The 44,902-nt window shown below is 64.1% G+C and carries 45 protein-coding genes and 1 pseudogene; 34 read left to right on the top strand and 12 right to left on the bottom strand.

The genetic code is table 11. From position 1 onward, the window contains the following. Nucleotides 1–168 precede the first annotated feature (168 nt). The 7 genes and pseudogenes from GGQ67_RS22520 to hemC form a co-directional block, all read right to left on the bottom strand. A complete protein-coding gene (locus GGQ67_RS22520) occupies nt 169–654 on the bottom strand; it encodes a RidA family protein (RefSeq protein ID WP_183902364.1) in 486 nt (161 codons plus the stop codon). Between the two features lie 248 nt (nt 655–902). Beyond that, nucleotides 903–1,711, bottom strand: a pseudogene (locus tag GGQ67_RS22515) (glutamine amidotransferase). Then, nucleotides 1,701–2,186, bottom strand: a complete 486-nt coding sequence (locus GGQ67_RS22510) for a tellurite resistance TerB family protein (RefSeq protein WP_183902363.1) — start codon at nt 2,184–2,186, stop codon at nt 1,701–1,703. Before GGQ67_RS22510 ends, GGQ67_RS22515 begins: the two are co-directional and overlap by 11 nt. 15 nt (nt 2,187–2,201) lie before the next feature. Further along, a complete protein-coding gene (locus GGQ67_RS22505; protein WP_183902367.1) occupies nt 2,202–3,827 on the bottom strand; it encodes a heme biosynthesis HemY N-terminal domain-containing protein in 1,626 nt (541 codons plus the stop codon). Next, entirely contained in the window at nt 3,827–5,143 is a 1,317-nt protein-coding gene (locus GGQ67_RS22500; protein ID WP_183902362.1) for a COG4223 family protein, read from the bottom strand. Before GGQ67_RS22500 ends, GGQ67_RS22505 begins: the two co-directional genes overlap by 1 nt. Before the next feature lie 90 nt (nt 5,144–5,233). Further along, nucleotides 5,234–5,956, bottom strand: coding sequence for a uroporphyrinogen-III synthase (locus tag GGQ67_RS22495; RefSeq protein WP_183902361.1), 723 nt, complete (start codon nt 5,954–5,956; stop codon nt 5,234–5,236). 6 nt (nt 5,957–5,962) lie between these two features. After that, nucleotides 5,963–6,892: a hydroxymethylbilane synthase gene (gene hemC / locus GGQ67_RS22490; protein ID WP_183902360.1), complete on the bottom strand. Its 930-nt coding sequence runs from the start codon at nt 6,890–6,892 to the stop codon at nt 5,963–5,965. A gap of 73 nt (nt 6,893–6,965) precedes the next feature. On the opposite strand from hemC, the gene tsaD reads away from it, so the two are divergent. Genes tsaD through GGQ67_RS22465 form a run of 5 tightly spaced genes read left to right on the top strand, consistent with a single transcriptional unit; the run spans nt 6,966 to nt 10,444 of the window. Next, entirely contained in the window at nt 6,966–8,060 is a 1,095-nt protein-coding gene (gene tsaD / locus GGQ67_RS22485) for a tRNA (adenosine(37)-N6)-threonylcarbamoyltransferase complex transferase subunit TsaD (RefSeq protein WP_183902359.1), read from the top strand. Continuing rightward, the gene (locus GGQ67_RS22480; protein WP_183902358.1) at nt 8,057–9,049 is read left to right on the top strand and encodes an NAD(P)H-dependent glycerol-3-phosphate dehydrogenase; all 993 of its coding nucleotides are present in this window, start codon (nt 8,057–8,059) and stop codon (nt 9,047–9,049) included. Before tsaD ends, GGQ67_RS22480 begins: the two co-directional genes overlap by 4 nt. 10 nt (nt 9,050–9,059) lie before the next feature. Beyond that, entirely contained in the window at nt 9,060–9,353 is a 294-nt protein-coding gene (locus tag GGQ67_RS22475) for a YciI-like protein (protein ID WP_183902357.1), read from the top strand. Between the two features lie 5 nt (nt 9,354–9,358). After that, nucleotides 9,359–9,790 (top strand): EVE domain-containing protein, encoded by a 432-nt coding sequence (locus GGQ67_RS22470; protein WP_183902356.1) that lies wholly within the window; start codon nt 9,359–9,361, stop codon nt 9,788–9,790. A gap of 6 nt (nt 9,791–9,796) precedes the next feature. Continuing rightward, on the top strand, nt 9,797–10,444 hold the full coding sequence (locus GGQ67_RS22465) for a 50S ribosomal protein L11 methyltransferase (protein ID WP_183902355.1): 648 nt from the start codon (nt 9,797–9,799) through the stop codon (nt 10,442–10,444). Between the two features lie 9 nt (nt 10,445–10,453). Here GGQ67_RS22465 and GGQ67_RS22460 read toward each other — a convergent pair whose 3' ends face one another. Beyond that, complete coding sequence (locus GGQ67_RS22460; protein WP_183902354.1) at nt 10,454–11,047, bottom strand: hypothetical protein; 594 nt, start codon at nt 11,045–11,047, stop codon at nt 10,454–10,456. Between the two features lie 315 nt (nt 11,048–11,362). On the opposite strand from GGQ67_RS22460, the gene sdhC reads away from it, so the two are divergent. From sdhC to lpdA, 16 genes are all read left to right on the top strand, one after another. Beyond that, nucleotides 11,363–11,758 carry a succinate dehydrogenase, cytochrome b556 subunit gene (sdhC, locus tag GGQ67_RS22455; protein ID WP_183902353.1) on the top strand — a complete coding sequence of 132 codons (396 nt, stop codon included), beginning with the start codon at nt 11,363–11,365 and terminating at the stop codon, nt 11,756–11,758. Nucleotides 11,759–11,769: 11 nt separating this feature from the next. Then, complete coding sequence (sdhD, locus tag GGQ67_RS22450) at nt 11,770–12,150, top strand: succinate dehydrogenase, hydrophobic membrane anchor protein (RefSeq protein ID WP_183902352.1); 381 nt, start codon at nt 11,770–11,772, stop codon at nt 12,148–12,150. Nucleotides 12,151–12,158: 8 nt separating this feature from the next. Beyond that, the gene (sdhA, locus tag GGQ67_RS22445; RefSeq protein ID WP_183902351.1) at nt 12,159–14,015 is read left to right on the top strand and encodes a succinate dehydrogenase flavoprotein subunit; all 1,857 of its coding nucleotides are present in this window, start codon (nt 12,159–12,161) and stop codon (nt 14,013–14,015) included. A gap of 49 nt (nt 14,016–14,064) precedes the next feature. Continuing rightward, nucleotides 14,065–14,304: a hypothetical protein gene (locus tag GGQ67_RS22440; RefSeq protein WP_183902350.1), complete on the top strand. Its 240-nt coding sequence runs from the start codon at nt 14,065–14,067 to the stop codon at nt 14,302–14,304. Next, complete coding sequence (locus tag GGQ67_RS22435; protein ID WP_183902349.1) at nt 14,301–14,759, top strand: type II toxin-antitoxin system VapC family toxin; 459 nt, start codon at nt 14,301–14,303, stop codon at nt 14,757–14,759. Before GGQ67_RS22440 ends, GGQ67_RS22435 begins: the two co-directional genes overlap by 4 nt. Beyond that, nucleotides 14,752–15,531 carry a succinate dehydrogenase iron-sulfur subunit gene (locus tag GGQ67_RS22430; RefSeq protein ID WP_018902314.1) on the top strand — a complete coding sequence of 260 codons (780 nt, stop codon included), beginning with the start codon at nt 14,752–14,754 and terminating at the stop codon, nt 15,529–15,531. The genes GGQ67_RS22435 and GGQ67_RS22430 overlap by 8 nt, the downstream gene beginning before the upstream one ends. Nucleotides 15,532–15,833: 302 nt before the next feature. Beyond that, nucleotides 15,834–16,352, top strand: a complete 519-nt coding sequence (locus tag GGQ67_RS22425; protein WP_183902348.1) for a protease inhibitor Inh/omp19 family protein — start codon at nt 15,834–15,836, stop codon at nt 16,350–16,352. Between the two features lie 48 nt (nt 16,353–16,400). Continuing rightward, nucleotides 16,401–17,564: a cell division protein ZapE gene (zapE, locus tag GGQ67_RS22420; RefSeq protein WP_183902347.1), complete on the top strand. Its 1,164-nt coding sequence runs from the start codon at nt 16,401–16,403 to the stop codon at nt 17,562–17,564. Nucleotides 17,565–17,744: 180 nt separating this feature from the next. After that, on the top strand, nt 17,745–18,707 hold the full coding sequence (gene mdh / locus GGQ67_RS22415; protein WP_183902346.1) for a malate dehydrogenase: 963 nt from the start codon (nt 17,745–17,747) through the stop codon (nt 18,705–18,707). A 40-nt stretch (nt 18,708–18,747) separates the two neighbouring features. Beyond that, complete coding sequence (gene sucC / locus GGQ67_RS22410; protein ID WP_183902345.1) at nt 18,748–19,941, top strand: ADP-forming succinate--CoA ligase subunit beta; 1,194 nt, start codon at nt 18,748–18,750, stop codon at nt 19,939–19,941. Nucleotides 19,942–19,958: 17 nt separating this feature from the next. Next, on the top strand, nt 19,959–20,864 hold the full coding sequence (gene sucD, locus GGQ67_RS22405; RefSeq protein WP_183902344.1) for a succinate--CoA ligase subunit alpha: 906 nt from the start codon (nt 19,959–19,961) through the stop codon (nt 20,862–20,864). 156 nt (nt 20,865–21,020) lie between these two features. Continuing rightward, a complete protein-coding gene (locus GGQ67_RS22400) occupies nt 21,021–24,005 on the top strand; it encodes a 2-oxoglutarate dehydrogenase E1 component (protein ID WP_183902343.1) in 2,985 nt (994 codons plus the stop codon). 115 nt (nt 24,006–24,120) lie between these two features. Further along, entirely contained in the window at nt 24,121–25,356 is a 1,236-nt protein-coding gene (gene odhB, locus GGQ67_RS22395) for a 2-oxoglutarate dehydrogenase complex dihydrolipoyllysine-residue succinyltransferase (protein ID WP_183902342.1), read from the top strand. A gap of 54 nt (nt 25,357–25,410) precedes the next feature. Continuing rightward, nucleotides 25,411–25,581 carry a hypothetical protein gene (locus GGQ67_RS22390; RefSeq protein ID WP_183902341.1) on the top strand — a complete coding sequence of 57 codons (171 nt, stop codon included), beginning with the start codon at nt 25,411–25,413 and terminating at the stop codon, nt 25,579–25,581. Further along, nucleotides 25,578–26,330 carry an SDR family oxidoreductase gene (locus GGQ67_RS22385; protein ID WP_183902340.1) on the top strand — a complete coding sequence of 251 codons (753 nt, stop codon included), beginning with the start codon at nt 25,578–25,580 and terminating at the stop codon, nt 26,328–26,330. Before GGQ67_RS22390 ends, GGQ67_RS22385 begins: the two co-directional genes overlap by 4 nt. Before the next feature lie 110 nt (nt 26,331–26,440). After that, entirely contained in the window at nt 26,441–27,847 is a 1,407-nt protein-coding gene (gene lpdA / locus GGQ67_RS22380; protein WP_183902339.1) for a dihydrolipoyl dehydrogenase, read from the top strand. Between the two features lie 210 nt (nt 27,848–28,057). On the opposite strand, the gene GGQ67_RS22375 is transcribed toward lpdA, so the two are convergent. Further along, nucleotides 28,058–29,167 carry a TraB/GumN family protein gene (locus tag GGQ67_RS22375; protein WP_183902338.1) on the bottom strand — a complete coding sequence of 370 codons (1,110 nt, stop codon included), beginning with the start codon at nt 29,165–29,167 and terminating at the stop codon, nt 28,058–28,060. Nucleotides 29,168–29,253: 86 nt separating this feature from the next. Next, on the bottom strand, nt 29,254–30,189 hold the full coding sequence (locus GGQ67_RS22370; protein ID WP_183902337.1) for a tyrosine-type recombinase/integrase: 936 nt from the start codon (nt 30,187–30,189) through the stop codon (nt 29,254–29,256). A 142-nt stretch (nt 30,190–30,331) separates the two neighbouring features. Between GGQ67_RS22370 and GGQ67_RS22365 the strand changes: the two genes are divergently transcribed. From GGQ67_RS22365 to GGQ67_RS25545, 12 genes are all read left to right on the top strand, one after another. After that, nucleotides 30,332–31,279, top strand: coding sequence for a GNAT family N-acetyltransferase (locus tag GGQ67_RS22365; protein WP_183902336.1), 948 nt, complete (start codon nt 30,332–30,334; stop codon nt 31,277–31,279). A 21-nt stretch (nt 31,280–31,300) separates the two neighbouring features. Then, nucleotides 31,301–32,446: an AAA family ATPase gene (locus GGQ67_RS22360; protein ID WP_183902335.1), complete on the top strand. Its 1,146-nt coding sequence runs from the start codon at nt 31,301–31,303 to the stop codon at nt 32,444–32,446. Between the two features lie 54 nt (nt 32,447–32,500). After that, nucleotides 32,501–34,714, top strand: a complete 2,214-nt coding sequence (locus GGQ67_RS22355) for a primosomal protein N' (protein WP_183902334.1) — start codon at nt 32,501–32,503, stop codon at nt 34,712–34,714. An 80-nt stretch (nt 34,715–34,794) separates the two neighbouring features. Next, nucleotides 34,795–35,184: an AGROH133_08824 family phage infection protein gene (locus GGQ67_RS22350; protein WP_183902333.1), complete on the top strand. Its 390-nt coding sequence runs from the start codon at nt 34,795–34,797 to the stop codon at nt 35,182–35,184. Between the two features lie 254 nt (nt 35,185–35,438). Beyond that, nucleotides 35,439–36,005 carry a F0F1 ATP synthase subunit delta gene (locus GGQ67_RS22345; protein WP_183902366.1) on the top strand — a complete coding sequence of 189 codons (567 nt, stop codon included), beginning with the start codon at nt 35,439–35,441 and terminating at the stop codon, nt 36,003–36,005. Next, nucleotides 36,005–37,534, top strand: a complete 1,530-nt coding sequence (gene atpA, locus GGQ67_RS22340) for a F0F1 ATP synthase subunit alpha (RefSeq protein ID WP_183902332.1) — start codon at nt 36,005–36,007, stop codon at nt 37,532–37,534. Before GGQ67_RS22345 ends, atpA begins: the two co-directional genes overlap by 1 nt. A 26-nt stretch (nt 37,535–37,560) precedes the next feature. Beyond that, complete coding sequence (locus GGQ67_RS22335) at nt 37,561–38,445, top strand: F0F1 ATP synthase subunit gamma (RefSeq protein ID WP_183902331.1); 885 nt, start codon at nt 37,561–37,563, stop codon at nt 38,443–38,445. Between the two features lie 23 nt (nt 38,446–38,468). Then, the gene (gene atpD, locus GGQ67_RS22330; RefSeq protein ID WP_183902330.1) at nt 38,469–39,917 is read left to right on the top strand and encodes a F0F1 ATP synthase subunit beta; all 1,449 of its coding nucleotides are present in this window, start codon (nt 38,469–38,471) and stop codon (nt 39,915–39,917) included. Nucleotides 39,918–39,994: 77 nt separating this feature from the next. Further along, a complete protein-coding gene (locus GGQ67_RS22325) occupies nt 39,995–40,402 on the top strand; it encodes a F0F1 ATP synthase subunit epsilon (RefSeq protein WP_183902329.1) in 408 nt (135 codons plus the stop codon). A 199-nt stretch (nt 40,403–40,601) separates the two neighbouring features. Continuing rightward, nucleotides 40,602–41,372, top strand: a complete 771-nt coding sequence (locus GGQ67_RS22320; protein WP_183902328.1) for an SDR family NAD(P)-dependent oxidoreductase — start codon at nt 40,602–40,604, stop codon at nt 41,370–41,372. Nucleotides 41,373–41,472: 100 nt separating this feature from the next. Continuing rightward, nucleotides 41,473–41,820 (top strand): ArsR/SmtB family transcription factor, encoded by a 348-nt coding sequence (locus GGQ67_RS22315; protein ID WP_183902327.1) that lies wholly within the window; start codon nt 41,473–41,475, stop codon nt 41,818–41,820. A gap of 119 nt (nt 41,821–41,939) precedes the next feature. Next, on the top strand, nt 41,940–42,689 hold the full coding sequence (locus GGQ67_RS25545; protein ID WP_183902326.1) for a CatB-related O-acetyltransferase: 750 nt from the start codon (nt 41,940–41,942) through the stop codon (nt 42,687–42,689). Nucleotides 42,690–42,736: 47 nt separating this feature from the next. On the opposite strand, the gene GGQ67_RS22305 is transcribed toward GGQ67_RS25545, so the two are convergent. Together GGQ67_RS22305 and gloB are read right to left on the bottom strand one after the other, a co-directional pair. Continuing rightward, nucleotides 42,737–43,159 (bottom strand): cupin domain-containing protein, encoded by a 423-nt coding sequence (locus GGQ67_RS22305; protein WP_183902365.1) that lies wholly within the window; start codon nt 43,157–43,159, stop codon nt 42,737–42,739. Between the two features lie 14 nt (nt 43,160–43,173). After that, on the bottom strand, nt 43,174–43,944 hold the full coding sequence (gloB, locus tag GGQ67_RS22300) for a hydroxyacylglutathione hydrolase (protein WP_183902325.1): 771 nt from the start codon (nt 43,942–43,944) through the stop codon (nt 43,174–43,176). 53 nt (nt 43,945–43,997) lie between these two features. Between gloB and GGQ67_RS22295 the strand changes: the two genes are divergently transcribed. After that, nucleotides 43,998–44,774: a class I SAM-dependent methyltransferase gene (locus GGQ67_RS22295; protein WP_183902324.1), complete on the top strand. Its 777-nt coding sequence runs from the start codon at nt 43,998–44,000 to the stop codon at nt 44,772–44,774. Nucleotides 44,775–44,902: the final 128 nt, after the last annotated feature.

Below are 44,902 nucleotides of genomic sequence, written 5' to 3'. Positions count from 1 at the left end.
AGCCGATAAAACCCCACTCAAAGCATTGAGCGGGGCAAGAGGCAGGTCAGTTCGTAACGGAACTGGCCTCGATCTCGTATTTTGCAACAGCTCCCATCGGGGAGAAGGTGCCGGCAGGCGGATGAGGGGGCCACGCACTCGACGTCAGCCATACCAAAAATCCTACCATCACCCCGAAATCATCACCTCCGCCTCGATCTCGACGGGAAAATTCAGCGGCAGGCCGGCGACGCCGATGGCGGAGCGGGCGTGGCGGCCGACGTCGTGGCCGAAGACCTCGTTGATCAGCTCGGTGAAGCCGTTGATGACGGCGGGCGGGTTGGAGAAGTGGGGGGCGCAGTTGACCATGCCCAGCACGCGGCACCAGCCGGTGATGCGGTCGAGGCTGCCGAGTTCGCGCTTCAGGCTGCCGAGCATGGCGAGCCCCACCTTGCGGGCCGAGGCGTGCGCCTCCTCGATCGTCACCGTGTCGCCGACGACGCCGAAGGGGCCTGATGGCGAGCCGTCGGGGTTCTGCGGGCCGTGGCCGGAGATGAAGGCCCTGTCGCCGCGCACGTTGACCCAGGGAAAGGGCAGCGTCATGTGCGATGGCAGTTTCAGCGGCTGGGGCAGGACGAGACCCAGCGAGACAAGCTTCTGTTCGTAGTTCGACATGCTGTTCCCCTGATATGGCTGCGGTCATGGCGGCGCCTTGCGCGACCAAACGGCCGGATCGTGGATCGGAACCTGTGTCCGCCGAAGCGCGCCGCGATCTTTGGCTGGCGTGCTCCGGCTCATGCCTTGCGCATGTCCTGATCCCGAAACCGGTGATCACTTTCGGGGAGACATGCCGTCGAAAAATGCGATCGAAAATGCCGTCGGAGTGACGAGACCGATCATAGCACGGCGCGCGGCTCTCCGCATCAGGCCGTGAGCGTGGCCCTGGCGGATGGCGCCGATTTCGGCTTCCTGCCCTCGAAGACCAGATCGAGGAATTCGTCGAGCCAGGCGCGCAGCGGCGCGTCGAACAGCATGCGGCCTTCGAGATGCTCGCGACCCTGCTGCGCGTTGGGCAATATGAAGCGATGGGCGCCGTGGACGACCCAGCGGTGCATCATGGCGCGGGTCAGCTCGGCGTGAAACTGCAGGGCCCAGGCGTGGCCGTTGTAGCGGAAGGCCTGGTTGCGATAGACGTCGCCCTCGGCGAGCAGATCGGCGCCGCGCGGCAGTTCGAAGCCCTCGCTGTGGAAATGGTAGACCATTTTCGGCCAGTGCATGAGCTGCCGGCCCTTTTCCGTCGGGCGCAGCGGGTACCAGCCGATCTCGGTCGAGCCGTCGGCATTGGCCTCGACCTTTCCCCGAGATGGCGCACCAGCATCTGCGCGCCGAGACAGATGCCGAGCAGCGGCTTCTTCTCCTTCAGAGGCACGTCCAGCCAGCCGATCTCGGCCTTGACGAAATCGTCGGGATCGTTGGCGCTCATCGGGCCGCCGAAGACGACGGCGCCGGCATGGTCGGCAAGCGTGGCCGGCAGTGTCTGCCCGAGAACCGGGCGGCGGATGTCAAGCGGATAGCCCTTTTCGGCGAGCAGCTGGCCGACACGGCCGGGGCTGGAGCTCTCCTGATGCAGCACGATCAGCACCGGGCGCTTGCCCTCGACGCCTGGGCCCGGCTTGCCGGGATCGCCGGCAGGCGTGCCCGCGACACCGGTGCCCGAACCGTCAGTCGGCATCGTCTTGCACCACCTGGATGCCGGTGACGCGTCTTGCCGCTTCCTGCCGCTTCTGGATGCGCTCGCGGGCGGAGACGCCGAGAAGCTCGGCGATGCGCCAGATGGCGTCGTCCTCCATCTCGCTGCGCTCGCCATCGGCATAGACGATGTCCCAGAGGATGCCGATCAGCTCGAGCCGCTGCTCGGTGTCGAGGTGGCGCTTCAGGTCGGAGGTGAAGCGGTAATAGTCGACGGCGTCGCTCTCGGCTTCCTGGCCCGCGGCCATCAGCGCGTCGAGCTGCTTGCGATCGAGGCCGTACTGGTCCTTCAGAAGCGTGCGCAGACGCTTCTTCTCGCTGTCCTTGATCTGGCCGTCGGCCTCCATGACCTGCATGCACAGCGCCGCCACCGCGATGCGGGGATCGTCGGGGGCGAAGCTGCTCTTGTGGCTGTCTGTGGTCAGGTTCTGAAAAAATGCCTGGAAGCGTTCGAACATGCGGGTCCTGTTTGGCTAGAAGAGGCGAAGCCGTGTCTTGGGTTCTGGCTCGGCCGATGGGTTGCGCACGCCCGGATCATCCGGCAGGCCGCCGAAGAAGGGGCGCGGCTCGGGGGCTTCCGTCTGCTTGCCGGCGGTCGCCGGCTCCTTGGGGGCCGGTTTGGCCGGTGTCGGTGCAGCCGGCGGCTCGGCCGCCGGGCGGGCCGCCCTGGCGATGGTCGCGGCGCGCTCCAGCTCGATGATGCGGTGATCGCCGGCCTCGCTTTCCGGCCTGACGTCGCGCACCGGCGGCAGGCTCTTCAGCGCGCTGTCGATGGAGATGACCGAACCTTCCTCGACCGGGCCCTCGAGCTGGCCGAACGGCGCCTTCCAGACGAAGGCGTCGAGCTTGCCCGTCACCGGCGACAGCGGCAGCCATTTGTCGGAGACGTAGCCGTCTGCCACCCATGCCGGATCGCGCGGCGCCTTCAGCGCCTGGGCGAGCCAATGGCGAATGCGGCCCTGATCGCCGGTCTCCGCTTCCTCGATGTCGGCGAGCAGCAGGAAGGCGGCCTCGCGCGGCTCGATGCGGGCGGCGGCCTCGGCTTTCGACCGGGCCTTGGCGAAATCCCGGATGTCGAGCGCCGCCTGGGCGACGATCAACAGCGATTCGATGTTGTTGGGACGCATGGTCTCCAGCTTTTCGGCACGCTTCAGCCGGTCGGCGAGCGAATCGCCGCTGCGGGCGCGCACATAGGTGGCGCCGATTTCGGGATGCGGGCTGGTCTTCCAGGCCTGTTCGAGAATGCTTGCCGCCTTGCGCAGCTTGTCCTCGCGAAACAGCGCCTTGGCGGCGATGATCGCGGCCGGCTCGAAATCGGCCGACAGCTTCAGCGCGTGGGTGGCGTCGTCGCGGGCGCCTGAAGGATCGTTTTCCAGCTTCTCGTCGGCGCGGGCCGTCAGCAGCACGGCGCGCAGGCGGTCGGCCTCGGCCTTGTCGATGACGCGGGCGGCCTTCTGCTGTTCGAGCAGCCGGATCGCGTCGTCCCAGCGGCCGGACTGGCTGCGGTATTCGAGTGTCGCCTGGGCGGCCCAGGGGAGATAGGGCGCGTTGTCGGCGGCCTTTTCGGCATATTGGCGGGCGGCCTCGTTGGCGCCCAGGCGCCTGGCCTCGAGATAAAGGCCGCGCAGGCCGAGCTCGCGGGTCTCTGGATCCTCGACCATCGCCTCGAATTTGGCGCGGGCCTCGTCGTGCCGGCCCTCGATGAGCGCCGCCTGGGCTTCGAGCAGCGCGATCAGCGGCTCCTGGTCGGCGCGGATCAGGCCGCGCGAGCGGGCGGCCATCTTGCGGGCCATCAGCGCGTTGCCGGCGCCGGCGGCGATCAGGCCTGTCGACAGCGCCTGGTAGCCACGGTCGCGCTTGCGGGCGCGGAAATAGCGGGTGACGGAGTGCGGCGAGGTCCAGATGACGCGCACCAGCCACCAGGCGACCATGACCAGCGCGATCAGCGCGATGATCAAGGTGGCGGCGACGATCAGCCGGGTTTGATAAAGCTGGCCCTCCCAGATGAGCGAGAGATCGCCGGGGCGATCGGCAAGCCAGGAAAAGCCATAGCCGAGAGCAAGGACGAGAAGCGCGAAGACGACGAGCCGGATCATGATCAGCCCTCCTTACCGGTGCCGGAGACGGCCTTCGACAGCGCGCTGCCGACAAGTTCCTCGACGCGGATGCGGGCGTCCAGCGATTGCTTGAAGGCGGCGGACGCCTGCTTGGCATCGACGGGAAGCGTGGTCCACTCGTTGGCGGCGCCGGGAAGGTCGCCGTTCTTCACCTTGTCTTCCATGCGCGCGGCGATCGCCTCGACGCTGTCGCCCTCGATGTTGCCGACCGGGCGGACCTTGACCAGCGACTTGGCGCCGGCCATCAGCCGGTCGGACCAGCTCTCGTTCGGATCGGGCTTGTTGACGCTCTCGACGATCGCGGTCGCGACATCGGGGGCCTGGCGGATCAGCTCGGCGCGCGAGGGCACGCCGGTTTCGGCGAAGTTCCCGAGATCGGCGACGACGGCATCCTCGGGCGAAACGCCGGCATAGGTGTCGAGCTCGGCGACGAAGGGGCCGCCGCGATCGATCGCGGCCTTGAGCGCCGCGGCCGCGATCGCCTTGGCGACGGCGACGTCCTGGCGCGGCTCGCTGAGCTTCTGTTCGGCGGCGGCGAGGCGCTGTTCCAGCGCGGCGCCGTTGGTCGCGCGCTGCTCGGTCGCCTGGCTGACGGCGCCGCGCAGCTGGTCGAGCTCGGAGGTGAGATCGGATATCTTCTGGTTCAGCGCGTCGACGGTTGCGCTATCGGCACCCGGCCCGGATGCTTGCGTTGTCTTGGCGGCGGTTTCGAGCGCGGCGAGGCGGCTTTCGAGCGCGTCGTTGCCCGGGGCTGCCTGCGGTGCGGCGGCGAGATTGGCGACGGACTGCTTGAGGCCGTCTATCTCGCCCGACAGGCTGGCGATCTCGGGCGACGGCGCCTCGGGGGCCGAGGAACCGGGCAGTAGGCCGGCATACTGGATGGCGCCGGCGCCAACAAGCGCGATCAGCCCGCCGACGATGCCGGCGGCGATCAGCCCCGAGGTGCCGCCCGGCTGGCGCGCGGGCTCGGCCTTGGCGGGCTCCACGGGTTCGGGTGCGTGATTATAGGGCGGCAGTTCGGGGTCGGGCGCCTTGTCGTAGGCGAAGGGGCCGGCTGTCTCCTCGGTCGGTTCTTCCACCTTGGCCTTTACGGCGTCGCTCTCGCCGATGCCCTCCTCGGGAACGACCGATTCGGCGGTCTCCGGAGGCGATTCGACAACGTCGTCGGCCGGCTTGCCGGTCCCGTTCTGGATGTCCTTGCTGGCAGTCTCTTCCGAGGCAATCTCCTGCGCATCCAAGTCGATCGTGACCGGCTCGTCGGTGCTCTTCGAATGGCGGGGGGGATTTCCTGGTGCCATGAGACCCTCTTAATTCTTACAGTGGTTCGAAAGTAGTCAGTGAGGCCGGTGAAGGAAAGAGGCCAGATGAAATTTGCCGGCCGCCACGCCTCACAGAAGCGATAACAGGGCGGTTTCATCCGGTTGGTCGGGGGTGGCGGATTGGCCCTGCAGGGTCGGGGGAATGGCGTCGGCGATGGTCGGGCTGAGGCAGAGCAGGCGGACGCCGATCAGGGCGTCGAGGTTGGCGGATATTTCCCTGAGGGCGAAGAAATCCTCGGCGGTGCGGCGCGAGTAGAAGAGGATCGCGTCCGGTTCGTGGGCCGAGAAGAGTTCGCGGAGCAGTTGGTCGGGCACCGTGAGGCGGCGCATGCGGTAGCATTCGACCGTATCGACGGTCAGGCCAAGCTCAAAAGCGCGGGTCTCGAAGGTTTCGGCGCGGGGGGCTCCGGCGAGGTAGAGCAGCCGGGTTGTGTCCGATCGCGCGACGTCTAGCTGCGCGATGCGTTCGGCGAGGTCGGCGCCGTCGCCGGTGGAGGCGGTGACGTCTCTGAAGCCCGAGGCCCTTGCCTCCTCGGCGGTGGCGTCGCCGACGGCGTAGAGGGGGCGGGAGAGGTGTGGGGCGAGATCATCCGGGCGTTCGGTGAGGACGCGGATGGCCTCGGCGCTGGTGACCGATATCGGGCCGTCGGAGTTGGCGAGCGCCGCGAAGGCGGCGTCCGGGTCGTGGGCGGGGGCCGATAGCGGCAGCATGACCGGCTCGTGCCCCATCTCCGCCAGCCGTTTTGCGGTGCGCTCGCCCGGATGCGGTGGACGGGTGACGAGCACGCGCATCAGCCGTCAGCTCCAGCTGTCGAAGAAGGAGGTGCCGGCGCGGGCGCGGATATCCTGGCCGGCGCGGGTGCCGAGCGCGACCGCGTCGCGGCGGTGGCCGTCGATGCTGATGGCATGCTGGCTGCGGCCATCGGGTGTGATGATCAGCCCGTGCAGGCGGATCTGGTCGCCCTCGCAGACGGCATAGCCGCCGATCGGCGTGCGGCAGGAGCCGTCGAGTGCGCCGAGGAAGGCGCGCTCGCAGGAGACGGTGTCGTAGGTCCTGATATCGTTGATCGGGGCGAGCAGCGCGTCGGTCACCGTGTCGCCAATGCGGCTTTCGATGCAGATCGCGCCCTGGGCAGGTGCCGGCGGGAAGGTGTCGGGATCGAGAATGTCGGTGATGACCTCGACCTTGCCGAGCCGCTTCAGGCCGGCGAGCGCCAAGAGCGTCGCGTCGACCTGGCCCTCGTTCAGCTTGCGCAGACGGGTGTCGACGAGGCCGCGGAAGGTGATGACGTTGATGTCGGGGCGCATGCGACGGATCAGCGCCTGACGGCGCAGCGACGAGGAGCCGACGGTGGCGCCGTGCGGCAGGTCGATCAGTTTCGGGGCGGTGCGGCCTACGACAGCATCGCGAATGTCTTCGCGCGGCAGGTAGGCGGAGAGACAGAGCCCTTCGGGCAGCGTCGTCGGCATGTCCTTGGAGGAGTGCACGGCGATGTCGAGGTCGCCGCTCGCCAATTTCTCTTCCAGCTCCTCGGTGAACAGGCCCTTGCCGCCGATCTCGGAGAGCGAACGATCGGTGATGCGGTCGCCCTTGGTCGAGAGCACGACGATCTCGAACATCTCCTCGGGGAGGTTATGGGCGGCCATCAGCCTGTCGCGGGCTTCGTTTGCCTGGGCGAGCGCCAGCGGGCTGCCTCTGGTGCCGATCCGGAAAGGTTTTGTTTGCATCCGCATTGATCCGTTGTTACCGGAGTTTCTCGTAAACAGGTTTCAGACCCATCGCAATCAACGATCAGGCTCCATGGCTCCCATTCTGCGCATCCTCGGCATCGAAACAAGCTGCGACGAAACCGCCGCCGCCGTTGTCGAGCGGGATGCCGAGGGCGTGCCGACCGTGCGTTCCGACGTGGTGCTGAGCCAGCTCGAAGAGCATAGCGCCTATGGCGGCGTGGTGCCAGAAATCGCGGCCCGCGCCCATGTCGAGGCGCTGGATACGCTGATCGACGAGGCTTTGAAACGCGCCAATGTGTCGCTGTCCGACATCGACGCCATCGCCGCGACATCGGGTCCGGGGCTGATCGGCGGGCTCCTGGTCGGGCTGATGACCGGCAAGGCGATCGCCAAGGCCTCCGGCAAGCCGCTCTACGCCGTCAACCATCTCGAGGGCCATGCGCTGACGGCGCGGCTGACGGACGGGCTTTCCTTTCCCTACCTGATGCTGCTCGTGTCCGGCGGGCATACGCAGCTGATCCTGGTGCGCGGGGTCGGCGAGTACGAGCGCTGGGGCACAACGATCGACGACGCGTTGGGCGAGGCCTTCGACAAGACGGCGAAGCTGCTCAGCCTGCCCTATCCGGGCGGGCCGGCCGTCGAGCGGGCGGCGAAGTCGGGCAATCCTCAGCGTTTCAAGTTTCCGCGGCCGCTGGTCGGCGAGGCCAAGCTCAACTTCTCCTTCTCCGGCCTGAAGACCGCCGTGCGGCAGGCGGCGACCGAGATCGCGCCGCTGACCGACCAGGATGTGGCCGATATCTGCGCCTCGTTCCAGGATGCCGTGTCACGGACGCTGAAGGACAGGATCGGGCGCGGGCTGGAGCGGTTCAAGGCGCTCTATCCCGATGTCGAACAGCCGGCGCTTGTCGTGGCGGGCGGCGTTGCCGCCAACCTCGTCGTGCGCGGCACGCTGCAGGCGCTGTGCGACAAGAACCGTTTCCGCTTCGTGGCGCCGCCGCTGCATCTGTGCACCGACAACGCCGTCATGATCGCCTGGGCCGGGCTGGAGCGGATGGCGACGGGCGTTGCGCCCGATGATCTCGACGTGCAGCCGCGCTCGCGCTGGCCGCTCGATTCGAGCGCCGAGACGTTGCTTGGCTTCGGCAAGCGGGGAGCAAAGGCATGAGCGCGGAAAGCGAAACCATCGCCGTCATCGGCGCCGGCGCCTTCGGAACGGCGCTCGCCGCCGTCATCGCGCTGGCGGGGCGGCACAAGGTGACGCTGATCGGCCGCGATCCCGCCCTGATGGCCGATCTCGCCGCCGAGCACCTGCACGACGCGGCGCTTCCCGGAATTCCGCTGCCCGAGACGCTGCAATTTTCTTCACAGCCCGATGCGATCACCGATGCCGGCATCGTGCTCTTCGCCATGCCCTCGCAGGCGCAGGCCGATGCGGCGCGGCAGTATGAACCTTACCTGGCTAAGGATGCCGTTGTCGTCACCTGCGCCAAGGGGATCGAGAAGACCACGGGCAATTTGTTGACCGACATGCTGGCCAAGGCGCTGCCGGGACATGCGATCGCGGTGCTGTCGGGGCCGGGTTTCGCGGCCGATATCGCCAAGGGCCTGCCGACCGCGATGGTGGTCGCCGCCGAAAACGGCGAGACCGCCGAGCGGTTGGCGCAGGCGATCTCCGGGCGGACCTTCCGGCTCTATCCGTCGTCCGACAGGATCGGCGTGCAGCTGGGCGGCGCCCTGAAGAACGTGCTGGCGATTGCCTGCGGCATCGTCGAGGGCGCCGGCATCGGCGATTCGGCGCGGGCGGCGCTGATCGCGCGCGGGCTGGCCGAGATGTCGCGCTTCGTCGTCGCCAAGGGCGGGCAGGCGGATACGGTACCGGGTCTGTCGGGGCTCGGCGATCTCGTCTTGACCGCCACCAGCCATCAGTCGCGCAACCTGCGTTTCGGCATCGCGCTCGGGCGCGGCGAGACGCGTGACCCCGCGCATGGCGAGCTCGTCGAGGGAGCGTTCGCCGCCGCCGTCGTGTCGCGGCTCGCCAAAGCGCTTGATATCGACATGCCCGTTACCGACGCGGTGTCCGATATCATCGAGGGCAAGCTCGGCATTGCCGATGCCATCGACCGGCTGATGACACGTCCGATCACGACCGAATAGGAGAACCCGCATGCTTTTCGCCTTTGTCTGCAAGGATAAGCCTGGCCACCTCGATGTCCGCATGGAGACGCGGCCGACGCATCTGGAACATCTCAACGCGCTCAACGACGCCGGCACGCTGAAGATGGCCGGTCCGTTTCTCGATGCCGAGGGCAAGCCCTGCGGCAGCCTCGTGATCGTCGAGGCCGAGAGCATCGAGGCGGCAACCGAAATCGCCAATGCCGATCCCTATGCTAGGGCTGGCCTGTTCGAGAGCGTCGAGGTGAAGCCCTTCAACTGGGTCTTCAACAAGCCGGAGGCTTAATTCAAGTGGCGCACTGGCTTTACAAATCCGAACCGTCCGCATGGTCCTGGGAGCAGCAGAAGGCTGCGGGCGACAAGGGCACGGAGTGGACCGGCGTTCGCAATTATTTGGCGCGCAACAACATGCGGGCGATGCAGATCGGCGACAAGGGCTTCTTCTACCACTCCAATGACGGGCTGGAGATCGTCGGCATCGTCGAGGTCTGCGCGCTGTCGCATCCCGATTCGACCGCCAAGGGCGACCCCAAGTGGGACTGCGTCGATATCCGCGCTGTCCGCGACATGCCGAAGCCGGTGACGCTGAAGGATGTGAAGGCGAGCGAGAAGCTGTCGAAGATGTCGCTGGTGACGTCGATGCGGCTTTCCGTGCAGCCGGTGACCGACGAGGAATGGGCCGAGGTCTGCCGCATGGGCGGGCTCGACAACCCGCCGCGCTGATCTCCCGTGAAGACCGACCCCGCGCTCTTCATCCGCGACAATACCAGCCCGATGACGCCGCCGCATGTGCCGGAAATCCGGCTCAATCTGGCGAGCGAAGCGCATGAGTTGTGGCTGAAGACGGAAGAGGAGCTCGCCGAGATCGGCCTGCCACCGCCGTTCTGGGCATTCGCCTGGGCGGGCGGGCAGGGTCTGGCGCGCTATGTGCTCGATCATCCCGATATGGTGGATGGCAAGCGCGTCGTCGATTTCGCCAGCGGCTCCGGGCTGGTGGCGATCGCGGCGCGGATGGCGGGCGCAAGCGAGGTACTCGCCGCCGATATCGATCCGTGGACCAGGACGGCGGTGGCGCTCAATGCCGAGCTTAACGGGGTCGAGATCGCTTTCACGGGTGACAACCTGATCGGCTCCGAGATCGATGCCGATGTGCTGCTTGCCGGCGACGTGTTCTATGATCGCGACTTCGCCATGGCGCTGGTGCCCTGGTTCGAGCGGCTGGCGGCCGATGGCGTGACGGTTCTGGTCGGCGACCCCGGGCGGGCCTATCTGCCGAAGGAGAGACTTGCCGCCTGCGCGGTCTACGCGGTGCCGGTGACGCGGGCGCTCGAGGACAGCGAGGTCAAGAAGACCACGGTCTGGCGCTTCAACGGCTGATGGGATCCATCAGGGGCGGATGACGCAGACGCCCTGTTCGTAGGAGCAGGGGTTCCTGGCATTGCGGATGTTGATCACCTTGGCCATCGGCGCCAGCCTGGTTGCCGGCTGGTATCCATAGCCCGAATAGCCGTAGCCGCCGACATAGGTGCCGCCATCCGCGCCGTAGGCGTAGGACGAGCCGGCATAGGTGCCCGATGGCGCACGCGCCTCGCCGCGCCGGTCGATGATGACGATGTTGTTGCGCGCGACGTTGGACGAGGCCGAGGAGAAGCGCTGGATGAAGCGGCCGCGGCCCGGCTTTGGACGGAAGCCATCATAGCCGCCGGCTATCCGGCGCGGGCCGTTGCCCCAGCCGCCGTAATCGCCGACGACGGAGGTGCCGCGATGGCGGATCACCAGCGAGCCGGATGCGACGCCGTTTGCGATGTCGCGACGGCCGATGCCGCCGCCATGCCCGACGACGCCCTGTGCCATGCCGCGATCATAGCCCCGATTGTGCGGGCGCGGGGAGGGATTGCCGCCGAAATCGCCGGCCGTGGCGGGCAGCGCGATCAGCACCGCCGCGGCGAGCGAAACGAGTTTCGAGGGTGTGTTCAACATCGCGCCGGTCTCCGGAAACGGAACTCTTAACAAAGTGTTAACGCGAAAATGCGCCAAAAGCGCCGGCTTGTCCACAAAAGCTTGAAAACTCATCCGCAAAGGGTAGCGGCTCGGGCGCGCTTGCCTATGTCAACTGCGACGTCAAGACGCAAATCGATTAAATTCCCCGGGTGCGTCAATTATACTTGTCGTTAGGTGTTTCCGTGATTAAACGTCGCCAATGATGCAACGCACGCACAGCTTTGTGACCTTCGTGTGGTTGCTTGGATGCTTTCCGGATCCCGGGAGGCGCAGAAAGACCGCCGCGAGGTTCTGATGGCGAACGTGACAAACAATCGGCCCCTGTCGCCGCATTTGCAGATTTATAAACCAATCCCCACCATGGTCATGTCGATTGTCCACCGTATCACCGGTGGGGCGCTCTATGTCGGCACGCTGCTGGTCGCCTGGTGGCTGGTCGCGGCCGCAACCGGCCTCGGCGCCTATGACTGGGCCAACTGGGTGCTTGGCAGCATCATCGGCAAGCTCGTGCTGCTCGGCTATACCTGGGCGCTGATCCACCACATGCTCGGCGGCTTCCGCCACTTCATGTGGGACCTCGGTCACGGTTTCGGGAAGGAATTCTCCACCAGGCTCGCCATCGCCAACATCGTCGCCTCGCTCTGTCTGACCTTGCTGGTCTGGGTGATCGGCTTCATCATTCGCTTCTAAAGGTTGATCACATGGATATGCGTACCCCCTTGGGTAAGGTTCGCGGCCTCGGTTCGGCCAAGGACGGCACCGAGCATTTCTGGCGCCAGCGCCTGACGGCCGTCGCCAACGTGCCGCTCTTCCTCTTCTTCATCATCTTCATGATCGTCTATGCCGGCCAGCCCTATGCGGACGTGGTTCGCGCGCTGTCGAACCCGTTCGTCGCCGTCGTCATGGGCCTGATGGTCGTGTCGGGCGTCATCCACATGAAGCTCGGCATGCAGGTCATCATCGAAGACTACGTGCACCATGAAGTCACCAAGATCGCGCTCGTGATGCTCAACACCTTCTTTTCGATCCTGATGGCGGGGCTCTGTCTCTTCGCCATTCTGAAGATCGCCTTCGTAGGATAATTGATATCATGGCATCGAATTCATCCGCTCAGAATGGCCCCGCTCAGAACGGGAAAGCCTACAAGTATATCGATCACTCCTATGACGTGATCGTCGTCGGCGCCGGCGGCGCGGGCCTGCGCGCCACGCTCGGCATGGCCGAGCAGGGCTTCAAGACCGCCTGCATCACCAAGGTGTTCCCGACGCGCAGCCACACGGTGGCGGCGCAGGGCGGCATCGCGGCATCGCTGCGCAACATGACGCCCGACAGCTGGCAGTGGCACCTCTACGATACCGTCAAGGGCTCCGACTGGCTCGGCGACGTCGACGCCATGCAGTATCTGACCATGGAAGCGCCGAAGGCGGTCTATGAGCTCGAGCATTACGGCGTTCCCTTCTCGCGCAACGAGGAAGGCAAGATCTACCAGCGCCCGTTCGGCGGCCACATGCAGAACTACGGTGAAGGCCCGCCGGTGCAGCGCACCTGCGCCGTCGCCGACCGTACCGGCCACGCCATCCTGCACACACTCTACGGCCAGTCGCTGCGCCACAACGCCGAATTCTTCATCGAGTATTTCGCGCTCGACCTGATCATGTCGGATGACGGCAGCCGCTGCACCGGCGTCGTCGCCTGGTGCCTCGACGACGGCACGATCCATCGCTTCGCCGCCAAGATGGTGGTGCTGGCGACCGGCGGCTACGGCCGCGCCTATTTCTCGGCCACCTCGGCGCATACCTGCACCGGCGACGGCGGCGGCATGGTTGCCCGCGCCGGCCTGCCGCTCCAGGACATGGAGTTCGTGCAGTTCCACCCGACCGGCATCTACGGCTCCGGCTGTCTGATCACCGAGGGCGCGCGCGGCGAAGGCGGCTACCTCGTCAACTCCGAGGGCGAGCGCTTCATGGAGCGCTATGCACCGTCGGCCAAGGACCTTGCCTCGCGCGACGTGGTTTCGCGCTGCATGACGCTGGAGATCCGCGAAGGCCGCGGCGTCGGCAAGAACAAGGACCACATCTTCCTGCATCTCGACCACCTCGATCCGGCCGTTCTGCACGAGCGCCTGCCGGGGATTTCCGAGAGCGCCAAGATCTTCGCCGGCGTCGACGTGACGCGCGAGCCGATCCCGGTCCTGCCGACCGTTCACTACAACATGGGCGGCATTCCGACGAACTACTGGGGCGAGGTGCTGAATGCCGACAGCTCCAACCCCGAGCGGATCATTCCGGGCCTGATGGCCGTCGGCGAAGCCGGCTGCGCCTCGGTGCACGGGGCAAACCGCCTCGGCTCCAACTCGCTGATCGACCTCGTGGTCTTCGGCCGCGCCGCCGCCATCCGCGCCGGTGAAGTCATCGACCGCGCGGCGCCGGTGCCGCATCTCAACGTCGCCGCCTGCGACAAGATCATGGACCGCTTCGACGGCCTGCGTCACGCATCCGGCTCTACGCCGACTGCCAATCTTCGCGAGAAGATGCAGCGCGCCATGCAGGAAGACGCCGCCGTGTTCCGTACGCAGGAATCGCTGGAATCGGGCTGCAAGCGCATCTCGGCCATCTGGCAGGAAATGCGCGACATCAAGGTCACCGACCGCTCGATGGTGTGGAACTCCGACCTCGTCGAGACGCTCGAGCTGCAGAACCTGATGGCCAACGCCATCACGACGATCTACGGCGCCGAAGCGCGCAAGGAGAGCCGTGGTTCGCACGCCCGCGAGGACTACACGGAAGGCGCATTTGCCGGCCGCGACGACGTCAACTGGCGCAAGCACACGCTGGCCTGGGTCAACGACGCCGGCGACGTCAAGCTCGACTACCGCCCCGTGCATACCGAGCTGATCGCGGAGGGTATCGACCCGCAGAAGATCGCGCCCAAGGCGCGTGTTTACTGATGGGGAATGTGAGAGAATAGGCAAAAGGATCGTTGCCGGAGACACTGCCATGGGTGAAATGCAGATCAAGATCGCTGATGAAGCGCTGCTGACGCGTATTTCCGATCGGGCGCGGCTGAACAACCGCTCCGTCGAGGAAGAGGTGGAGGCGCTGCTGCAGGCAGCGGTGCCGGCTCGTCCCAGACGCGAGGATCTGCCGGCGATTGCTGCCAGAATTCGTGCCATGACGCCGAAAGGCGTCAGGCAGACGTCCGCCGTGGAGATGTTGCGAGAGGACCGGGATCGTTGATCTACGTTGTCGATGCATCGGCCGCGATCGCATGGTTCGTGCCCGAGCCGGAGCATATCGACGCCGATTTTCTGCTTGGCAATTCGATGCGGAGAGTTGCTCCGGATCTCATTTTCGCGGAAGTCGCCAATGTCCTGCAGCGCAAGGTGCGGCTTGGTCAGATCACCGCGCAGCAGGCAGTCGATGGATTGACGACGCTGGACGAGAGCATCGACGAGGTCCTGCCCTCGAAGGCGCTTTGTCGGCAAGCTTTCGACCTTTCACGGAAGCTTGATCACTCTGTTTATGACTGCATGTATCTCGCGGCAACGCTCTCGACGGACGACAGCTATCTCGTGACGTCCGACATGAAATTTCTAACCAAGGCACATGCTGCCGGCGAGGGTGACCGGATACGGACTCTCGAAACGGCGCACGCGCTGTTCGCCTCTGCACAGGAAAACAAACATGGTTGAACTCGCACTTCCCAAGAACTCCCAGATACGCGAAGGCAAGGTGTGGCCAAAGCCGGCCGGCGCCACCAATACACGCGAATTTCGCGTCTATCGCTGGAGCCCTGACGATGGCCAGAATCCTTCGATCGACACGTTCTACATCGACGTCGACGATTGCGGCCCGATGGTGCTCGACGGTCTGCTCTACATCAAGAACAAGATCGACCCGACGCTGACGCTGCGCCGTTCCTGTCGCGAGGGCATCTGCGGTTCCTGCGCGATGAACATCGACGGCACGAATACGCTGGCCTGCACCAAGGGCCTCGACGACATCAAGGGCTCGGTGAAGATCTATCCGCTGCCGCACATGCCCGTCGTCAAGGACCTGGTGCCCGACCTCACCAACTTCTACGCCCAGCACCGCTCGATCGAGCCCTGGCTGAAGACGGTGTCGCCGGCGCCGGCAACGGAGTGGAAGCAGAGCCACGAAGACCGCCAGAAGCTCGACGGCCTCTACGAGTGCATTCTGTGCGCCTGCTGCTCGACCTCCTGTCCGAGCTACTGGTGGAACGGCGACCGGTATCTCGGTCCGGCCGTGCTGCTGCAGGCCTATCGCTGGCTGATCGATAGCCGCGACGAAGCCAAGGGTGAGCGCCTCGACAACCTCGAGGATCCGTTCCGCCTCTATCGCTGCCACACGATCATGAACTGCGCGCAGACCTGCCCGAAAGGTCTGAACCCGGCCAAGGCGATCGCCGAAATCAAGAAGATGATGGTCGAGCGCCGGGTCTGACGCGACGCCATCCATCCGGCGGCCCATGTGGGGCCGCCGATGCCCACGGGTGCGATATGATCCTCGTTCAACCGTGAAACAGGCGACAGCATTTCCAGGAGAAACAGCAGCTCATCACCTTGCTGACAAATTCTATCTTCAGGAAGTTCTCAGCCGTAAAGGTTGAATTGCGCTGTCGCAGGCCTAGCTCCGTCAGGCAATTCACGGCCATTACGGCTTGATTAACCAAAGTGAAACACGTTCATTCGAAAATAAGCTAATTACTATTTTTAGCGACAAAGCGGACATTCGGGAGCATTCAGATGCAGTTGCGATATGCGATGACAGGTATGGCGGTTGTTCTGTCACTCGCCGGTTGCCAGCGTACGGCCTATAACGACACCAATTACAATGCGGCACCGGCGCCCTTGACGGCACAGCCCGTGCCTCAGGTGCAGGGTGGCCAGTTGCCTCCTCCCGGTGGTTCCTCGCAGTTTCCGGCCGCTCCGGCATCGACGGCGCCGATGGGCGGCGTGCAGGGCGGGGCGATGGCGCCGAACGGCGGCGGCCTCGACGTCACCAAGGAATCGCTGGTTGGAAGCTGGCGGGTCAACGGCTCCTGCGACATGTTCCTGACGCTCACCAACCTCGGCAGCGGTTCGCGCGGCGGCACGCGCGGCTGCGTGGGCGAACTCACGGCGATGGGCTCCTGGGAAGTGTCGGGCAAGCAGGTCCTGCTCAAGGACCGCAACGGCAACCAGATCGGCAGCGTCTACAAGACCGCCGACAACGCCTTCAGCGGCCAGACCAACAGCGGCCAGCCGATCGCGCTCAGCCGATAAGCGAGCCGGCGGCTCGCTCCGCCTATCTTCTCCAGGCGGATTTTTTCAATGCAACCGATGCCAGACTACAGCTTGAGCGTCAGCGAACAATTGAAGTCGCTGACGGCTTCGGGCTCGCTTCAACTCGACCCCGCGCAGATGCACGTGGCCAAATGCCTGGATCGGGTGCTGTCGGAGCTCAAGCAGAAGCGTCCGGCTTCAAAGTCGAGCGCGCTCGGCTGGCTGTTCGCGGCCAAGAAGAAGCCCTCCGACAAGGTCAAGGGGCTCTACATCCACGGCAGCGTCGGTCGCGGCAAGACCATGCTGATGGACATGTTCTTCGAGATGGCGCCCTCTTCGAAGAAAAGGCGGGCGCATTTCCATGAATTCATGGCCGACGTGCACAACCGCATCGCCGCCCACCGGCTGCGGCTGAAGAACGGCGAGACCAAGCAGGCCGATCCGATCCCGGTCGTTGGCGCTGCGCTCTATGATGAAGCCGAGCTTCTGTGCTTCGACGAATTCACCGTGACCGATATCGCCGATGCGATGATCCTGTCGCGGCTGTTTTCCGACCTGTTCGGTCGCGGCTGCGTGCTGGTCGCCACCTCCAACGTCGAGCCCGTCAATCTCTATCGCGATGGTCTCAACCGTGGTCTGTTCCTGCCGTTCATCGATCTCCTCGACAAGCACGTCGAGACCGTGACGCTGGATTCTCCGACGGATTACCGGATGGAGAAGATCGACAGCCTGCCCGTCTATATCACGCCCCTCGACCGCCATGCCGACATGGCCATGGACGCCGCCTGGAACCAGGCGCTGCACGGGCGCAAGGCGCATCCGATCGAGCTCCCGATGAAGGGGCGCTCGATCCATGTGCCGCTCGCCGTCGACCGGCTGGCGCGCTTCAGTTTCGCCGATCTCTGCGACAAGCCTCTGGGTGCGGCCGACTTCCTTGCCATCTCCGAACGCTTTGATGCCATATTTGTCGATCACGTTCCCCTGCTCGGACCCGAGAAACGGAACCAGACGAAGCGCTTCATCATTCTGGTCGATACGCTCTACGACCATGCGGTGAGGCTCTATATCTCGGCGGCGGCGATGCCTGAAAACTTGCTGACACAGGCGCGTGGTACCGAAGGTTTCGAGTTCGACCGCACGGCGTCCCGGCTGTTCGAGATGCGGAGCGCGGAATATCTGGCTTTGCATCACGAGAAGCGCGCCGCCGAGTAGCAGTTTGATGACAAAAAATCTTACGTTTACGTAAGCTTTTTGCCTTCTAAACGATTGAAATTCCTTCACCAAAAATAATAGGTTGCCATTTTTGGTCTCAGGGTCTATGCGATTGCGGCAATTGGGCGCTGCCCCTTAGTGCGTCGCCCGACGAATTTTGGTCGCAAAGGAAACACCGAAATGGCGCGTAACAAAATCGCTCTCATTGGTTCTGGCATGATTGGTGGCACGCTGGCGCATCTCGCCGGGCTCAAGGAGCTGGGTGACATCGTTCTCTTCGATATCGCCGACGGCATCCCGCAGGGTAAGGGCCTCGACATCGCGCAGTCCTCGCCGGTCGAAGGCTTCGACGCCAACATGACCGGTGCCAGCGACTATTCCGCGATCGAAGGCGCCGATGTCTGCATCGTTACCGCCGGCGTCGCCCGCAAGCCGGGCATGAGCCGCGACGACCTGCTCGGCATCAACCTCAAGGTCATGGAACAGGTCGGCGCCGGCATCAAGAAGTATGCCCCGAACGCCTTCGTGATCTGCATCACCAACCCGCTCGACGCCATGGTCTGGGCGCTGCAGAAGTTCTCCGGCCTTCCGGCCAACAAGGTCGTCGGCATGGCCGGCGTTCTGGACAGCTCGCGCTTCCGCCTGTTCCTCTCCAAGGAATTCAACGTTTCCGTACAGGACGTCACCGCGTTCGTTCTGGGCGGCCACGGCGACACGATGGTGCCGCTCGCGCGTTACTCCACCGTTGCCGGCATCCCGCTCACCGACCTCGTCACCATGGGCTGGGTCACCAAGGAGCGCCTCGAGGAAATCATCCAGCGCACCCGTGACGGCGGCGCCGAAATCGTCGGTCTCCTGAAGACCGGCTCGGCCTACTACGCACCGGCCGCCTCGGCGATCGAAATGGCCGAATCCTACCTCAAGGACAAGAAGCGCGTCCTGCCTTGCGCGGCGCAGCTCTCCGGTCAGTACGGCGTCAAGGACATGTATGTCGGCGTTCCCACCGTCATCGGTGCAGGCGGCGTCGAGCGCATCATCGAGATCGACCTGAACAAGGCCGAAAAGGAAGCCTTCGACAAGTCCGTCGGCGCTGTCGCCGGCCTGTGCGAAGCCTGCATCAACATCGCGCCGTCGCTGAAGTAAGCCGACCGGCCGCTGACGCAATCCAGACAGGAATACACCCATGAACATTCATGAATATCAGGCCAAGGCTCTCTTGAAGGGCTACGGTGCGCCGGTCGCCAAGGGCGTGCCGATACTCAAGGTCGAGGAAGCCGAAGCGGCCGCCAAGTCGCTGCCGGGCCCGCTCTACGTGGTCAAGAGCCAGATCCACGCCGGCGGCCGCGGCAAGGGCAAGTTCAAGGAACTCGGCCCCGACGCCAAGGGCGGCGTTCGCCTCGCCAAGTCGATCGACGAAGTCGTCGCTCACGCCAAGGAAATGCTCGGCAACACGCTGGTGACGGCGCAGACGGGCGACGCCGGCAAGCAGGTCAACCGCCTCTACATCGAAGATGGCGCCGATATCGACCGCGAACTTTACTGCTCGCTGCTGGTCGACCGTTCGGTCGGTCAGGTTGCCTTCGTGGTTTCGACCGAAGGCGGCATGGATATCGAGGCTGTCGCCCACGACACGCCCGAGAAGATCCACACGATCGCCATCGACCCGCAAACCGGCGTGACCGGTGACGACGTCGCCAAGATCGTCAAGGCTCTCGAGCTCTCGGGTGCCGCCGCGGAAGACGCCAAGTCGCTGTTCCCGGCGCTCTACAAGGCGTTCGGCGAAAAGGACATGGCGCTTCTCGAAGTCAACCCGCTGATCGTCATGAAGGACGGTCATCTGCGCGTTCTCGACGCCAAGATGTCCTTCGACGGCAACGCCCTGTTCCGTCACGACGACGTCAAGGCGCTGCGCGACGAGACCGAGGAAGACGCCAAGGAAATCGAAGCCTCCAAGTGGGACCTCGCCTATGTCGCCCTCGACGGCAACATCGGCTGCATGGTCAACGGCGCCGGTCTCGCCATGGCGACGATGGACATCATCAAGCTCTACGGCAAGGAGCCGGCTAACTTCTGCGACGTCGGCGGTGGCGCCGGCAAGGAGAAGGTCGCGGCTGCCTTCAAGATCATCACCGCCGACCCGAAGGTCGAGGGCATCCTCGTCAACATCTTCGGCGGCATCATGCGCTGCGACGTCATCGCCGAAGGCGTTGTCGCGGCCGTGCAGGAAGTCGGTCTGAAGGTTCCGCTCGTCGTCCGCCTCGAAGGCACCAATGTCGAGCTCGGCAAGAAGATCCTCAACGAGTCCGGTCTGGCGATCACCGCCGCCGACGATCTCGATGACGCGGCGAAGAAGATCGTCGCGGCGATCAAAGCCTAATCTGAGGAACCTGATACATGTCTATTCTCGTCAATAAAGACACCAAGATCCTCGTTCAGGGCCTGACCGGCAAGACCGGCACGTTCCACACCGAACAGGCGCTCGCCTATTACGGCACCAAGATGGTCGGCGGTATCCACCCGAAGAAGGGTGGCGAAACCTGGTCGTCGGGCGTCGATGGCACGGCACTGCCGATCTTCGCTTCGGTTGCCGAAGCCAAGGAGCGCACCGGCGCCGATGCGACCGTGATCTACGTTCCGCCGGCAGGCGCCGCGGATGCGATCATCGAAGCGATCGAAGCCGAAGTCCCGTTCATCACCTGCATCACCGAGGGTATCCCGGTCATGGACATGGTGCGCGTCAAGGCCAAGCTCGACAAGTCGAAGTCGCGCCTGCTCGGCCCGAACTGCCCGGGCGTCCTGACGCCGGAAGAATGCAAGATCGGCATCATGCCGGGCTCGATCTTCCGCAAGGGTTCGGTCGGTATCGTTTCGCGCTCCGGCACGCTGACCTACGAAGCCGTGTTCCAGACATCCAACGAAGGCCTCGGCCAGACGACGGCTGTCGGCATCGGCGGCGACCCGGTCAAGGGCACCGAGTTCATCGACGTGCTCGAGATGTTCCTGGCCGACGAAGCCACGACCTCGATCATCATGATCGGCGAAATCGGCGGCTCGGCTGAAGAAGACGCGGCGCAGTTCCTGATCGACGAAGCCAAGAAGGGCCGCAAGAAGCCGATGGCCGGCTTCATCGCGGGCCGTACTGCGCCGAAGGGCCGCACCATGGGCCACGCCGGCGCTGTCGTTTCCGGCGGCAAGGGCGATGCGGAATCCAAGATCGCCGCCATGGAAGCAGCCGGCATCAAGGTTTCGCCTTCGCCGGCACGCCTCGGCAAGACGCTGGTTGAAGTCCTCAAGGGCTGATCCGACATATATGCCCGGGCAGGGGGAAACTCCTGCCCGGTTTCGACCACGAGACGAGCCGCGGACAGGCGGCTGGACACAAGATGCGGCAGCCGGTCGATGGGACCGGCAAAATCACAAGAGTCGGGAGGCGGGCGGAAGCGTCCGCGTAACACCATGGCACGGCAAGAAGCCAACGAGCAGTTTCAGATCACCTCGTTCCTGGATGGCGCCAACGCTGCTTACATCGAGCAGCTCTATGCGCGCTACGAAGACGATCCGGCATCGGTCAACGAGGAATGGCGCGCCTTCTTCAAGGCGCTGGAAGACAATCCCGATGATGTGAAGCGGGCCGCCAAGGGCGCATCCTGGCGCAAGAAGAACTGGCCGCTGCAGGCGAGCGGAGACCTCGTCTCGGCGCTCGACGGCGACTGGGGCGTGATCGAGAAGGTCGTCGAGACCAAGGTCAAGGCCAAGGCCGAAGCAGCCGGCAAGCCGACCGAAGGCGCCGACATCCTGCAGGCGACGCGCGACAGCGTGCGCGCCATCATGATGATCCGCGCCTACCGGATGCGCGGCCACCTGCACGCCAAGCTCGACCCGCTCGGCATCGCTGCACCTGTTGAAGACTACAAGGAGCTGTCGCCGGAAAACTACGGTTTCTCCGAAGCCGACTACGACCGCAAGATCTTCATCGACAACGTGCTCGGCCTGGAATACGCCACCGTTCGCGAGATGATCGAGATCCTCGAGCGCACCTACTGCTCGACGATCGGCGTCGAGTTCATGCACATTTCGAACCCTGAGGAAAAGGCCTGGATCCAGGAACGGATCGAAGGTCCGGACAAGGGCGTCGCCTTCACCGCCGAAGGCAAGAAGGCAATCCTGTCGAAGATCATCGAAGCCGAAGGCTACGAGCAGTTCCTCGACGTCAAGTTCAAGGGCACCAAGCGTTTCGGCCTCGACGGCGGTGAATCGCTGATCCCGGCGCTCGAGCAGATCCTGAAGCGCGGCGGCCATCTCGGCCTCAAGGAAGCCGTGTTCGGCATGGCCCATCGCGGCCGCCTGAACGTGCTCTCCCAGGTCATGGGCAAGCCGCACCGCGCCATCTTCCACGAGTTCAAGGGCGGCTCCTACGCGCCTGACGAAGTCGAAGGTTCCGGCGACGTGAAGTACCACCTCGGCGCCTCCTCGGACCGCGAGTTCGACGGCAACAAGGTTCACGTGTCGCTGACGGCCAACCCGTCGCACCTTGAAATCGTCGACCCCGTCGTCATGGGCAAGGCCCGCGCCAAGCAGGACATGAGCGCCACGGTCTGGGACGGCGACATCATTCCCTTGTCGGAACGCGCCAAGGTTCTGCCACTGCTCATCCACGGCGACGCCGCTTTCGCCGGCCAGGGCGTGATTGCCGAAATCCTCGGCCTTTCCGGTCTGCGCGGTCACCGCGTCGCCGGCACGATGCACGTCATCATCAACAACCAGATCGGCTTCACCACGAACCCGGCCTTCTCGCGTTCGTCGCCCTATCCGTCCGACGTCGCCAAGATGATCGAGGCGCCGATCCTGCACGTCAACGGCGACGATCCGGAAGCCGTCGTCTACGGCGCCAAGGTTGCCATGGAATTTCGCATGAAGTTCCACAAGCCTGTCGTCCTCGACATGTTCTGCTACCGCCGCTACGGCCACAACGAAGGCGACGAGCCGTCCTTCACGCAGCCGAAGATGTACAAGGTCATCCGTGCCCACAAGAGCGTTCTGCAGCTCTACAGCGAGCGTCTCGTTTCCGAGGGCGTGCTGAGCGAGGGCGAAGTCGAGAAGATGAAGGCCGACTGGCGCGCCCATCTCGAGCAGGAGTTCGAGGCCGGCCAGAGCTACAAGCCGAACAAGGCCGACTGGCTTGACGGCGAGTGGTCGGGCTTGCGCACGGCAGACAATGCCGACGAGCAGCGTCGCGGCAAGACCGCCGTGCCGATGAAGCAGCTGAAGGAAATCGGCCGCAAGCTGTCCGAGATCCCGGAAGGCTTCCATGCGCACCGCACGATCCAGCGCTTCATGGAAAACCGTTCGAACATGATCACGACCGGCGAGGGCATCGACTGGGCGACGGCGGAAGCGCTGGCGTTCGGCGGTCTCGTCACCGAAGGTCACAAGATCCGTCTCTCCGGCCAGGATTGCGAACGCGGCACCTTCTCGCAGCGTCACTCGGTTCTCTACGATCAGGAAACGGAAGAGCGCTATATCCCGCTCGCCAACCTGTCGGCGACCCAGGCACGCTACGAAGTGATCAACTCGATGCTGTCGGAAGAAGCCGTTCTCGGCTTCGAATACGGCTACTCGCTGGCCCGCCCGAACGCGCTGACGCTCTGGGAAGCCCAGTTCGGCGACTTCGCCAACGGTGCGCAGGTCGTGTTCGACCAGTTCATCTCGTCGGGCGAACGCAAGTGGCTGCGCATGTCCGGCCTCGTCTGCCTGCTGCCGCACGGTTATGAAGGCCAGGGTCCGGAACACTCGTCGGCCCGCCTCGAGCGCTTCCTGCAGCTTTGCGCGGAAGACAACATGCAGGTCGCCAACGTCACGACGCCGGCGAACTACTTCCACATCCTGCGCCGCCAGGTGAAGCGCGACTTCCGCAAGCCGCTGATCCTGATGACGCCGAAGTCGCTGCTGCGCCACAAGCGCGCCGTATCGGGCCTGGCCGAAATGGCCGGCGAGACCTCGTTCCACCGTCTGCTCTGGGACGATGCCGAGGTCATCAAGGACGGCCCGATCAAGCTGCAGAAGGACGCCAAGATCCGCCGCGTCGTGCTCTGCACCGGCAAGGTCTACTACGACCTGCTGGAAGAGCGCGAGAAGCGCGGGATCGACGATGTCTACCTGCTGCGCGTCGAACAGCTCTATCCGTTCCCGGCCAAGGCGCTCATCAACGAGCTCTCCCGCTTCCGCAACGCGGAAATGGTCTGGTGCCAGGAAGAGCCGAAGAACATGGGCGCATGGTCGTTCATCGACCCGTATCTGGAATGGGTGCTTGCCCATATCGATGCGAAGTACCAGCGCGTTCGCTACACCGGACGTCCGGCCGCGGCATCGCCCGCAACCGGCCTGATGTCCAAGCATCTGGCACAGCTCGCCGCGTTCCTCGAGGACGCGCTCGGCGGCTGACGAGAATGAGATCGGGGAGGGAGCGCCAGCGCTTCCTCTCCGCATTAATTCATATCGGCCGTCTGCGCCGCGACGCCGTCCCATATCACAAAGATCAAAATTCAGGATTTGAACAATGGCCACAGAAATCCGCGTTCCAACTCTCGGTGAATCCGTCAGCGAGGCAACCGTCGGTACCTGGTTCAAGAAGGTCGGCGATGTCGTCAAGGCCGACGAGCCGCTGGTGGAGCTTGAAACCGACAAGGTGACCATCGAAGTTCCGGCACCGGCTGCCGGCGTACTCTCCGAAATCGTCGCGCAGGCCGGCGAAACCGTCGGTCTCGACGCGCTGCTCGGCCAGATCTCCGCCGGCGCTGGTGCCGCTGCCGCCGCTCCGGCTGCCGCTGCCGCCCCCGCCAAGGCCGCCGAGCCGGCTCCTGCTGCTGCCGCACCGGTTGCCGCTGCCGCTTCCTCGATGCCGCCGGCACCGGCCGCGTCGAAGATGCTCGCTGAAAACAACCTTTCGGCCGATCAGGTCGATGGTTCCGGCAAGCGTGGCCAGGTTCTGAAGGGCGACGTCATCGCCGCCGTCGCCAAGGGCATCGCGGCTCCCGCCGCTGCTGCTCCTGCGGCCCCCGCCGCCGCGCGCGGCCCGTCGACGGTCGAGGATGCCGGCCGCGAAGAGCGCGTGAAGATGACGCGCCTGCGCCAGACGATCGCCAAGCGCCTGAAGGACGCGCAGAACACCGCCGCCATGCTCACCACCTACAACGAGGTGGACATGAGCGCCGTGATGGCGCTGCGCGCCAAGTACAAGGACGTGTTCGAAAAGAAGCACGGCGTGAAGCTCGGCTTCATGGGCTTCTTCACCAAGGCCGTCACCCACGCGCTTAAGGAACTGCCCGCCGTCAACGCCGAGATCGACGGCACCGACATCATCTACAAGAACTACTGCCACGTCGGCATGGCCGTCGGCACCGACAAGGGCCTGGTCGTTCCGATCATCCGCGATGCCGACCAGATGTCGATCGCCGAGATCGAGAAGGACCTCGGCCGTCTCGCCAAGTCGGCTCGCGACGGTTCGCTGTCGATGGCGGACATGCAGGGTGGCACCTTCACCATCACCAATGGCGGCGTCTACGGTTCGCTGATGTCCTCGCCGATCCTGAACGCGCCGCAGTCGGGCATTCTCGGCATGCACAAGATCCAGGATCGTCCCGTCGTCGTCGGCGGCCAGATCGTCATCCGCCCGATGATGTATCTCGCGCTCTCCTACGATCACCGTATCGTCGACGGCAAGGAAGCGGTTACCTTCCTCGTGCGCGTCAAGGAAAGCCTGGAAGATCCGGAGCGCCTCGTTCTCGATCTCTAAGAGACCGACAGGGCCGCGCGAGCGGCCCTTTTCGCCTCAGCACCGGAACACCTGATGTCGCTGAATCCCGCCTTCCGTCCGTCGAATATCGCGCCCGCTCCCGGCCATCCGGCAGCGCGGGCGGATGCGTTCGGAGCGGCCTTCCGCGCCGTGTCGGTCCGGGGCAAGGGTAAGGCGTCGGATGCGCCCTCCGCCGTTCTCGATTTCAAGGAATGTGCGTCATGAGCGACCAACCCGTGCTTCTCGTGACCGGCGGCAGCCGCGGCATCGGCGCCGCGATCAGCCTGCTTGCGGCCGCGCGCGGCTGGCGCGTCGCCGTGAACTATGCCGCCAACAATGAGGCGGTCGACGATATCGTGGCCAGGATCAAGGCCGGCGGCGGTGACGCCGTCGCGATCAAGGGCGATGTCGGCGAGGCCGGCGACGTCACCGCGATGTTCGAAGCCGTCGACCGGCATTTCGGCCGGCTGGACGGGCTCGCCAACAATGCCGGCATCGTCGATGCGCCCGCGCGCGTCGACGAGATGTCGGTCGCGCGCATCGAGCGGATGATGCGCATCAACATCACCGGCTCGATTCTCTGCGCGGCCGAGGCCGTGCGTCGCATGTCGACCAGGCATGGCGGCAAGGGCGGGGCGATCGTCAATATCTCGTCGATGGCGGCGATCCTCGGCTCGCCCTCGCAATATGTCGACTACGCCGCCTCCAAGGCCGCGATCGACACCTTCACCATCGGCCTTGCCCGCGAAGTGGCGACCGAGGGCGTGCGCGTCAACGCCGTGCGGCCAGGCGTCATCGACACCGAGATCCACGCCTCCGGCGGCCTGCCCGACCGGGCGCGCCAGATGGCGCCGAGCATTCCGATGCAGCGCGCCGGCACGGCCGACGAGATCGCCGACGCGGTGCTCTACCTCTTGTCCAAGGACGCATCCTATGTGACCGGCGCGATCCTCAACGTGAGTGGCGGCCGATGATCGGGTCCACGAGTTCAACCGCATTCCCGGTGCCGCGTGGTCGGCCTCGGCTTCCGTCTCGCGCTCCTCGGCGCGGCGGACGAAACAAATAACGAAAGGGAAAAACAACAATGTCCTATGATGTGATCGTTATCGGAACCGGCCCTGGCGGCTATGTCGGCGCCATCAAGGCGGCCCAGCTCGGCCTCAAGGTCGCCGTCGTCGAAAAGCGCGCGAGCTTCGGCGGCACCTGCCTCAATGTCGGCTGCATTCCCTCCAAGGCGCTGCTGCACGCGTCTGAAATGTTCCATCAGGCCGGCCACGGCATGGACGCGCTCGGCATCGAGGTCGCGGCGCCGAAGCTGAACCTCGACAAGATGATGGCGCACAAGGACCTCACGGTGAAGTCGAACGTTGAAGGCGTCGCCTTCCTGTTCAAGAAGAACAAGATCGACAGCTTCATCGGCACCGGCAAGATCGTCTCCGCAGGTAAGGTCTCGGTTACGGCCGAGGACGGCAAGGTCCAGGAGATCGAAGGCAAGAACATCGTCATCGCCACCGGCTCCGACGTCGCCGGCATCCCCGGCGTCAAGGTCGATATCGACGAGAAGGTGATCGTTTCCTCGACCGGCGCGATCGCGCTCGACAAGGTGCCCGAGACGATGATCGTCGTCGGCGGTGGCGTCATCGGCCTCGAGCTCGGCTCGGTCTGGTCGCGCCTCGGCGCCAAGGTCACAGTCATCGAATATCTCGACAAGATCCTCGGCGCGATGGACGGCGACGTCTCCAAGCAGTTCCAGCGGATGCTCGCCAAGCAGGGCATGGAGATCAATCTCAGCTCCAAGGTGACGGGCGTCGAAAAGGGCGGCAAGGGCGCGAAGGTGACCTTCGAGCCGGTCGCGGGCGGCGCCGCGCAGACGGTCGAAGCCGATGTCGTGCTGATCTCCACCGGCCGCATTCCCTACACGGCCGGCCTCGGTCTCGAGGAAGCGGGTGTTGCGCTCGACAATCGCGGCCGCGTCGAGATCGACGGTCACTTCCGCACCAATGTTGCCGGCATCTACGCGATCGGCGACGTGGTGAAGGGCCCGATGCTGGCGCACAAGGCCGAGGACGAGGGCGTGGCGCTTGCCGAAATCCTCGCCGGCCAGCATGGCCATGTGAACTACGACGTCATTCCGAGCGTCGTCTACACGCAGCCCGAAGTCGCCTCCGTCGGCAAGACCGAGGAAGAGCTGAAGGCGGCTGGCGTCGCCTACAAGGTCGGCAAGTTCCCGTTCACGGCCAACGGCCGCGCGCGCGCGATGCTGACGACGGACGGTTTCGTGAAGATCCTGTCTGACAAGACCACCGATCGGGTTCTCGGCGGGCATATCGTCGGCTTCGGCGCCGGCGAAATGATCCACGAGATCGCCGTGCTGATGGAATTCGGCGGCTCGGCCGAAGACCTCGGCCGCACCTGCCACGCGCACCCGACCATGTCGGAAGGCGTGAAGGAAGCGGCGCTGGCGGCGTTCTTCAAGCCGATCCATATGTGATTGGAGGGTGGGGCGAAAACCCCTCCCCAACCCCTCCCCACAAGGGGGAGGGGCTTCCGCGCGGCAATCGCTGCGCGGAACTTTGCTCTCTCAATTGATGCGAAGGTAAAAGCGACGCTCGGCGTCGCCACAAGCTAGCCCCTCCCCCTTGTGGGGAGGGGTTGGGGAGGGGACTTTAGCGGCAAGCGGGGAGCTTGGTCCGCAGCCTTCTCAATTCACCGCCGTCACCGTAAAGCCCTGCTTGCGCAGAAGTTCGATCACGCCGGCTTCGCCGGGAAGGTGCAGGGCGCCGACGGTCATGAAGGCGTTGCCGTTGGCGAGGATCGGGGCGCCGCGTTCGGCCATGATCTTGTTGCGGTCGAGGATGATGCGCTGCTCGAAGGCGGCGTAGTCGTTGGTGTCGTCCTTGCTGTCAGGGCTCACGGTCTTCAGCATCGGCATGGTCATGCCGATATCGCCGGAGAGATAGAGGTCGGTCATCGTCTGCACGACGTCGTTCATCTTCTCGCCCAGCTCCAGCGTCTGGATCAGCGACTTCATGTGAAATTCGGTCGGCAGGTCGGCCATGGCCTGCAGCTGCTCGGCCAATGTTTCCAGACCCTTGACCTGCTTGCCCTTGGCCAGCGCGTCGGTGGCGATCTTCTGGTCGAGGAACTTTACGCCCTTGGCCTTGCGCTCCATCTCGCAGGCGGGAAGCGCGACCGCGCTGGCGATCATCCAGGGGCGCATGCGCGATACGGCCGCGAGCGGAATGCCGCGCTGCTTCAAGCCCTCCTCGAGCCGGGCATAATCCTCGGGCGACAACAGCTTTTCCACCGTGGTGCCGTCGGTGAACATCATCAGGTCCGGCTTCGTCATCAGCGCGGCGGAGGCCTTCTTCTCGTCGAGAATTTCGTCGGATTCGATGATGATGGTGTCGGCGGCATCGTGAGCGGCCTGGGTGCGCGGCGGCAGCTGCAGGACGCGCGGATCGGTCACATGCATGCTGCCGAGCAACCACGAGGGCTTCATGCCGGGCTTCTCGATCTTCCAGAAGATGCCCTTGCCGTTCGGCACCGCATCGCCTTCCCTGACGACCTGCTCGTAGCGCGCCGGATCGCTGTTCTTGAGATCGTCGAGCACATTGCGGCCCGTACAGGCGCCCGCGTCGGCGGCCGATGCCGGCGAGACCGAGACGAGGGTGGCGATCAGAAGTGCCGCCAGCAGGACGTGAATGGCGGCGATCAGCCAGAGCGCGACGTTGCCTGATGATGCCGGCCGCATCGATGATCGAACCGGGGATACCAGGCGGGGACTGCGGTGGCCGAGCGAAATCGTCATGATGGTGTTCCGGTCACAAGGAGTAATGCACGAGCTTTACGCGCCCGGCTGATGATATTCCTTTAAGAGAAGACGTTAACAAAGGATTACGCCCGGGGGTGGGCGCGGTCGTAAACGTCGAGAAGCCGCGATGCATCCACACCCGTATAGACCTGGGTGGTCGACAGGCTGGCGTGGCCGAGCAGTTCCTGGATGGTGCGCAGATCGCCGCCACCGGCCAGGAGATGGGTGGCGAAGGAGTGGCGCAGCGCGTGCGGGGTCGCCGTCTCCGGCAGGCCGAAGGCGCCGCGCATCTTTTGCATGGTGCGCTGGACGATCGCCTGCTGCAGCTTGCCGCCGCGGGCGCCGCGAAACAGCGGCTGGTCGGCGGTGAGATGATAGGGGCAAAGCGCCCGGTATCTGTCCACCGCCTCGAAGACGACCGAGAGCAGCGGCACCAGCCGGGTCTTGTTGCCCTTGCCGGTGACGCGCAGCGTCGTGGCGCCTGATGCGATGTCGCCGGGCAGGAGATCGAGCGCTTCGGAGATGCGCAGGCCGCAGCCGTAGAGCAGGGTCATGACGGCGGCGTCGCGGGCGGCGATCCAGGGCTCCTCGTGCAGCTGCGCCTCGTTGCTGACGACGGTGACGGCCTGGCTGTCGGAGAGCGGCTTGGGGAGCGACTTCGGCTGCTTCGGCGAGCGGATGGCGCCGGCGCCGGCGGCGTTCACCAGGCCCTTCTTTTCCAGATGGCGCAGCAGCGAGCGCAGGCCGGCGAGATTGCGGCCGAGCGAGCGGGCGCCGGTGCCGTCGCGGCGGCGGGCGGCGAGGAAGGCGCGGAAATCGGCGGGCCGCAGCGCCTCTATGTCCTTCAGCGTCGTCGGGCCGGCGAGATGGCCGGTCATGAAGGTCAGGAACTGGCGGGTGTCGCGTTCGTAGGCGTCGAGCGTGTGCTGCGAAAGACGTCGTTCGCCGGCTAGGCTTTGCAGCCAGGCGGCGCGTTCCGCCATCAGCCGCGCATCGGCCATGATCAGGAGTTCATTCACGTTTCCGCCTCTTGAATTTGCCCGTCGGCCCGCCAATTTTGCCTGAGGGACGGTTATGGAATCGCTAACATCGGCCAAGTGCCTGTCATGCTTCGATCATAATAATCGCGATAACTGGTTTCCCAACGAGGCAGGATCTTGCATGGCACGGCGCCACCCCACGACGGCATTCGGACAGTTCGCAGAAACGATCGCGCTCGTTTCCCAAGGTAGACCAGGACACATCGTCGACACGCTGATCGCCGAACGCGGGCAACGCATCGTCGGCCATCCGCTGTGGCCGGTCATGCGGCCGTTTCTCTACACGCTGCTGCGCTACAACAAGGCGATGACCTTCGCCAACGACATCGCCAACATGCCTGGATTCCAGTGCTTCGAATATATGAGCGCGCTGCTCAATCTCGAGATCGGGGTGACCAACGCCGAGCGGATTCCCGAAAAGGGCGGCTTCATTCTCGTCAGCAACCACCCGACGGGGATCGCCGACGGTGTCGCGGTGTTCGATCTGCTGAAGTCGCGGCGGCCCGACATGATGGTGTTCGCCAACCGCGATGCGGTGCGCGTCAATCCGCGCTTCGCGGAGATGATCATTCCGGTCGAATGGCGCGACGAGCACAAGAGCAAGCTGAAGGCGCGCGAGACGCTGCAACTGACGAACCACGCGGTGCGCGAGGGCAAGGCGACGGTGCTTTTTCCTTCCGGGCGCATCGCCTACTGGGCGAACGGCCGGCTCAACGAGCGGCCGTGGAAGACATCCGCCGTCGGGCTGGCGCGCAAGTACAATCTGCCGATCCTGCCCGTACACATGACGGCGCGCAATTCCGGGCTGTTCTACTGGTTCGCCAAGTGGTCGACGGAGCTGCGCGACATGACGGTGTTCCATGAACTCCTCAACAAGCGCGGTGACCGTTTCGATTTTATCATCGGCGACATTATCCCGGTCGAGGATCTTGATGGCGATATCAACGACGTCACAAGGGCGTTGGAGACGCATACCGTCGAGGCGCTGAAGCTGGATGGCGACGCGCGGTTCCAGCCGCTTGTCGAGCCGAGCCTGCCCGAGATGGCCGATGCCCATTCATTTCGTTGAGCGGATGGGGTAAAGCGGGGCATGCAACTCCGCTCCATGTTCGCCCAGAATTACCGGTCGCTGCGCTCGATCCGCATGGATCTGTCGGAGACCTCGCTGTTTCTCGGCGAGAACGGCGTGGGCAAATCCAATCTCTATCGTGCGCTGCAGCTGGTGCAGGCGGCGGTGACCGGGCGGCTGGTGCGCGAGCTTGCGGCCGAGGGCGGCATGTTCTCGGTGCTGTGGTCGGGCACGCGCAAGCAGAGCGACGGGCCGGCGCGGGTGCGGCTCGAGGTGGAGCTCCTGGACGAGGAGCGGGCCGTGACTTTCCGCTACCGGGTCGAGGTTGGCCTGCGTCCGCCGAAGGCCGCTGCCGGTTTTCCGCTGGAGCCGCAGGTGAAGGCCGAGGAGCTGGTCGTCGATCATGGGCGGCCGGTCACGATGATGAAGCGGGCGGGGCCCGCCATCCACGTGCGCGATGGCTCGGGCCGCATGCAGGATTATCCGGATCAGGCGCTGACGTCGGAGACGGCGATGGCGCTGCTTGGCGATGCCGGTCATTTTCCGGAGATTGCCGCCTTTCGCCGGGTGGTGGCCAACTGGCGCTTCTTCCATGGCTTCCGCACCGACCGCGCCTCGCCGCTGCGCCAGCCCTGCCTTGCCGTGACCGGGCCGATGCTGGACGAGGACGGCGCCAATCTGGCGGCGGTGTTCGCGACGCTTCGGCATACGCGGCAGGATACCGTCGATCTCGACCGCGTCGTCGCCTCGGCCTTCGGCGGCGCGCGGCTTGTGGTGCCGGAGCCGGAAGAGACGGCGTCGTTCGGGCTCGCCTTTCCCGATTTTCCGCATCGTGTGTTCCAGCCGCGTGAATTGTCGGACGGGCAGATCCGCTTTCTCGGACTGGCGGCGGCGCTGCTGTCCTACCGGCTGCCGCCGCTGATCGCGCTCAACGAGCCGGAAGCGAGCCTGCATCCCGATATGCTGGAGCCGCTGGCGGACATGATCGCGACGGCATCGAAGAGCAGCCAGGTTTGGATCGTCACGCATTCGGCGCAGCTGGCGGAGGCCGTACGCGAGCGCTGCGGGGTCAGGCCGCGCAAGGTGATCCGCGAGAACGGTGCCACCTGGATCGAGGGCATGCGGCTGACCGGCACGATTGCCGGCGAGGACGATGATGACGATTGATAGCGCGATGTCGCGGGTTTCATTTTGTTCTCGTTGCGGGCATGGTCGCGCCCGATGAGCATAGATTCGTCCGACCTCTTTGGCCCGATCGAGCCGCCGCCCGCCGTGCGCACGGTGTCGGTGCTCGTACCCATGCCGGCGCCCAGGCCCTATTCCTATTCGGTGCCCGAGGGTATGGCGGTGGAGCCCGGTTCCGTGGTGCAGGTGCCGCTCGGGCCGCGCCAGGTGATCGGCGCCGTCTGGGAGGGGGGCGACGAGGGCGTCGATCCGAAGAAGCTCCGGCCGATCACCAAGGTGTTCGATTGCCCGCCGCTTTCCAAGGAGATGCGCGATTTCGTCGACTGGGTGGCGGGCTATACGCTGTCGCCGCCGGGGCTGGTGGCGCGCATGGCGCTGCGTGTTCCCAACGCCTTCGATCCGGAACCGATGGTCGAGGGGTTGCGCTTTGTCGGCGGCGAGCCGGAGCGGATGACACCGGCGCGCGCCCGCGTGCTCGATGCCGCCGGCGACGAGCTGTCGTGGACGCGGATCGGCCTTGCGCATGCGGCCGGCGTTTCGACCAGCGTCGTCGATGGCTTGATCGCGCAGGGGATATTCGAGACGATCTTCCTGCCGCCGCCGCCGATCGTGGCGAAGCCGGATCCGGATTTCGCGCCGTCGCGGCTCGCGGGTCCGCAGAAGGAGGCGGCCGACGAGATCCTCGAAGAGGTCCGCAACGGCCAGTTCGCGGTGTCGCTGATCGATGGCGTCACCGGTTCGGGCAAGACGGAAGTCTATTTCGAGGCGATCGCCGAGACGCTGAAGCGCGGCAAGCAGGTGCTGATCCTGTTGCCGGAGATCGCGCTGACGGCGAGCTTCCTCGAGCGCTTCCAAGATCGGTTCGGGGCCAAGCCCGCCGAATGGCATTCCGATCTGGCGCCGAAGACGCGCGAGAAGGTATGGCGGCAGGCGGTGACGGGGGAGGTCCGGGTCGTGGCGGGGGCGCGTTCGGCGCTGTTCCTGCCGTTCGAGGATCTCGGGCTGATCATCGTCGACGAGGAGCACGATCCCGCCTACAAGCAGGAAGACCGCGTCTATTACAACGCCCGCGACATGGCGGTCGTGCGCGCCCGGATCGGCGATTTTCCGCTCGTGCTGGTCTCGGCCACGCCATCGGTGGAGAGCCAGGTCAACGGCCAGAGCGGGCGCTACACGACCATCCATTTGCCGACGCGCTTCGGCGACGCGGCGCTGCCGGATCTGCATCTGGTCGATATGCGAAGGCATGCGCCGGAGCGCGGGGGGTTCCTGTCGCCGGTGTTGTTGCGGGCGATCGGCAAGACGGTGGAGAAGCAGCAGCAGGCGCTGTTGTTTTTGAACCGGCGCGGCTATGCGCCGCTGACGCTCTGCCGGGTCTGCGGCCATCGCTTCCAGTGCCCGCAATGCTCCAGCTGGCTGGTCGAGCACCGGTTCAAGCGGCAGCTGCAGTGCCACCAGTGCGGCTATCACCAGCACACGCCCGAGGCCTGTCCGGAATGCGGCACGTTCGATCATCTCGTTGCCTGCGGGCCGGGAGTGGAGCGGATCGCCGAAGAGGTGGAGCGGCATTTTCCCGAGGCGCGGACCATCGTGCTCTCCTCGGATATCATGGGCGGGGTGAAGCGGCTCAGGCTGGAGCTCGATGCCATCGCCAAGGGCGAGGCGGATATCGTCATCGGCACGCAGCTGGTGGCCAAGGGGCATAACTTCCCGCTGATGACGCTTGTTGGTATCATCGATGCCGATCTCGGGCTGGCGAACGGCGACCCGCGCGCGGCCGAGCGGACCTTCCAGCTGCTGTCGCAGGTGACGGGCCGCGCCGGGCGCACGGGTCTCAAGAGCCACGGCCTGCTGCAGACCTACCAGCCGCAGCATCCCGTGATGCAGGCGATCGTGTCGGGCGACGCGGGCGCCTTCTACGAGCGCGAGATCGCCGAGCGAGAGAGGGCGATCCTGCCACCGTTCGGGCGGCTGGCGTCGATCATCGTCTCGGCGGAAACGCGGCAGGACGCCGAGGGGCATGCGCGCGGCATGCGCAACGCCGCCCCGCAGGTAACAGGCATCTCCGTGCTCGGCCCGGCCGAGGCGCCGCTGGCGCTGGTGCGCGGACGCCATCGCTTCCGGCTCCTCGTGCATGGTCGGCGGAACTCCGACATGCAGGCCTACCTGCGCACCATGCTGGCGCAATCTCCCAAAGAGCGCGGCTCCATCCACGTGCAGCTCGATATCGATCCGCAGAGTTTCCTTTAGATACAGTCGATCTCGGCCGTTTGCGGTCTCGGCCAATCGTGGCATAAGGGCTGCAAATCACAGTGATTTGGGGTCACACCATGGATTTCTACTTTCCGACGGAGCTGGGCGAGCAGCTTGCCTTCGGCGCCGCCGCGTTTACCGCCTTCGCGGGCTTCATCATCATGTTCGCGCCGGGCTACGCGATGCGGCTCTATGGGATGCAGGTGCGCGAGGGGCGCCGCGACGGCTATGCCGAGCTGCGCTCGATGGGGGGCTTCTATCTCGGCTTCGGGCTGGCGGCGATCATGCTGGCGCAGGACTTCACCTACCTGGCGCTCGGCGGCGCTTTCGCGATGGCGGCTTTCGCGCGCATCATCTCGCTGCTGTCGGACCGGGGAAGCACTGTCATGAACTATGTACTTCTGGTTGTGCAAGTGGTTCTGGCGGCGCTTCCGCTCGGCTATGTCTTCGGTTTCTTTTCCGCCTGAAACGTGCCGATTTCGGAGCGGCCGTCTGTGGGCCGTGAACGGTTTCAGCATTTTTGCGGCATAAATCGCAGCTAAAACAGGATTACGGCGTTACGCGTGTTGCGAGTCCCGATATCCTATGTTAGACGGACCCCGAATTTCGGAAGAAGCAAGAGGCTTCTCTTGCGATTTCTGGGGGAAATCATAACGAATTCAAGAATTTAAATCAGGCGCCCGCCGGAGGCCGGATTCTTGGGTTGAAATCAGGGAAATTTGTGCCCGTGGCAGACACGTCCCAGCTTACATCTGGTGTTGCAGAGCGATATGCCTCGTCGCTGTTCGAACTGGCGCTCGAAGAGGGTGCCGTCGCTACCGTGACCGCCGATCTCGACCGTTTTCAGGCGATGTTGGACGAGAGCGAGGATTTGACCCGCTTCGTGGCCAGCCCGGTCTTTTCGGCCGAGGATCAGCTGAAGGCGATCATCGCGATCAGCGAAAAGGCCGGCATCAGCGGGTTCGTCGCAAACTTCCTGAAGGTCGTGGCGCGCAATCGCCGCCTGTTCGCTCTCCCGGGCATGATCAAGGCCTTCCGTGTCATCGCTGCCCGTCAGCGTGGCGAAATTACCGCCGAGGTTACCTCGGCCCATGCGCTCGACGCAGCGCAGGAAACTGAATTGAAGGCGGCGCTGAAGGGCGTCACCGGCAAAGACGTGGCGGTCAACGTCACGGTTGATCCGTCAATTCTTGGTGGTCTGATCGTGAAGGTCGGGTCCCGTCAGATTGATACGTCTCTTCGTACCAAACTCTCTACCCTTAAGCTTGCATTGAAAGAGGTTGGCTGATGGATATCCGCGCCGCGGAAATTTCCGCAATTCTCAAAGATCAGATTAAAAATTTCGGCAAAGAGGCCCAGGTCTCGGAAGTCGGTCAGGTGCTCTCCGTCGGTGACGGTATCGCTCGCGTATACGGTCTGGACAATGTCCAGGCAGGCGAGATGGTCGAGTTCCCGGGCGGCATCCGCGGCATGGCGCTGAACCTTGAAGCCGACAACGTCGGTGTCGTTATTTTCGGTTCCGACCGTTCCATCAAGGAAGGCGACACCGTCAAGCGTACGGGCGCCATCGTTGACGTTCCGGTTGGTCCGGAACTGCTCGGCCGCGTTGTCGACGCTCTCGGCAACCCGATCGACGGCAAGGGCCCGATCAACGCGACCCGCCGTGCGCGCGTCGACGTCAAGGCTCCTGGCATCATTCCGCGCAAGTCGGTTCATGAGCCGATGTCGACCGGCCTCAAGGCCATCGACGCGCTCATCCCGGTTGGCCGCGGCCAGCGCGAGCTCGTCATCGGCGACCGCCAGACCGGCAAGACCGCGATCATTCTCGACACGATCCTGAACCAGAAGCCGATCCACGACAACGGCCCGGATGGCGACAAGCTGTTCTGCGTCTACGTCGCTATCGGCCAGAAGCGTTCGACCGTTGCCCAGTTCGTCAAGGTTCTCGAAGAACGCGGCGCGATGAAGTATTCGATCGTTGTCGCCGCCACGGCGTCCGATCCGGCTCCGATGCAGTATCTGGCACCGTTCGCCGGCTGCGCCATGGGCGAATACTTCCGCGACAACGGCCAGCACGCCCTGATCGGTTACGACGACCTTTCCAAGCAGGCTGTCGCCTATCGCCAGATGTCGCTTCTGCTGCGCCGCCCGCCGGGCCGCGAAGCCTATCCGGGCGACGTTTTCTACCTGCATTCGCGTCTCCTCGAGCGCGCTGCAAAGCTTTCCGACGAAAAGGGCGCTGGCTCGCTGACGGCTCTGCCTGTCATCGAAACCCAGGGCAACGACGTTTCGGCGTTCATTCCGACCAACGTGATCTCGATCACCGACGGCCAGATCTTCCTTGAAACCGACCTGTTCTACCAGGGCATTCGTCCGGCCGTTAACGTCGGTCTGTCGGTTTCGCGCGTTGGTTCCGCCGCTCAGATCAAGGCCATGAAGCAGGTTGCCGGCTCGATCAAGGGCGAGCTCGCCCAGTATCGCGAAATGGCCGCCTTCGCCCAGTTCGGCTCCGACCTCGACGCGTCGACGCAGCGCCTGCTCAACCGCGGCGCACGCCTGACCGAACTCCTGAAGCAGCCGCAGTTCTCGCCGCTGAAGACGGAAGAGCAGGTCGCGGTGATCTTCGCCGGCGTCAACGGCTACCTCGACAAGATCCCGGTCAACCAGGTCGGCAAGTTCGAGCAGGGCCTGCTGTCGTACCTCCGCTCGGAAGGTTCGGCGATCCTCGACGCAATCCGTAACGACAAGGCCATCAGCGACGATACGAAGGGCAAGCTCACCGCTGCCATCGACAGCTTCGCGAAGTCTTTCTCGTAATCGGACCCAGTTAGGACGGATCACGGATGCCTTCACTTAAGGATCTGAAAAACCGGATCGCCTCCGTCAAGGCGACGCAGAAGATCACCAAGGCGATGAAAATGGTCGCCGCGGCGAAGCTTCGGCGTGCGCAGGAGGCGGCCGAGGCCGCCCGGCCCTATTCGCAGCGGATGAACGCGGTACTGGCGAATATCGCCAATGCCGTCACCGAGGCGGATGGCGCGCCGACGCTCATGACCGGTACAGGCAAGGATCAGGTTCACCTGCTCGTCGTCTGCACCGCCGAGCGTGGCCTCTGCGGCGGTTTCAACTCGCAGATTTCTCGTTTTGCCCGTGACCACGCCCGCAAGCTGGTCGCCGAAGGCAAGACGGTGAAGATCTTCACCGTCGGCAAGAAGGGCTACGACAGCCTGCGCCGCGAATTCCTCTCGCTCATCGTCGAGCGCAAGGAACTTCGCGACGTCAAGCGCGTCGCCTTCGAAAATGCCGACAGCATCGGCAAGCGCATCATCGAGATGTACGAAGCCGGTGAATTCGACGTCTGCACGCTCTTCTATTCCGAGTTCAAGTCGGTGATCTCGCAGGTTCCGACGGCACAGCAGCTCATCCCAGCCTCGGCTGGCGAAGTGGCTGCCGAGGACGCGGCACATGCGAGCGCAGTCTACGAATACGAGCCTGATCCGGCATCGATCCTCGAGGATCTGATTCCACGCAACATCTCGGTCCAGATCTTCCGCGCGCTCCTCGAGAACGTCGCCGGCGAAATGGGCGCCAAGATGAGCGCGATGGACAATGCGACGCGTAACGCTGGTGAGATGATCAACAAGCTGACGCTGAACTACAACCGTCAGCGCCAGGCTCAGATCACCAAGGAACTCATTGAAATCATTTCGGGCGCGGAAGCGCTCTGAGGTTAGGGAAAGAGGGTAAGAAGATGGCTAAGGCAGCTACCCCCAAGAAGGCCGCGGCAGGCTCCGCCGGCAAGGTCACGCAGGTTATCGGCGCCGTCGTCGACGTTGCTTTCGAAGGCGAACTGCCGGCGATCCTGAACGCACTCGAAACCACGAACGGCGGCAACCGCCTCGTGCTCGAAGTCGCTCAGCACCTGGGTGAAAACGAAGTCCGCACGATCGCCATGGACTCGACCGAAGGTCTGGTTCGCGGTCAGGCCGTTTCCGACACCGGCGCACCCATCACGGTTCCGGTCGGCCAGGAAACGCTCGGCCGTATCATGAACGTCATCGGCGAGCCGGTCGACGAAGCCGGCCCGCTGGTCACTTCCGGCAAGCGCGCCATCCACCAGGATGCGCCTGCCTACGTCGACCAGTCGACCGAAGCACAGATCCTCGTCACCGGCATCAAGGTCGTCGACCTGCTCGCACCTTACGCAAAGGGCGGCAAGATCGGCCTGTTCGGCGGCGCAGGCGTCGGCAAGACCGTTCTCATCATGGAACTGATCAACAACGTTGCCAAGGCGCACGGTGGTTACTCGGTCTTCGCAGGCGTGGGTGAACGTACCCGCGAAGGCAACGACCTTTACCACGAAATGATCGAATCGGGCGTCAACAAGCATGGCGGCGGCGAAGGCTCGAAGGCAGCACTCGTTTACGGCCAGATGAACGAACCGCCGGGCGCACGCGCACGCGTCGCCCTGACCGGTCTGACCATCGCTGAAGACTTCCGCGACAAGGGCCAGGACGTTCTGTTCTTCGTCGACAACATCTTCCGCTTCACGCAGGCAGGTTCGGAAGTGTCGGCTCTGCTCGGCCGTATTCCTTCGGCCGTTGGCTACCAGCCGACGCTCGCCACCGACATGGGCCAGATGCAGGAACGCATCACGACCACGACGACGGGCTCGATTACCTCGGTTCAGGCCATTTACGTCCCCGCCGACGACTTGACCGACCCGGCTCCGGCCACCTCGTTCGCCCACCTGGACGCAACGACCGTTCTGTCGCGCTCGATCGCCGAAAAGGGTATCTACCCGGCCGTCGACCCGCTCGACTCGACCTCGCGCATGCTCGACCCGATGGTTGTCGGCGAAGAGCACTACGAAGTCGCCCGTAAGGTGCAGACGACGCTTCAGCGCTACAAGTCGCTGCAGGACATCATCGCCATCCTCGGCATGGACGAACTGTCCGAAGAGGACAAGATGACGGTTACCCGCGCCCGCAAGATCGAGCGCTTCCTGTCGCAGCCGTTCTTCGTCGCCGAAGTCTTCACCGGTTCGCCGGGCAAGCTGGTTGCTCTCGAAGACACGATCAAGGGCTTCAAGGGCCTCGTCAACGGCGAGTACGATCACCTGCCGGAAGCAGCCTTCTACATGGTCGGCTCGATGGAAGAAGCCATCGAAAAGGCCAAGAAGCTCTCCGCAGCCGCTTGATGCATTCACTTACGGCGCGCAGGGACCGTCCCCGCGCGCCGTCTCTCGTTTCAAAGACAATCAAGAAGTGAAACGTCATGGCTGACAATTTCAATTTTGAACTCGTATCTCCGGAGCGTCTGCTCTTGTCCGAGATGGTGACCGAAGTTGTCATTCCGGCAACCGAGGGCGAGATGACCGTCATGGCGAACCACGCGCCGACGATGACGACCATCAAGCCTGGCGTCGTGAGCGTCCGCTCCGCCAGCGGTGTCAAGAAGGACTTCGTCGTGTTCGGCGGCTTCGCCGACATCCTGCCGACCGGCTGCACGCTGCTCGCCGAATCGGCGATCCCCGTCGAAGACGTCTCCAAGGACGAACTCGACCGCCGCATCGAAGCCGCCAAGGCCGAACTCGAGGATGCGCATCATCACGAGCACAAGTCCAAGCTGGAACACTTCATCATGGAAATGACGCACCTGCAGGGTGTTGTCGGCAAGGATTGAGCCTAAGAGCCTCTCTACGGTTCGGACTGTCATCGAAGCGGCCGCAAGGCCGCTTTTTTGTTGGCCGGTCGACCAATGCTCACCATCTCATCACGAGATGGCGATGCAGCGTGCCAACGGTTGATCATTGGCGGATGCAAAGGCTATCTTCTCACCGCGTCGGATACAGATCGGTTCGGCCGTTGATCGGGAGGGTTTGATGTTTCATCCGAAATTGTTCGAAAACCGCAACGTGGTCGTCACGGGCGCAGGCCGCGGCATCGGGCTCGAGGTCGCGAGACAATTTCTCGATTGCGGCGCGCGGGTTCTGGTTCACACCGGCCGCGACGGCGAGCGGGCGTTGCCCGATTTCCTGCTGACGGCGGAAGAGGACCGACGCGCCATTCTCATCGCCGGCGATTTTTCGACGGGGGAGGGATGTGACGCCTTCACCAAGAAGGTGCTCGGCCATTTCGACAAGATCCATGCGCTGGTCAACAATGCGGGGACGATGGTCGGCCGCTTTCCGGCGGGCACGCTGACCGAGGCGCAATATGGCCAGGTGGTGCAATTGAACCAGACGTCGGTCGTCGAGGTCACCAGGGCGCTGCTGCCGGCGCTGAGAGCGGCCGGCGAGGCGGCGATCGTCAACACCGTCTCGATCTCGGCGCTGACAGGCGGCAGCCCGGGCTCGGCCATCTACTCGGCCTCCAAGGCGTTCGTCTCGACTTACTCGAAGGCGCTGGCTCGCGAGCTCGCGCCCGACGGCATTCGCGTCAACTGCATCTCGCCCGGAACCATCGAAACCGATTTCCACCAGCGCTATTCCTCGGCCGAAAAGCTCGAGCAGACGCGCAAGGGCATTCCGTTGCAGCGGCTCGGAACCGCCGAGGACTGCGCGCCCGCCTACCTGTTCATGGCGGCGCCGTCGCTCTCCGGTTACGTGACCGGCCAGGTGCTCGAGATCAATGGCGGCCAGCTTATCTGCTGATCGACTTTTTTTGGCATTTTAGGAAATCCAAACTATCGCGCTTTGCGTATATGTTATGAACACCTGTCAGTTTTGATATATATGCAAGCAGAGACGTAACATGCACTTGCCGACACCTCGATCGGGTATGGCCGATCACGAATTGCAGGGGTTTTCGACGAAAGCTCGGGCAGCAAGTGAACTTCTGAAAGCATTGGCTCATCATACGCGTCTGCTCATCCTGTGCATTCTCGCGGAAGAGGAGAAGACCGTTGGCCAGATCGAGGACATTCTCGGCATGCAGCAGGCCATGGTCTCGCAACAGCTGGCCCGTCTTCGTCTCGAGGGCCTGGTCAATACCCGCCGCGAGGGCCGCATGATCTACTACAGCGTCGGCCACTCTGGCACGGTGTCGCTGCTGCAATCGCTGTTCGTCATGCTGCCCGACGGGGCCGAGCAGCAGGGGTAGAGCGCTTTTGCTCATCATTTCGAGCTTGAAAGTTGCGTTCCGGGTGGGAGGCAATGTCCGCACAAGGTTAGCGGTATGATGTTCACGCAGGGGCATTCATAAAGGGGAGCCGGGCTGCGATGATCGTCGATGTCACAAACGATCTGTTCCATCACGTGGCGGTGCGCGGGATTAATTTGCGCCCGGGAGCATATGATTTTTCCGGTAAGGTTGAGATTGAACCACCAGTCTTGTTGACGGAAGAATGCATATTCCGTCACGACGCCACGGTCGGCGCGTTTACCTACTCCTGGTCGCGTTTGCGAAACATCCGGACAGTCGGCCGGTACTGCTCGATTGCAAGAAACGTCACGCTCGGCGAAGCCGAACATCCCATGACGCGTGTATCGACGTCGAGCTTTACCTATGACGCTGCCTTCATCTGGGCCGGCTTTACCGCCGGCAATGAAAGTGGCTTCGTTCCGACGCCCGTGCCAACCCAAGACAAGCCTCTACTTATCGAAATCGGTAACGATGTCTGGATCGGCATCGGAGCCTACATAAGGGCAGGTGTCAAAATCGGCCACGGGGCCGTGATCGGTGCGCACGCCGTCGTCGTAAAAGACGTGCCGCCCTACGCGGTTGTTGTCGGCAATCCCGGAAAAATTGTTAAATACCGCTTTGCTCGTGATGTTATCGAACGGCTCCTCGCAAGCGAATGGTGGCAATACACCTATACGGACTTTGCCGGAATGACGTTGACCGATCCCGAAATCTTCCTTGATGAGCTCGAACATAAGGTCAAGGCGGGTTCTATTCGTCCTTACGCCCCCGAAGCCGTAAACCCCGCCGTCGTTCTGGCCAAGGGTATGATGCAAGCGGCCGAATGATCGTGTGACAGGGGGCGGCGAATTCGCTGACCCGCCGTCTTCGTCTCTTAACCCTTCGGCGTCCAGCCGGGTGGCGCCATCTCGAAGCTTGCGAATTCGAAGCCGGGCGAGACCGTGCAGCCCACCAGCGTATAGTCTCCGAGCGTCTCGGCCGATTGCCACCAGTTGGCGGGTATGATCGCCTGCGGGCGCTGGCCTTCGAGGATATCGGGGCCGAGCATCAGCGTCTCGCTTTGACCGCCGTCTTCGGCGCGGTGCAGCGCCAGCGGCGCGCCGGCATAATAGTGCCAGACCTCGGCTGCGTCGTGGACGCGGTGCCAGTGCGAGCGCTGGCCGGATGTCAGCAGGTAATAGATCGCCGTCGAGTGCCCGCGCGCGCCGCCTTCGCTGTCGCGAAAGGTCTGGATGTAGAAGCCGCCCTCCGGGTGCGGCTGCATGTCGAGTTCGCGGATGATGTCGTCGGCGGAAATCGGCGCCGGCGCCATCAGAAATTATCCTTGCGCTTGCGGATTTCGGCGAAGACCTCTTCGTTGGTCTTGGTTTCCATCAACAGGTTGCGGCGGATGGCGGGGTCGCCGGCGCGCAGGAAGGGGTTGGTTTCCTTTTCGAGCGCGAGCGTCGTCGGAATGGTGAACCTGCCCTCGGCGCGCAGCGCCTCGATTTCGGCGGTCCGTGCCTTCAGCCTCTCGTTGTCGGGATCGATGGTCAGCGCGAAGCGGGCGTTGGAGAGCGTATATTCGTGGCCGAAATAGATCGCGGTTTCATCGGGAAGCACAGCGAGCTTCTGCAGCGAGTGCCACATATCGGCGGCCGGGCGTTCAAACAGCCGGCCACAGCCGAGCGCGAAGAGCGTGTCGGCGGCGAAAAGCAGCTTCTCGTCGGCGAAGTGGTAACAGATGTGGCCGGCGGTGTGGCCGGGGGTCTCGATGACATGGACGGTGTGGTCACCGAAGCCGAAGGTATCGCCGTCGGCCATCGTCCGGTCGAGGCCGGGGATCGCCACCGCCTCGTTGATCGGGCCGATGACCTCGCAGCCGTACTTCTCCTTCAGCGCCAGATTACCCTCGACATGGTCGGTATGGTGATGGGTGGTGAAGACGTGGCTGATCGTCCAGCCGCGACGGTCGGCGGCGGCGATGACCGCGTCGGCGTCGGGAGCATCGATGGAGGCGGTGAGGCCGGTCTCGGGATCATGAACAAGCACGCCGAAATTGTCGGTGCGGCAGAGAAAAACTTCTAAATCCAAAGGTTTCATAATCTAAAGTGCCTCTTTATCTCGGACTGACCCCAAATGTAGAGGCTGCGGCCTTGAAGTCCAACCGCCCGCTGATAACATTTATCGCAATGCACGCGGATATTGTCGACCTACGCCAGTTCTATCATTCCGACCTCGGCCGCATCGCCGAGCAGTCGATCGCCATGGCGCTTTCGTCCCTCTGGGTGCGGCTGCCGCAGGAGCGGCTGGTGGGCATCGGCTATGCCGTGCCGTTTCTCGATCGTTTGCGAGGTGACACCGAACGTACCTTCGCTTTCATGCCGGCTGGACAGGGGGCCGTGAACTGGCCGATGGGATCGCTGTCGTCGACGGCGCTGATCTTCGACGAGGAACTGCCGCTGCCGGATTCGTCGATCGACCGGGTGCTGATGGTGCACTCGCTGGAGTTCGCGGAAAATCCGCGCGAGACGCTGAAGGAGCTCTGGCGGGTGCTGGCACCGGGCGGGCGGCTGGTCATCGTCGTGCCGAACCGGCGCGGCGTCTGGGCGCGGCTGGAGCACACGCCTTTCGGCTCGGGCCGCCCCTATTCCCGCGGGCAGCTGACGCATCTCTTGCGCGAGACGAACTTCACGCCGGGCGCGTCCGCCGAAGCGCTTTTGTTCCCGCCGTCAAAGCTGCGCACGATGATGCGGTTGCGTGGCGCATTCGAATATGCCGGGCGGGCGCTCTGGCCGGCGTTTTCGGGTGTCATCATCGTCGAGGCGCAGAAGCGGCTCTATCAGGGCCTGCCGGTGGCGGTGCGCGCTTCGCGGCGCGTGTTCGTGCCGGTGCTGTCGCCGCATGGCGTGCCGACGACACGGAATAGGTAGGCCCGCAGCGGTGCGGCATTCCCTTCTCCCCGTCGGGGAGCAACCATGTCTCATCCTTTCACATATTTCGGCGTCCATTCGGTCTGTCGGGTGAGGATTGTGTTGGCGAGAATGACGAGTTTGCGGGC

Origin of the sequence: Rhizobium metallidurans (assembly GCF_014196505.1) — a bacterium.
In the GTDB taxonomy this organism is placed as follows: domain Bacteria; phylum Pseudomonadota; class Alphaproteobacteria; order Rhizobiales; family Rhizobiaceae; genus Rhizobium; species Rhizobium metallidurans.
Note: the sequence above shows the minus strand (reverse complement) of the source record. Positions and strands in the feature narration are given on the sequence as shown.

Coding starts and splice junctions, on each gene's coding strand:
- GGQ67_RS22520 (WP_183902364.1), bottom strand. CDS start 654: ATGTCGAACTACGAACAGAAGCTTGTCTCGCTGGGTCTCGTCCTGCCC.
- GGQ67_RS22510 (WP_183902363.1), bottom strand. CDS start 2,186: ATGTTCGAACGCTTCCAGGCATTTTTTCAGAACCTGACCACAGACAGC.
- GGQ67_RS22500 (WP_183902362.1), bottom strand. CDS start 5,143: ATGGCACCAGGAAATCCCCCCCGCCATTCGAAGAGCACCGACGAGCCG.
- GGQ67_RS22495 (WP_183902361.1), bottom strand. CDS start 5,956: ATGCGCGTGCTCGTCACCCGTCCACCGCATCCGGGCGAGCGCACCGCA.
- hemC (WP_183902360.1), bottom strand. CDS start 6,892: ATGCAAACAAAACCTTTCCGGATCGGCACCAGAGGCAGCCCGCTGGCG.
- tsaD (WP_183902359.1), top strand. CDS start 6,966: ATGGCTCCCATTCTGCGCATCCTCGGCATCGAAACAAGCTGCGACGAA.
- GGQ67_RS22480 (WP_183902358.1), top strand. CDS start 8,057: ATGAGCGCGGAAAGCGAAACCATCGCCGTCATCGGCGCCGGCGCCTTC.
- GGQ67_RS22475 (WP_183902357.1), top strand. CDS start 9,060: ATGCTTTTCGCCTTTGTCTGCAAGGATAAGCCTGGCCACCTCGATGTC.
- GGQ67_RS22460 (WP_183902354.1), bottom strand. CDS start 11,047: ATGTTGAACACACCCTCGAAACTCGTTTCGCTCGCCGCGGCGGTGCTG.
- sdhC (WP_183902353.1), top strand. CDS start 11,363: ATGGCGAACGTGACAAACAATCGGCCCCTGTCGCCGCATTTGCAGATT.
- sdhD (WP_183902352.1), top strand. CDS start 11,770: ATGGATATGCGTACCCCCTTGGGTAAGGTTCGCGGCCTCGGTTCGGCC.
- sdhA (WP_183902351.1), top strand. CDS start 12,159: ATGGCATCGAATTCATCCGCTCAGAATGGCCCCGCTCAGAACGGGAAA.
- GGQ67_RS22440 (WP_183902350.1), top strand. CDS start 14,065: ATGGGTGAAATGCAGATCAAGATCGCTGATGAAGCGCTGCTGACGCGT.
- GGQ67_RS22430 (WP_018902314.1), top strand. CDS start 14,752: ATGGTTGAACTCGCACTTCCCAAGAACTCCCAGATACGCGAAGGCAAG.
- GGQ67_RS22425 (WP_183902348.1), top strand. CDS start 15,834: ATGCAGTTGCGATATGCGATGACAGGTATGGCGGTTGTTCTGTCACTC.
- zapE (WP_183902347.1), top strand. CDS start 16,401: ATGCAACCGATGCCAGACTACAGCTTGAGCGTCAGCGAACAATTGAAG.
- mdh (WP_183902346.1), top strand. CDS start 17,745: ATGGCGCGTAACAAAATCGCTCTCATTGGTTCTGGCATGATTGGTGGC.
- sucC (WP_183902345.1), top strand. CDS start 18,748: ATGAACATTCATGAATATCAGGCCAAGGCTCTCTTGAAGGGCTACGGT.
- sucD (WP_183902344.1), top strand. CDS start 19,959: ATGTCTATTCTCGTCAATAAAGACACCAAGATCCTCGTTCAGGGCCTG.
- GGQ67_RS22400 (WP_183902343.1), top strand. CDS start 21,021: ATGGCACGGCAAGAAGCCAACGAGCAGTTTCAGATCACCTCGTTCCTG.
- odhB (WP_183902342.1), top strand. CDS start 24,121: ATGGCCACAGAAATCCGCGTTCCAACTCTCGGTGAATCCGTCAGCGAG.
- GGQ67_RS22390 (WP_183902341.1), top strand. CDS start 25,411: ATGTCGCTGAATCCCGCCTTCCGTCCGTCGAATATCGCGCCCGCTCCC.
- GGQ67_RS22385 (WP_183902340.1), top strand. CDS start 25,578: ATGAGCGACCAACCCGTGCTTCTCGTGACCGGCGGCAGCCGCGGCATC.
- lpdA (WP_183902339.1), top strand. CDS start 26,441: ATGTCCTATGATGTGATCGTTATCGGAACCGGCCCTGGCGGCTATGTC.
- GGQ67_RS22375 (WP_183902338.1), bottom strand. CDS start 29,167: ATGACGATTTCGCTCGGCCACCGCAGTCCCCGCCTGGTATCCCCGGTT.
- GGQ67_RS22365 (WP_183902336.1), top strand. CDS start 30,332: ATGGCACGGCGCCACCCCACGACGGCATTCGGACAGTTCGCAGAAACG.
- GGQ67_RS22360 (WP_183902335.1), top strand. CDS start 31,301: ATGCAACTCCGCTCCATGTTCGCCCAGAATTACCGGTCGCTGCGCTCG.
- GGQ67_RS22355 (WP_183902334.1), top strand. CDS start 32,501: ATGAGCATAGATTCGTCCGACCTCTTTGGCCCGATCGAGCCGCCGCCC.
- GGQ67_RS22350 (WP_183902333.1), top strand. CDS start 34,795: ATGGATTTCTACTTTCCGACGGAGCTGGGCGAGCAGCTTGCCTTCGGC.
- atpA (WP_183902332.1), top strand. CDS start 36,005: ATGGATATCCGCGCCGCGGAAATTTCCGCAATTCTCAAAGATCAGATT.
- GGQ67_RS22335 (WP_183902331.1), top strand. CDS start 37,561: ATGCCTTCACTTAAGGATCTGAAAAACCGGATCGCCTCCGTCAAGGCG.
- atpD (WP_183902330.1), top strand. CDS start 38,469: ATGGCTAAGGCAGCTACCCCCAAGAAGGCCGCGGCAGGCTCCGCCGGC.
- GGQ67_RS22325 (WP_183902329.1), top strand. CDS start 39,995: ATGGCTGACAATTTCAATTTTGAACTCGTATCTCCGGAGCGTCTGCTC.
- GGQ67_RS22320 (WP_183902328.1), top strand. CDS start 40,602: ATGTTTCATCCGAAATTGTTCGAAAACCGCAACGTGGTCGTCACGGGC.
- GGQ67_RS22315 (WP_183902327.1), top strand. CDS start 41,473: ATGCACTTGCCGACACCTCGATCGGGTATGGCCGATCACGAATTGCAG.
- GGQ67_RS25545 (WP_183902326.1), top strand. CDS start 41,940: ATGATCGTCGATGTCACAAACGATCTGTTCCATCACGTGGCGGTGCGC.
- gloB (WP_183902325.1), bottom strand. CDS start 43,944: ATGAAACCTTTGGATTTAGAAGTTTTTCTCTGCCGCACCGACAATTTC.